Origin of the sequence: Gillisella vitis (genome assembly GCF_001541345.2) — a bacterium.
GTDB classification, from domain to species: Bacteria; Pseudomonadota; Alphaproteobacteria; order Rhizobiales; family Rhizobiaceae; genus Allorhizobium; species Allorhizobium vitis.
Genome location: NZ_LMVL02000005.1, coordinates 286,121 through 343,791, shown reverse-complemented (window position 1 = coordinate 343,791; position 57,671 = coordinate 286,121). Strand labels below are relative to the sequence as shown.

Annotated in this window: 49 protein-coding genes (2 of these 49 running past the window's edge); 12 read left to right on the top strand and 37 right to left on the bottom strand. The window is 58.3% G+C overall.

From position 1 onward, the window contains the following. The 3 genes from ASB66_RS18915 to ASB66_RS18905 all read left to right on the top strand — a co-directional run. Positions 1 to 4,076, top strand: the 3' portion of a protein-coding gene (locus ASB66_RS18915; RefSeq protein ID WP_158544226.1) for a translocation/assembly module TamB domain-containing protein. The gene continues 139 nt to the left of window position 1, outside the view; only the last 4,076 of its 4,215 coding nucleotides appear in the window; its start codon lies off the left edge, out of view; its stop codon occupies positions 4,074 to 4,076. Between the two features lie 483 nt (positions 4,077 to 4,559). Further along, complete coding sequence (locus ASB66_RS18910) at positions 4,560 to 6,239, top strand: methyl-accepting chemotaxis protein (RefSeq protein WP_234613296.1); 1,680 nt, start codon at positions 4,560 to 4,562, stop codon at positions 6,237 to 6,239. 112 nt (positions 6,240 to 6,351) lie between these two features. After that, positions 6,352 to 6,831: a chemotaxis protein CheW gene (locus ASB66_RS18905; RefSeq protein ID WP_060718654.1), complete on the top strand. Its 480-nt coding sequence runs from the start codon at positions 6,352 to 6,354 to the stop codon at positions 6,829 to 6,831. Between the two features lie 226 nt (positions 6,832 to 7,057). On the opposite strand, the gene ASB66_RS18900 is transcribed toward ASB66_RS18905, so the two are convergent. The 17 genes from ASB66_RS18900 to ASB66_RS26765 all read right to left on the bottom strand — a co-directional run bounded on the left by ASB66_RS18900 (position 7,058) and on the right by ASB66_RS26765 (position 28,839). After that, positions 7,058 to 8,716 (bottom strand): OFA family MFS transporter, encoded by a 1,659-nt coding sequence (locus tag ASB66_RS18900; protein WP_060718655.1) that lies wholly within the window; start codon positions 8,714 to 8,716, stop codon positions 7,058 to 7,060. A gap of 280 nt (positions 8,717 to 8,996) precedes the next feature. Next, the gene (locus tag ASB66_RS18895; protein WP_060718656.1) at positions 8,997 to 9,269 is read right to left on the bottom strand and encodes a formate dehydrogenase subunit delta; all 273 of its coding nucleotides are present in this window, start codon (positions 9,267 to 9,269) and stop codon (positions 8,997 to 8,999) included. Next, positions 9,259 to 10,074: a formate dehydrogenase accessory sulfurtransferase FdhD gene (gene fdhD, locus ASB66_RS18890; protein WP_411910083.1), complete on the bottom strand. Its 816-nt coding sequence runs from the start codon at positions 10,072 to 10,074 to the stop codon at positions 9,259 to 9,261. The genes ASB66_RS18895 and fdhD overlap by 11 nt, the downstream gene beginning before the upstream one ends. A 52-nt stretch (positions 10,075 to 10,126) precedes the next feature. Beyond that, positions 10,127 to 13,006, bottom strand: a complete 2,880-nt coding sequence (gene fdhF / locus ASB66_RS18885; protein ID WP_060718657.1) for a formate dehydrogenase subunit alpha — start codon at positions 13,004 to 13,006, stop codon at positions 10,127 to 10,129. Between the two features lie 5 nt (positions 13,007 to 13,011). After that, the gene (locus tag ASB66_RS18880) at positions 13,012 to 14,568 is read right to left on the bottom strand and encodes a formate dehydrogenase beta subunit (protein WP_060718881.1); all 1,557 of its coding nucleotides are present in this window, start codon (positions 14,566 to 14,568) and stop codon (positions 13,012 to 13,014) included. Positions 14,569 to 14,576: 8 nt separating this feature from the next. Beyond that, positions 14,577 to 15,056: a formate dehydrogenase subunit gamma gene (locus tag ASB66_RS18875; protein ID WP_060718882.1), complete on the bottom strand. Its 480-nt coding sequence runs from the start codon at positions 15,054 to 15,056 to the stop codon at positions 14,577 to 14,579. 92 nt (positions 15,057 to 15,148) lie between these two features. Further along, positions 15,149 to 16,084 carry a LysR family transcriptional regulator gene (locus ASB66_RS18870; protein WP_060718658.1) on the bottom strand — a complete coding sequence of 312 codons (936 nt, stop codon included), beginning with the start codon at positions 16,082 to 16,084 and terminating at the stop codon, positions 15,149 to 15,151. An 82-nt stretch (positions 16,085 to 16,166) separates the two neighbouring features. Then, positions 16,167 to 16,478, bottom strand: coding sequence for an ArsR/SmtB family transcription factor (locus ASB66_RS18865; protein WP_141748867.1), 312 nt, complete (start codon positions 16,476 to 16,478; stop codon positions 16,167 to 16,169). Positions 16,479 to 16,611: 133 nt separating this feature from the next. Further along, a complete protein-coding gene (locus ASB66_RS18860; RefSeq protein WP_060718660.1) occupies positions 16,612 to 17,544 on the bottom strand; it encodes an L-lactate dehydrogenase in 933 nt (310 codons plus the stop codon). Positions 17,545 to 18,366: 822 nt separating this feature from the next. Next, a complete protein-coding gene (locus tag ASB66_RS18855) occupies positions 18,367 to 18,774 on the bottom strand; it encodes a F0F1 ATP synthase subunit epsilon (protein WP_060718661.1) in 408 nt (135 codons plus the stop codon). Between the two features lie 68 nt (positions 18,775 to 18,842). Further along, complete coding sequence (gene atpD, locus ASB66_RS18850; RefSeq protein WP_060718883.1) at positions 18,843 to 20,300, bottom strand: F0F1 ATP synthase subunit beta; 1,458 nt, start codon at positions 20,298 to 20,300, stop codon at positions 18,843 to 18,845. A gap of 24 nt (positions 20,301 to 20,324) precedes the next feature. After that, positions 20,325 to 21,206, bottom strand: coding sequence for a F0F1 ATP synthase subunit gamma (locus ASB66_RS18845; protein ID WP_015917382.1), 882 nt, complete (start codon positions 21,204 to 21,206; stop codon positions 20,325 to 20,327). Between the two features lie 30 nt (positions 21,207 to 21,236). Further along, positions 21,237 to 22,763 (bottom strand): F0F1 ATP synthase subunit alpha, encoded by a 1,527-nt coding sequence (atpA, locus tag ASB66_RS18840; RefSeq protein WP_060718662.1) that lies wholly within the window; start codon positions 22,761 to 22,763, stop codon positions 21,237 to 21,239. Beyond that, positions 22,763 to 23,344, bottom strand: coding sequence for a F0F1 ATP synthase subunit delta (locus ASB66_RS18835; protein ID WP_081089089.1), 582 nt, complete (start codon positions 23,342 to 23,344; stop codon positions 22,763 to 22,765). The genes atpA and ASB66_RS18835 overlap by 1 nt, the downstream gene beginning before the upstream one ends. A gap of 251 nt (positions 23,345 to 23,595) precedes the next feature. Next, entirely contained in the window at positions 23,596 to 23,991 is a 396-nt protein-coding gene (locus tag ASB66_RS18830) for an AGROH133_08824 family phage infection protein (protein WP_060718664.1), read from the bottom strand. A gap of 192 nt (positions 23,992 to 24,183) precedes the next feature. After that, positions 24,184 to 26,403, bottom strand: a complete 2,220-nt coding sequence (locus ASB66_RS18825; protein WP_060718665.1) for a primosomal protein N' — start codon at positions 26,401 to 26,403, stop codon at positions 24,184 to 24,186. Between the two features lie 99 nt (positions 26,404 to 26,502). After that, positions 26,503 to 28,839: a methyl-accepting chemotaxis protein gene (locus tag ASB66_RS26765; protein ID WP_114386839.1), complete on the bottom strand. Its 2,337-nt coding sequence runs from the start codon at positions 28,837 to 28,839 to the stop codon at positions 26,503 to 26,505. A 357-nt stretch (positions 28,840 to 29,196) separates the two neighbouring features. On the opposite strand from ASB66_RS26765, the gene ASB66_RS18815 reads away from it, so the two are divergent. Next, entirely contained in the window at positions 29,197 to 30,132 is a 936-nt protein-coding gene (locus tag ASB66_RS18815) for a tyrosine recombinase XerC (protein ID WP_060718884.1), read from the top strand. 113 nt (positions 30,133 to 30,245) lie between these two features. Continuing rightward, the gene (locus ASB66_RS18810; RefSeq protein WP_060718885.1) at positions 30,246 to 31,328 is read left to right on the top strand and encodes a TraB/GumN family protein; all 1,083 of its coding nucleotides are present in this window, start codon (positions 30,246 to 30,248) and stop codon (positions 31,326 to 31,328) included. A 96-nt stretch (positions 31,329 to 31,424) separates the two neighbouring features. Here the strand turns inward: ASB66_RS18810 and lpdA are convergent, their stop codons facing one another. The 15 genes from lpdA to sdhC form a co-directional block, all read right to left on the bottom strand. Then, positions 31,425 to 32,831 (bottom strand): dihydrolipoyl dehydrogenase, encoded by a 1,407-nt coding sequence (gene lpdA, locus ASB66_RS18805; protein WP_114386837.1) that lies wholly within the window; start codon positions 32,829 to 32,831, stop codon positions 31,425 to 31,427. Positions 32,832 to 32,940: 109 nt separating this feature from the next. Continuing rightward, a complete protein-coding gene (locus tag ASB66_RS18800; RefSeq protein ID WP_060718668.1) occupies positions 32,941 to 33,582 on the bottom strand; it encodes a LysE family translocator in 642 nt (213 codons plus the stop codon). A 33-nt stretch (positions 33,583 to 33,615) separates the two neighbouring features. Next, complete coding sequence (locus ASB66_RS18795) at positions 33,616 to 34,029, bottom strand: MAPEG family protein (protein ID WP_060718886.1); 414 nt, start codon at positions 34,027 to 34,029, stop codon at positions 33,616 to 33,618. 113 nt (positions 34,030 to 34,142) lie between these two features. After that, the gene (odhB, locus tag ASB66_RS18790; protein WP_060718669.1) at positions 34,143 to 35,372 is read right to left on the bottom strand and encodes a 2-oxoglutarate dehydrogenase complex dihydrolipoyllysine-residue succinyltransferase; all 1,230 of its coding nucleotides are present in this window, start codon (positions 35,370 to 35,372) and stop codon (positions 34,143 to 34,145) included. Positions 35,373 to 35,429: 57 nt separating this feature from the next. Further along, on the bottom strand, positions 35,430 to 38,426 hold the full coding sequence (locus ASB66_RS18785) for a 2-oxoglutarate dehydrogenase E1 component (protein WP_060718670.1): 2,997 nt from the start codon (positions 38,424 to 38,426) through the stop codon (positions 35,430 to 35,432). A 172-nt stretch (positions 38,427 to 38,598) separates the two neighbouring features. After that, a complete protein-coding gene (sucD, locus tag ASB66_RS18780; protein ID WP_060718671.1) occupies positions 38,599 to 39,501 on the bottom strand; it encodes a succinate--CoA ligase subunit alpha in 903 nt (300 codons plus the stop codon). Beyond that, a complete protein-coding gene (locus ASB66_RS18775) occupies positions 39,501 to 39,881 on the bottom strand; it encodes a hypothetical protein (RefSeq protein WP_060718672.1) in 381 nt (126 codons plus the stop codon). The genes sucD and ASB66_RS18775 overlap by 1 nt, the downstream gene beginning before the upstream one ends. Positions 39,882 to 39,885: 4 nt before the next feature. Further along, on the bottom strand, positions 39,886 to 41,082 hold the full coding sequence (sucC, locus tag ASB66_RS18770) for an ADP-forming succinate--CoA ligase subunit beta (protein ID WP_060718673.1): 1,197 nt from the start codon (positions 41,080 to 41,082) through the stop codon (positions 39,886 to 39,888). Between the two features lie 123 nt (positions 41,083 to 41,205). After that, positions 41,206 to 42,168 carry a malate dehydrogenase gene (mdh, locus tag ASB66_RS18765; protein WP_015917398.1) on the bottom strand — a complete coding sequence of 321 codons (963 nt, stop codon included), beginning with the start codon at positions 42,166 to 42,168 and terminating at the stop codon, positions 41,206 to 41,208. Positions 42,169 to 42,347: 179 nt separating this feature from the next. Then, on the bottom strand, positions 42,348 to 43,511 hold the full coding sequence (gene zapE / locus ASB66_RS18760; RefSeq protein ID WP_060718674.1) for a cell division protein ZapE: 1,164 nt from the start codon (positions 43,509 to 43,511) through the stop codon (positions 42,348 to 42,350). An 80-nt stretch (positions 43,512 to 43,591) separates the two neighbouring features. Beyond that, entirely contained in the window at positions 43,592 to 44,104 is a 513-nt protein-coding gene (locus tag ASB66_RS18755; protein ID WP_060718675.1) for a protease inhibitor Inh/omp19 family protein, read from the bottom strand. Positions 44,105 to 44,491: 387 nt separating this feature from the next. After that, on the bottom strand, positions 44,492 to 45,271 hold the full coding sequence (locus tag ASB66_RS18750; RefSeq protein ID WP_060718676.1) for a succinate dehydrogenase iron-sulfur subunit: 780 nt from the start codon (positions 45,269 to 45,271) through the stop codon (positions 44,492 to 44,494). Between the two features lie 15 nt (positions 45,272 to 45,286). After that, positions 45,287 to 47,143 carry a succinate dehydrogenase flavoprotein subunit gene (sdhA, locus tag ASB66_RS18745; RefSeq protein WP_015917402.1) on the bottom strand — a complete coding sequence of 619 codons (1,857 nt, stop codon included), beginning with the start codon at positions 47,141 to 47,143 and terminating at the stop codon, positions 45,287 to 45,289. A 6-nt stretch (positions 47,144 to 47,149) separates the two neighbouring features. Continuing rightward, positions 47,150 to 47,530, bottom strand: coding sequence for a succinate dehydrogenase, hydrophobic membrane anchor protein (gene sdhD, locus ASB66_RS18740; protein ID WP_060718677.1), 381 nt, complete (start codon positions 47,528 to 47,530; stop codon positions 47,150 to 47,152). Between the two features lie 12 nt (positions 47,531 to 47,542). Beyond that, positions 47,543 to 47,935, bottom strand: a complete 393-nt coding sequence (gene sdhC, locus ASB66_RS18735; RefSeq protein WP_015917404.1) for a succinate dehydrogenase, cytochrome b556 subunit — start codon at positions 47,933 to 47,935, stop codon at positions 47,543 to 47,545. Positions 47,936 to 48,249: 314 nt separating this feature from the next. Here sdhC and ASB66_RS18730 point away from each other — a divergent pair, with 314 nt between their 5' ends. Then, the gene (locus ASB66_RS18730; RefSeq protein ID WP_060718678.1) at positions 48,250 to 48,588 is read left to right on the top strand and encodes a hypothetical protein; all 339 of its coding nucleotides are present in this window, start codon (positions 48,250 to 48,252) and stop codon (positions 48,586 to 48,588) included. Positions 48,589 to 48,602: 14 nt separating this feature from the next. On the opposite strand, the gene ASB66_RS18725 is transcribed toward ASB66_RS18730, so the two are convergent. The 5 genes from ASB66_RS18725 to tsaD are packed head-to-tail and all read right to left on the bottom strand — an operon-like array spanning position 48,603 to position 52,091. Further along, entirely contained in the window at positions 48,603 to 49,247 is a 645-nt protein-coding gene (locus ASB66_RS18725) for a class I SAM-dependent methyltransferase (protein ID WP_060718887.1), read from the bottom strand. Positions 49,248 to 49,258: 11 nt separating this feature from the next. Next, positions 49,259 to 49,690, bottom strand: a complete 432-nt coding sequence (locus ASB66_RS18720; RefSeq protein ID WP_114386835.1) for an EVE domain-containing protein — start codon at positions 49,688 to 49,690, stop codon at positions 49,259 to 49,261. A gap of 5 nt (positions 49,691 to 49,695) precedes the next feature. Further along, positions 49,696 to 49,989 carry a YciI-like protein gene (locus tag ASB66_RS18715; RefSeq protein ID WP_060718680.1) on the bottom strand — a complete coding sequence of 98 codons (294 nt, stop codon included), beginning with the start codon at positions 49,987 to 49,989 and terminating at the stop codon, positions 49,696 to 49,698. 18 nt (positions 49,990 to 50,007) lie between these two features. Then, positions 50,008 to 50,997 carry an NAD(P)H-dependent glycerol-3-phosphate dehydrogenase gene (locus ASB66_RS18710; protein ID WP_060718681.1) on the bottom strand — a complete coding sequence of 330 codons (990 nt, stop codon included), beginning with the start codon at positions 50,995 to 50,997 and terminating at the stop codon, positions 50,008 to 50,010. Further along, complete coding sequence (gene tsaD / locus ASB66_RS18705; protein ID WP_060718888.1) at positions 50,994 to 52,091, bottom strand: tRNA (adenosine(37)-N6)-threonylcarbamoyltransferase complex transferase subunit TsaD; 1,098 nt, start codon at positions 52,089 to 52,091, stop codon at positions 50,994 to 50,996. Before tsaD ends, ASB66_RS18710 begins: the two co-directional genes overlap by 4 nt. A gap of 85 nt (positions 52,092 to 52,176) precedes the next feature. Between tsaD and hemC the strand changes: the two genes are divergently transcribed. The 6 genes from hemC to ASB66_RS18675 form a co-directional block, all read left to right on the top strand. Continuing rightward, complete coding sequence (gene hemC / locus ASB66_RS18700; protein WP_060718682.1) at positions 52,177 to 53,106, top strand: hydroxymethylbilane synthase; 930 nt, start codon at positions 52,177 to 52,179, stop codon at positions 53,104 to 53,106. 4 nt (positions 53,107 to 53,110) lie between these two features. Further along, positions 53,111 to 53,827: a uroporphyrinogen-III synthase gene (locus ASB66_RS18695; RefSeq protein WP_060718683.1), complete on the top strand. Its 717-nt coding sequence runs from the start codon at positions 53,111 to 53,113 to the stop codon at positions 53,825 to 53,827. A 94-nt stretch (positions 53,828 to 53,921) separates the two neighbouring features. After that, on the top strand, positions 53,922 to 55,307 hold the full coding sequence (locus ASB66_RS18690) for a COG4223 family protein (protein WP_060718684.1): 1,386 nt from the start codon (positions 53,922 to 53,924) through the stop codon (positions 55,305 to 55,307). A 5-nt stretch (positions 55,308 to 55,312) separates the two neighbouring features. Continuing rightward, positions 55,313 to 56,893 (top strand): heme biosynthesis protein HemY, encoded by a 1,581-nt coding sequence (locus tag ASB66_RS18685; RefSeq protein ID WP_060718685.1) that lies wholly within the window; start codon positions 55,313 to 55,315, stop codon positions 56,891 to 56,893. A gap of 9 nt (positions 56,894 to 56,902) precedes the next feature. Then, positions 56,903 to 57,415 (top strand): tellurite resistance TerB family protein, encoded by a 513-nt coding sequence (locus ASB66_RS18680; RefSeq protein WP_060718686.1) that lies wholly within the window; start codon positions 56,903 to 56,905, stop codon positions 57,413 to 57,415. Beyond that, positions 57,405 to 57,671, top strand: the 5' portion of a protein-coding gene (locus ASB66_RS18675; protein ID WP_060718687.1) for a glutamine amidotransferase. 498 nt of this gene lie beyond the right edge of the window; the window shows 267 of its 765 coding nt (coding positions 1-267); its start codon is at positions 57,405 to 57,407; its stop codon lies off the right edge, out of view. Before ASB66_RS18680 ends, ASB66_RS18675 begins: the two co-directional genes overlap by 11 nt.

The window sequence follows — 57,671 nt, the reverse complement described above, 5'->3', positions numbered from 1 at the left end:
TCGCCTCGCTGGTGTCGAAGCCAAACCGGATCATCGCCGTGGACGGGATCAGCGGCCTGCTGGACGGGCATTTGCGGGTGGATACAATCACCGTTTCCGACGCGAACGGTCCCTATGGCCGAATTCAGGATCTCTCCATCGACTGGTCGCCGCTGGCGCTGATGTCGCGCCGTTTCGAGGCCTCGCAGATCAAGGCCGCCTCCGTGACCCTGGCCCGCAAGCCCTTGCCGAGCGTGGAGACGACAACAGAAACCTCCAGCAGCAATGGCTTCAACCTGCCGGTGGATATCCGTATCGAGCGGGTATCCGTGCCGGAGGTCCGGCTGGAACAACCGCTACTCGGCACCGCAGCCAAACTGGCTTTGAACGGTAATGTCGAGGCCCAGAGAGGCAGTGAGGCGACCCCGCAGGCCATCACCTCGCAACTGACGGTGAGCCGTGCAGATCTGCCGCAGGCAAACCTGTCAGCCCAGCTCGCCTACGCGCCGCAGCAGAACCGGCTGGACGTCGACGCCACCTTGCAGGAGCCAAAGGGCGGACTCCTCGCCAACCTGCTGCAATTGCCGGATGATCCGGCTCTTGCCATCACGGTCAAGGGCGGCGGTCCGATCAACGACTGGAAAGGCTCGCTGACGGCAACGCTCGACGGCACACCGCGATTGGACATCACCACGACCCATAGACTGGCTGCGGACGGTCGGCACGTGGCTATCAATGGCGCCGGTGCCTTCGATAGTCTGATGCCCGCCAATCTCCGCGACCTGTTTGCCGGTAAGACGATGATCGATATTGCCGCGCGCCTTTCCGATGACGGTGCCTTGAGCGTGGAAAAAGGCAGCGTCGAGACCGGCAGCCTGTCGCTTGCCGCCAGCGGCACCTATACGCCGAAAGGCGAAAATTCCCTTCATGCCACACTGACCGGCAAGAATGGCCCTGCCGCGATCCGTTGGCCGCTGGACGACGGCACCCTTGCCGCACAAATCTCCGGCCTCACATTCAGCCTGACCGGGGCAGCCGAAGCGGCAAAACTTGAAACCACCGCATCGCTGGAGAGCCTGACACTGCCGCAGGGCACGTTTGGCGATATCGCCCTTAAAGCCAGCGCCCCGGCTTTCAATCTGACCACCCGTTCCGGCAGCATCGATACCGTGCTGACCGTGCAGCAGACGCAGCTGACGGACCAGACGCTGGCGCGCGCCATAAAGGCGCCCCTGACCCTCAAGGCACCGATTGCGGTCAGCCCTCAGCAGATTACCGCTCAACCGCTCACCATCGAAAGCCCGGCGCTTGGCGGTAGCGTGACCGCCGCCTATACCATCGCCAGCAAGGCCGTGGAGGCACAGTATACACTGTTTGCGCGGCCTGAAGCCCTGCCACAAGCCGTGACGGACAAGCTGGTGGGAACGCCTGGAGGCACCGAGCAAACCAATATGGTGAAGCTTTCCGGCGAGGCGCGCTACTCCGCAACCGATGGAATTGCGATTCCAGGGTTTGCGCTGGAAACACGACTGCTGAACGCCTCGGGCAAGCTGTCTTTTGCCAAACAGCAACTTGCTGCCACTCTTTCGGGAACGGTTGCCGATCTCAGCATCTTGCAGGCCAATGCATCGGGCAAAGCCGCATTCAATCTCCAGGCCGATGGCCCAACCAATGCCTTGCAGACCAATGGCACGATCACCATCGATGCAGCGACGCTTGCTGGTCGTGCCCTCACCGGCTTTTCCATGGCGGCAAAAGCCGACCTGACACGCGGCGCGCCCTCTGCGACGCTGACCGCGCAAGGCGCGCTGGATGGCAAGCCGGTTCAGTCCAATCTCAAGCTCACCTCTAAAGACGGGGTCATCGCCCTGCCGGATCTGAGCTTGACGGTGGGTGACAACAGATTGAACGGCGCTTTGAGCTTTTCCCGCGCCCGTCTTCCCAGCGGTACTGTCGATTTTGATTTTCCCGATCTTGGCCTGTTGGCAGCCCTTGGCGGACAGACCGCATCAGGTGATCTGAAAGGCTCCATCAGACTGGACGAGGCCAATGGCAAGATTGCCGCCCGGATCAAGGCCAACGGCACCGCAATTCGCCAGAGCACGATAACAATCGGCCAGCCATCGGTCGATGTCACCACCAACGACCTCCAGTCGCTGGCCTTGCAAGGCATGGTCAAGGCAGACCGGATTTCCACCGGCTCTGCCCTTGTCGAACAGCTGGCGCTTCAGTTCGACCGCAGAGGAACCCGCACCGATATCGACCTTTCGGGACGATACGACAAAGCACCTTTGACCGGAAAAGCACTGGTGCAGCAGGATGGCAATAGCATCGGCATTGCCCTTCAGGATTTTGCCGCCAGCCCGCGCGGCATTCCGTTAACGCTGGCCCGGCCCACTGACATCACCGTGGAAAATGGCACGGCAACAATCGACACGCTCACTATAAAAGCTGGCAGCGGTACAGTTTCGGTTGCCGGCAAGGCAGGCGCGGTTCTGGATATGACAGCGCAGATCAACGCGCTCCCCGCCTCGCTCGCCAATACAGTGTCTGCCAATCTGGGCGCGACCGGCACGATATCCGGCAAGATCACCGCCACCGGCAGCACATCCGCCCCGAAGATCGCTTATGACCTGCGTCTCGATGATGCCAGCGTCACGCAGATGCAGGCCGCTGGCCTGCCACCTCTGGCGATTGCAGCGTCTGGCACCTTTGCCGAAAACCGCCTGTCCGTGGACAGCCGTGTGACCGGTGGCGGCGGTCTGAATGTCACGGGCGGCGGCTCGCTGACCCTATCAGGCGACAAGCCCATCAACATGGCGTTCAAGGCCAATCTGCCACTCAGCGCATTGCAGGGTCTATTGACCAAGCAAGGATTGACGGCAGAAGGCACGGCCAATGGCGATATCCGCATTGGCGGCACCCTGTCTTCCCCGGCTTTATCCGGCACCATCACCACAGCCAAAGCCCGGCTGATCGATGTGAAGCACAATATCGCTCTTGAGCAATTGGCCGTGGACATTGCCTTGACCGGCGATCAGGCCCGGATCAATTCCGTCACCGGCAGGATTTCCGCCGGAGGCCGGGTGTCGGCGACCGGCACGATCGACCTGAAAGGCCAGGGATTGCCCAGCGACCTGACAATCAAGCTCGACAATGCCGTTTATATCGATGGTACGCTGGTCACGGCCACCGTCAACGGTACCATGGGGTTGAAAGGCCCCTTGATGGATGGACCGACTTTGTCCGGCAAGTTGACGCTCGACAAGACCTCGATCACCATTCCATCCCGGCTGCCGGGATCGATTGCCCAGCTCGACATCAAGCACAAGAACGCTCCCGCCGACGTACGCCGCCAGACGGCAATTCTCAATCCAGAGAAAACGGGGGATGGCAGCAACTCGCCGATTTTGCTCGACCTGCAAATCGCGGCTCCCTCGCAAATCTTCGTGCGTGGACGCGGGATCGACGCCGAACTGAACGGCACCGTTACCATCAAGGGCAGTATCGCAGCGCCACAAGTCTCGGGCGGCTTCACCATGCAGCGGGGCCGGATGGTCATTCTGACCAAGCGGCTGGATTTCAGCTCAGGCAAAATTACCTTCAGCGGTGGCCTTATCCCGATCGTCGATTTCGAGGCTACCAGCACATCGGGCAGCACAACGCTGACAGCCAAGGTGTCCGGCGTGGCGACCGACCCGGATATCAGCTTTTCCTCCGCCCCGGCCCTGCCGCAGGACGAGGTGTTGGCCCAGCTTATTTTCGGCCAGTCGATGGCGAAACTGTCGCCACTGCAAATTGCTCAATTGGCGGATGCCGTCGGTCAGTTGGGCGGTGGCAATTCGACGTCGCTGTTTAACAGTCTTCGCAGCGCCGTTGGCGTTGACGATCTCGACATCAGCACCGATTCCAAGGGCAATACCCAGTTCAGCGCCGGAAAATATCTGAACGACAAAACCTATCTCGAATTCCAGCAGGGCAGCACCGGCAGCAAGGCCGTGATCAACCTGGATGTCGGCCGTGGCTTCAAGCTCAAAGGTGAAGCAGGCGCCAGTGGATCGAGCGGCGGCGGCGTGTTCTATGAGAAAGAATACTAGAGTTTGTCTGGGAAAGTGGAATCCGGTTTTCGGAAAACTCCGATGCGCAAACAAAAAGTTAGAGCATCGCGCTAACTCCGATTTTCTGCACGCTGCTCCAAAGGGCGGTGGCTATCGAAATCAGCTCAAAAAAAGAGCTTGAATAGCTATTTCTTAAGAATCTATCCGTATTAATATGGGTGTTAATTCATAACGGACCACCGATCACACAACACACATAGGGTTCCTGCAGAGAGCCCAATCGTTCCATCGCCGAATCGAAGAAGACTCCACCCGGAGGCGGCCCAACGCTGATTACTTTTGATAAAGCATATTGGGAATGTCCAATCACTCCACATGGCAAGAGCCAACACAGTCGGTCTTGATGCTTAGGTCCATAAACCTAAGCAGCGATCGAGCTTAATTCGATAAAAACAAGCGTTACGGCAGCCTCAAGGCATACTCCAACAGGATACCTGCGCTACAGGACACAGAGGAAGAATGATGCTTGGCTTCGGTTCAGATGCAGAAAACATTCTGTCGGCGTTTGCCAAATCGCAGGCCGTCATCGAGTTCGATCTTGAAGGCACAATCATCGCCGCCAATGACGTCTTCTGTCGTTTGATGGGGTATCGGCCAGAGGAACTCAAAGGGCGCAAGCATGCGCTGTTTTGTGATCCTTCCTATGTGTCCTCTGCGCAATACAAAGCATTCTGGAAAAAGCTGTCAGGCGGGCAATCCGAAACGGCCACCTTCAAGCGGATCAACAAGGCAGGTCAGGAAGTCTGGATCAACGGCTCCTATAATCCGGTCTGCAATTCCAGAGGCAAGCCTTACAAGGTGGTAAAGATCGCAACCGATGTCACCGCCGCACAGTTGCAGACCGTCGAAGACCGCGGCAAGATGGCGGCGATTTCACGCGCTCAGGCCGTGATTGAATTTACCAAGACCGGAGAGATTCTTTCTGCCAACGAAAACTTCCTGAGAGTGCTGGGATATAGCCTGGCGGAAATCCAGGGCAAGCATCATTCGATGTTCTGCGAACCCTCCTATACCGCGAGCCGGGACTACAAACTGTTCTGGGAAAAACTCAGCAATGGCGAATTTATCGCCGAGGAATTCAAGCGCATTGGCAAAGGCGGCAAGGTGGCATGGATTCAAGCCTCTTATAACCCGATCTTCGATGCCGATGGCACGGTGATTAAGGTGGTGAAATTCGCCACCGATGTCACTGACCGAGTGCGGTGCGTACAGGAAATCGGGCACGCTTTGCAGGCTCTTTCGGATGGCGACCTGACAGTGTCGCTGGAGCGGCCTTTTGTTTCAGGCCTCGACCAGATCCGGCTGGACCTGAACAATGCCATGGAAAAACTGACAACCGCGATGCGAACCGTGGCCATGAACGCCAATGCAATCGCGGCTGGAACCAACCAGATCAAATCTGCCTCCGACGATCTTTCCCGCCGCACCGAGCGGCAGGCTGCCTCTGTCGAGGAAACCGCCGCAGCCCTTGAGGAAGTGACCCAGACGGTCACCGATAGCGCAAAACGGGCGGCAGAAGCCGCCAATCTCGTTGCTCGCACGAAAGCTCAGGCCGAAGCTTCAAGCCAGGTGGTTCGCAACGCCATTGACGCCATGGGCCAGATTGAAAACTCCTCCAATGAGATTTCAAACATCATCGGCGTGATTGACGATATCGCCTTCCAGACCAACCTTCTGGCGCTGAATGCCGGGGTTGAAGCCGCGCGCGCGGGCGAGGCTGGGAAGGGTTTTGCCGTCGTTGCCCAGGAAGTACGCGAACTGGCGCAACGCTCTGCCAAGGCCGCCAAGGAAATCAAACTTCTTATTACCACGTCAAGCAGCCAGGTCGAAACCGGCGTGTCGCTGGTGGGGGAAACGGGCAAGGCGCTAACGACGATCCTGGTCGAAGTTCAAGAGGTCAACCGCAATATCGGCGCCATTGTCGAAGCGTCTAGGGAACAGGCAACAGGCCTTGCCGAAATCAACAAGGCCGTCAACACCATGGACCAGAATACCCAGCAGAATGCCGCCATGGTGGAAGAAAGCTCGGCAGCGAGCCATGGCCTTGCCCAACAAACCGAAAACCTGCGCAACCTGCTCGAACAATTTAGATTTGAGAAACATTCTTCCGCTAGGATGAGCCATGACAAATATGCGGCGTAGCGGCAATCGCTCCGCATCGCATGGACGAACATCAGACTTATGATCGCAAAAAGGCCCAGCGGGTGACCTGTTTACAGGAAGCGGAGGGCGAAAGACAGGCGGGACGGATATCATGGCAACACCTATTACCCCTACCAGCTTCGGCGGTGAAAACCTCGAAATCATCGCGTTTCGCCTGCATGATCAGGAGTTCTGCGTCAAGACCACCACAATCCGGGAAATCCGCGGTTGGGCGCCTTCCACGCCCATTCCGCATGCACCAGCCGATGTGATCGGCGTGATGAACCTGCGCGGTTCGGTCATTCCGATTATCGATCTTGCCTACAAGCTCGGCATGAAGAGCACGGTTGCCAATGAGCGCTCCGCCATTGTCGTCGCCGAAGTGCACAATATGGTCATCGGCATGCTGGTGGACCGGGTGTCTGACATCCTGACAATTCCATCCAGCCAGGTTCAGCCCGTGCCTGAGGTTTCCGCCTCTTTCGACAAGACGTTTTCCGAAGGCATCATCGCCAATGAAAACGGCATGATCTGCTTCCTGAACCTTTCCAAGATGTTCAAGGGCAGCGAGCTGGAAGACCTGGCCGCCTGATCATTAAAAAACGATAGAGCATCGGACCGAAAAGTGGGAACCGGTTTTCGGATAAATACGATGCGTAAACAAAAGCTTACAGCGCCGTGCGCTTTATAAAACGCACGGCGCTGTAGTATCGAAAGCGGCCTCACCGGGCCGCTTTTTGTTATGGTGCTTTTTGTCCATACCAGGTTGGATCGAAAATGCCGCCCTGCTCTTAAGCAGGACGGCATTGCCAGATCGGTTAACCAAACAGCACCAGCGTGCTGCGCAGAGTAACCCAGACACCCCAGAGCAAGGGAATGCAGACAATGGCCCAGGCGAGCGCCGCCTTGGCGTCGAAGCCGCCCTTGCCAATACCGAAGGAGCCGGTCGGGCCAGCACTGGCGGCGGCAGTCTTGGCCTGAAGGGCGGCAACCTCGTCATCCGACATGAACCATTTTTCCGGCAATGGCCGGATCAGGGCATTGGCAACAAGGCCGAGTGCCAACATGCCAGCCAGGATATACATCGTGCCGGTGTAAAGTGCGGGACCGGGGGAAATCCCGGCAGCAATCTGAGCCTCGCGGATATAATTGACCACGACAGGGCCGACGATGCCCGCCGTTGCCCAGGCCGTCAGCAACCGACCATGAATGGCGCCAACGAATTGCGTTCCAAAGATATCGGCGAGATAGGCCGGAATGGTGGCAAAACCGCCGCCATACATCGACAGAATGACGCCGAAAGCCAGAACGAACAGCGCCTTGGAGCCCAGGCCCGCCAAAGTCGGCGCCAGCGCATACAGCAGGATACCGAGCAGGAAGAAGCAATAATAGGTGTTCTTACGCCCGATCTTGTCCGACATCGACGCCCAGAAAAACCGTCCGCCAATGTTGAACAGCGACAGTAATCCGGTAAATCCGGCAGCGATCGCCGCAATCTGCGCCTTTTGCGCGGTGTCCAGTTGCGAGAATGTCAAATCCGGCAGACCGATCAGTGAGCCTGCGAAGATCTCCTGAAGCATGGGCGAAGCCATGCCGATCACCCCGATACCCGCCGAGACATTCAGGCAGAGCACAGCCCAAATCAGCCAGAATTGCGGGGTTTTGTGAGCATCACGCAGATGCACGTGGCGATGGGTAATCATGCTGCTCTTGGCAACAGGCGGGGTCCAGCCTTCTGGACGCCAGCCAGCCGGGGGAATGCGGTAGCCGAAAGCGCCGCCCATCATGAAGACGAAATAGATGGCAGCCATGACCACGAACGTCTGCCAGACACCTGGCCCGGCATCGGACCGGAACACGCCCATCAGCAGGTTGGCGAGCGGCGCACCGATCATCGCCCCGCCACCAAAGCCCATGATTGCCATGCCAGTCGCCATGCCGCGCCGGTCAGGAAACCATTTGATCAACGTAGACACCGGAGAAATATAGCCGAGGCCAAGCCCGATGCCACCGATTACGCCCGCACCGATCCACATCAACCACAGTTGATGGGTGAAAACCCCCAGCGCCGCGACCAGAATGCCGCCGCACCAGCAGCAAGCCGAAACAAACCCGGCACGGCGCGGGCCGACCCGCTCCAACCACCCACCCCAAAGCGCTGCGGAACAGCCGAGCAGGACGAAGAACAATGTGTAGATCCAGCCGAGATCAGCGACACGCCAATTGCACTCGGTGGTGAACAGCGCGCCGACAAGAGACAAGCCTGCGCAGCTTGCAGGCGCAGCGGTACCCAGTGCCTTGCTGAGCGGCAGCCAGAACACGCTAAAACCATAGGCCATGCCGATGCACAGATGAATGGCAAGCGCTGCTGGCGGCACCAGCCAACGATTGAAACCCGGTTTTGCAATGATCCGTTCCCGGTCCAGCAAACCGGCAGATGATGACAGCGCTGTCCCCGGCGCATTCGTAACTGCCATAAATATCCCTCCTCGTGCTTCTATCCAAATGGAGGCCCCAGCCGCATTTGGAGAAGTCGTTGCTCAAACAAAAAACCAGTGCATGATGGTATGAACGAAGTGAATGCATCACGGCACTGGTTCGTTATCTATTCCCCTACTATCTGTAGCAGACAGCGCAACCGCCACCGCCACACATAGCGCGTCTGTCGAATGGCCAGATATGGCCCTAATCAACCTGTTAAAATCGTTAGACTCTTTGGCGCCATGGACACTATGCCGTCGCCCGCTCGGTCAGCCATCAGGCTGTGCCGCGCCCCGCCATGCCAAAAGTCTCAGCACTATTGTCCACCGGACGCTTGATCAGTTTCGCCGCCTCGATCACCAGCGGGTCAAATCCTTCCTGGCCAGTATCGATCATCTCGAAGAACTGGCGGCGCATGCGCGGTTCCCAGAACTTGTTGATATGGGTTGCCACGCCCTGCACCCGCTCATGCTCCGGCTGCGTGTTGAAGAATTGGGCGATCTGATTGGCCATGCGGATCAGTTTTTCAGCAATATGGTCATGCGACATCGGCAGATACCCCGGATATTATGCGGTCAGGACGGGTAAAGACTTCAAAATCATCGCCCCGGGCAATGCCGATCAGGGTCATGCCTGCCGCCTGCGCGGTGCGGATGGCAAGCGCGGTTGGCGCGGAAATCGCCAATAGGATCGGTGCGCCCAGCATGGCCGCCTTCTGCACCATCTCAACCGACAATCGGCTGGTGACCACCACGACGCCGTCTTCGCCCCGGCGTCCGGCCTTCAACACCGCGCCGACCAATTTATCAAGAGCATTGTGACGCCCCACATCTTCCCGGATCGCCAACAGACCTTCGCCGGGAATGAAGAAACCGGCACCATGCACCGCATGGGTTTGCCGGTTGAGCGTCTGCGCCCGGCTGAGCGCATCGACAGCGTCACGAATATCCGCCGGTGTCAGTGTCAATCCGCCGGTCACTTTCGGCACATCCCGGCTCGCTTGTTCGATTGACTCGATGCCACAAAGACCGCAGCCAACCGGCCCCGCCATGCGACGGCGACGGGTTGTCAGGGCGTCCGCTGTCGTATCCAGCAAAATCACCTGCACATCGATGCCGCTTGCCGCCTCGACTGGTTCGATGGCCAGAACCTCATCCAGACGGGTAATAATGCCCTCGGCCAGCGAAAAGCCCAGTGCGAAATCCTCGAGATCGGCAGGCGTCGCCATCATCACCGCATGGGTGGAACCACCATAGGAAAAGGCCACCGGCACTTCTTCCGGCACGATCCGGTGGGCCTCCGTAGTCATCCCTTGGCGATGCTGCACCTGCGGTACAAGGCAGGTGGTTTTCATCTCCGTCATGACGGCAAAACCCTCCTCCCCGTTATCCTCCCCGCCACTCATCCTATTCCGCCGCTTCCAGCTTGCCGGAAATCCGGCGGGACTGGCGCGACAGTTCATCATAGTCCCGCTGCCATTCGGTCGGCCCGTTCGAGGGCGAAACCTGCACTGCCGTCACCTTATATTCCGGGCAATTCGTCGCCCAGTCGGAATAATCTGTCGTGATGACATTGGCCTGCGTATCCGGGTGATGGAAGGTGGTATAGACCACGCCCGGCGCGACGCGATCAGTGATCAGTGCCCGTAACGTCGTGTCGCCGGAACGGCTGGCCAGCTTGATCCAGTCTCCTTCCTTGATACCGCGCTGTTCGGCATCATGCGGGTGGATTTCCAGCCGGTCTTCCCCATGCCAGACGGTATTTTCGGTGCGCCGCGTCTGCGCACCGACATTATACTGCGACAGAATGCGTCCAGTGGTCAGCAGCAGCGGGAAGCGCGGGCCGGTACGCTCGTCGGTCGCCACATATTCGGTGCGGATAAACTTACCCTTGCCGCGCACGAAGCCATCGACATGCATGATCGGCGAGCCGAGTGGATGTTGCTCATTGCACGGCCATTGCACCGAACCCTTTTCCTCCAGCATCTCATAGGAAACACCGGCAAAGCTGGGTGTGGTCGCAGCGATTTCTGCCATGATCTCGGACGGATGGCTGTAATTCCAGCCTAGACCCATCGCCTCAGCCATTTTCTGGGTCACTTCCCAATCGCTATAGCCATTCTTCGGGCTCATCACCTTGCGCACCCGGTTGATGCGCCGTTCGGCATTGGTAAACGTGCCGTCCTTTTCCAGGAAGGTCGAACCCGGCAAGAAGACATGGGCGTAGTTGGCGGTCTCATTCAAAAACAGATCATGGACAACAACGCATTCCATCGCCGCCAGGCCTGCCGAAACATGCTTGGTATCCGGGTCGGATTGCAAGATATCCTCGCCCTGGACGTAAAGCCCCTTGAACGTGCCTTCCACCGCCGCATCCAGCATATTGGGAATGCGCAGGCCCGGCTCGTTGTTCAATGTCACGCCCCAGAGCTTCTCAAAGGTCTCGCGGGTGGCATCGTCGGAAATATGTCGATAGCCCGGCAACTCATGCGGGAAAGATCCCATGTCGCAAGAGCCCTGCACATTATTCTGCCCACGCAACGGGTTCACCCCGACACCCGGACGACCGATATTGCCGGTTACCATGGCCAGATTGGCAATCGCCATGACAGTGGTCGAGCCCTGGCTATGCTCTGTTACGCCCAACCCGTAATAGATCGCCCCATTACCGCCTGTGGCATAAAGCCTTGCAGCGCCACGCAGATCGGCAGCAGGTACGCCTGTAAACGCCTCAGTTGCTTCCGGGCTATGCTGAGGTTCGGCCACAAAAGCCGCCCAATCCTCAAATTCCGACCAGTCGCAGCGCTCGCGGATAAAGGCTTCGTTGGCCAGACCTTCGGTAACGATCACATGCGCCAGCGCCGTCAGCACGGCAACATTGGTGCCGGGCTTCAGCGGCAAATGGAAAGCCGCCTCAACATGCGGCGTCTTGACCAGATCAATGCGACGCGGATCGATAACGATCAGCTTCGCGCCCTTCCGCAGCCGCTTTTTCAACCGCGACCCAAACACTGGATGGCCGTCGGTCGGGTTGGCTCCGATGACAAGCACCACATCGGAATGCTCGACACTGTCGAAATCCTGCGTACCCGCCGACGTCCCGAAGGCTTGACCAAGACCATAACCGGTCGGCGAATGACAGACGCGGGCGCAAGTATCGACATTATTGTTGCCAAAGCCCGCGCGGATCAGCTTCTGCACCAGATAGGTTTCTTCATTGGTACAGCGCGAGGAGGTAATGCCGCCGATGGAATCGCGGCCATATTGATATTGCAACCGCTTGAACTCGGAGGCCACATGGGCAAAGGCCTCTTCCCAGGTCACTTCCCGCCACGGATCAGTAATTTTCTCACGGACCATCGGGTTGAGGATGCGATCCTTGTGGCTGGCATAGCCATAGGCAAACCGACCCTTGACGCAGGAATGGCCGCGATTGGCCTTGCCGTCTTTCCACGGCACCATGCGCACCAGTTCTTCGCCGCGCATTTCCGCCTTGAAGGAACAGCCAACGCCGCAATAGGCGCAGGTGGTAACCAGCGAATGCTCCGGCTGACCAATGGCAATGACGGATTTTTCCGTCAGTGTCGCGGTTGGACAGGCCTGCACACAAGCGCCACAGGACACGCATTCCGATTCCAGAAAAGCCTCATGAGCGCCGGGCGAGACCCGGCTGTCGAAGCCGCGCCCCTCAATGGTCAGCGCAAACGTCCCTTGCACTTCCTCGCAGGCCCGCACACACCGCGAACAGACGATGCACTTTGAGGGATCATAGGTAAAATAGGGATTGCTTTCGTCCTTCGGCATGTAGCGGGCATTCAACCCGTCACCGGCCCGGGTCTTGACGTGGTTGTCACCCTCATAGCCGTAGCGCACATCGCGCAGACCAACCGCACCAGCCATATCCTGCAATTCGCAATCCCCATTGGCGGCACAGGTCAGGCAGTCCAGCGGATGATCGGATATGTAAAGCTCCATCACACCCTTGCGGATGGCTTTAAGCCGCTCCGTCTGGGTGTGAACGACGATACCGGGCGCGCAGGGTGTGGTGCAGGAGGCCGGGGTTCCATTTCGGCCCTCGACCTCCACCAGACAGAGCCGACAGGAACCAAAGGCATCCACCATGTCGGTGGCGCACAGCTTCGGCACCTGAATGCCGGCCTCCATTGAGGCCCGCATGATCGACGTGCCTGCCGCCACCGTCACCTCACGGCCATCAATGGTCAGCGTCACAGTTTCGGTGGATGAGGAAGCCGGGGTGCCGTAATCAATTTCATGGATCAGAGACATGGTCTTTACTCCGCCGCTTCAACAAGGGGGGCAGGCGTAAAATCCTGCGGGAAATGCGTCATCGCGCTCATGACAGGATAGGGCGTAAAGCCGCCAAGGGCGCAAAGCGATCCGAATTTCATGGTGTTGCAGAGATCTTCCAGCAGCACCTTGTTCTTTTCAGGCTCAATGCCCTTTGCAATCCGGTCCACGGTTTCGACGCCCCGTGTCGAGCCGATCCGACAGGGCGTACACTTGCCGCAGCTTTCGACCGCACAGAATTCCATGGCAAACCGGGCCTGTTTCAGCATATCGGCGCTGTCATCGAAGACCACGATCCCGGCATGACCGATCAAGCCACCGGCTGCGGTAAAGGCTTCATAGTCGAACACCGTATCGAACAGCGAGGGCGGGAAATAGGCCCCCAGCGGGCCGCCCACCTGCACCGCCTTTACCGGACGACCCGTCAAGGTGCCGCCACCGATATCGTTGATGATCTCGCCCAGCGTCAGGCCAAAGGCGGTCTCGTAAAGGCCACCGTGTTTGACATTGCCAGCAATCTGGATCGGGATGGTGCCATGCGACCGGCCAACGCCATAATCGCGGTAGAACTGCGCGCCGCGGTCCATGATAACAGGAATGGAGGCCAGCGACATGACATTGTTGACAACGGTTGGCTTACCAAACAGCCCTTCCAGCGCCGGAAGCGGCGGCTTGGCGCGCACCACACCGCGCTTGCCTTCCAGGCTGTTGAGCAGCGAGGTTTCCTCACCACAGACATAGGCACCGGCCCCCTCGCGGACCTCCATATCGAAAGCGTAAGCAGAGCCTAACACGGATGCACCCAGAATGCCCTGCTTGCGGGCAAGCTCGATGGCTTCACGCATCACGGCGATGGCATGAGGATATTCCGAGCGGGTATAGACATAGCCCTTGGTGGCACCGACCGCGATCCCGGCAATCACCATGCCTTCGATCAACACGAAGGGATCACCCTCCATGATCATCCGGTCGGCAAAAGTGCCGCTATCGCCTTCATCGGCATTGCAGATGATGTATTTCTGGTCGGCTTTGGCGTCCGCCACGGTTTTCCATTTGATGCCGGTGGGAAAGCCCGCCCCGCCGCGACCACGAAGGCCGCTTTCGGTGACCTGGGCGACAATGTCGGCGGACGGCATGGCAATCGCTTTGGCGAGACCGGTCAGGCCCTTGTAATGCCGATAATCCTCCAGCGACAGCGGATCGGTAATGCCGCAGCGGGAAAAGGTCAGCCGCGTCTGGTTCTTCAGGAACGGAATATCGCTGGTCAGGCCGTGACGGAGCGGATGGGCAGCCCCGGTCAAAAACCCGGCATCGAACAGGCCAGCGACATCGGAAGGCTTGACGGGACCATAGGCAATCCGGCCGTGGTCCGTGCGCACTTCGACCAGGGTTTCCAGCCAAAGCATGCCGCGCGACCCATTGCGAATGACAGTCACATCGACATGGCGTGCCGCAGCTTCCCGCTGGATGGCGGCGGCAACCTTATCAGCCCCGACCGCAAGAGCAGCGGCATCCCGGGGAACGAAAACGGTGATGCTCATCGGCTCGCTCATCGACGGGCCTCCATCAGTAGATCGTCAAGACAGTGCTCGTCCAAGCGGCCATGCAATTCCCCATCCAGCATGGCGGCCGGCGCGCAGGCACAGAGCCCGAGACAGAAAACCGGCTCCAGCGTCACCGCGCCATCAGCTGTGGTTTCATGCCAGTCAATGCCGAGCCGGGCCTTGATCGTTTCGCCAAGAGGCTCGCCACCTAGGGATTGGCAAGCCTCGGCCCGACAGAGTTTCAGGACATGGCGACCGGAGGGATGATCACGAAAATCATGGTAGAAACTGACGACCCCATGCACTTCGGCCCGCGACAGATTCAAGGCACGAGCAATCACCGGTTTGGCACTATCAGGCACGCATCCGAATTCGCGTTGGATTTCATGCAGGATCGGCAGAAGGGGGCCTTCAAGATGCTTGAGGCTATCGATGATAGCCTCCACTCTGGCCACGTCGGCCTCCGCCACCACATGCATATTCATCGCTTCCTCCTCAGCGGCCAGCAACGACGCCATGCGTCGCGCGGCAAGACGGTACACTCACCCGTTTTGCAAGAATGAATCCAGCCTGTCGCTCAGGTCAATACCGCTGTATCGTTACGCGATAGAAAAAACCTATCAAAGACTTGTGCGGCTGCGAGGCGGCGCGCCTCATGCAATAACGCCGACACCAGCGGCGTATAGGGTTCACGATGGGTCGCCACCAGCCCAACCAGATGCTGAGCCTGTGGCTCGACAATCGGCACCATGCGAATTTCCTCTGGAAAACCGAAGGATTCCGCGACGTTACGCGGCATGATTGACGACCATTGCCCGGTCCGAATATGAGAAAATAATACGATCATCGAGTTGGATTCCAGCGTCGGCCGAGGCACCACACCCGCCTCGGTGAAATGCTGATTGATGATACGCCGGTTCTGCATATCGGGCGTCAATAGGCAAAGCCGAAGATCGGAAACCTCTTGCCAGGTCACACTTTCCCGGTCGGCCAGCGGCGTGCCGGTCGCCGCAATCAAGTGATAACGCTCGGCATAGAGCGGGACAGACGTCACCCGGCCAAGCGGTTCATTGTCGAGATAGGTGATACCCGCATCAATCTCGAGATTTTCCAGAAGGCTGAGGACCTGGAGAGAATTGCGCGACACCACCTGGAACGTCACAGCCGGGTGATGTGTCTGAAATGGCTCCGTCAGCCTCTGCACCATGGCCAGCGCCGTCGGGATCACCGCCAGGCGAATATGTCCAGCCAGACCATTGCGCGCCGCCCGCATTTCCTCGCGCATGGTACGAGCATCGCCGACAATCCGCCGCGCCCATTCCAGCACCCGCTGTCCCTCGGGCGTCAGGCCTTGAAACCGGGAACCACGTTGCACCAGGATGACTCCCAGTTGGTCTTCAAGCTGGCGGATCGCCGCTGACAGCGTCGGCTGGGAAATGCCGCATTCTTCCGCCGCACGACCGAAATGCTGGGCGCGGGCAAGAGCAATGAAAAATTCCAGCTTGTCGATCATCGCTGCCCCTGCTGTCGCCCGGGCTATGATCATCGGAAAGAACGAAGTGCGTCCCTTGTCGACAGTCCCATGTGCACCGGCATCAATCCCGCAGGTCGAATGTCGTCTCCTCGACCGCTGGCGAACAATACATCTGGTACAGCACCGATACCAGTTCCTTCACCGCCGGATTGGTAATCGAATAATAAATCTGGCGCCCGGACCGGCGGCTTTCCACCAGATTGTCCATCCGCAACCGCGCCAGTTGCTGTGAAACAATGGCCTGCTGCAATTGCAGGAGCGTTTCCAACTCGCCGACCGTCTTTTCCCCTTCGCTGAGAATACACAGGATCAACAACCGATTTTCATGGGACAGGGCCTTCAGAAGAGCAGCAGCGCCTGCTGCTTTCTGCATGAAGTTGGCCAATTGGCTCGCCGGCGTTTCGGCGTTTGTTGAAGAAGCGATCATAGGTTCCATCGAATGACAATGTCTACGGACTGCTGAACACCGGATGAAGGGAAGCGGATCAGCGACGGACAAAAACTGCTCAACATGGCACAGACAACGCGAGATCCTTCAGCATCCTCGCGCTCTTGGCCAAGGCAATCCGCTCTGTTTCATCAAGATCAGGCACAAGATCCATCAGAATCCCGCTCGAGCCAATTACCCGTGGCACAGATGCCGCAACATTGGTGACCCCAGCCAGCTCCGCGGTGACGCTGGAAACGGAAAGCACGTCACGCTGATCGCTGGCAATCGCCTTGACGATCCGTGCCAGACCGGCACCGATACCGTAATAGGTGGCACCTTTTCCCTTGATAATCTTGTCGGCGGCGCGGCGCACACCGGCGTCGATCTCACTACGAACCGCATCCGTCACCGGCTTGCCCGCCTGTTCGGCAAAAGACATCAATGGCACGGCGCCAACCATCGCATTCGACCAGGCCAACACTTCGCTATCGCCATGCTCACCCAGAACATAGGCATGGACGGATTGCGGTGAAATCTCCAGATATCGCCCAAGCAGGCTGCGAAAACGCGCGGTATCAAGTATGGTGCCAGAACCAATCACTCTTTGAGGCGCAAGCCCCGAGAGACGGGTCGCAATATCAGTCATGATGTCGACAGGATTAGACGCGATCAGCAAAATTGCATTCGGTGCTGCTGCGAGAACCTGGTCCACGACCTGCCGGAATACTTCGGCATTGCGGCCAAGCAATTCGAGCCGGGTTTCACCCGGTTTCTGGCTGACACCTGCCGAGATGATAACCACGCCCGCTCCAACGAAATCATCATAATTTCCGGCCCGAACAAGGGTTGCAGAGACGAAAGGTACGGCATGGGATATGTCCTCGGCCTGGGCTTGGGCCAGATCCGTATTATAATCAACCAGCACGATTTCCGAGGCGATGCCAAGCATTGTTAACGCATAGGCCGATGCACTGCCCACCATGCCCGCTCCCACTATGCCGACCTTCATGTCCCCACTCCTGACCGCGAAACCACCCGCGTTACTGACCCCGTATTCACGCCACATCGCGCATCTCCGCATGGAGATCTGCTTCGAAATTTCTTCAATCCCAGAGGGTCCAAAGACACTGTTATGAATTATAACATAATTTCAAAACGGCCAAAAATGCACGAAATGCGATGCCAGACGTCGTTATGTTTTCCCCACACCATCATGCTTATGAAGGTCCACTGCGATCGTCACCTGCACCGCTTTACTTCACGTCTAAATCAATTGAGAAGAGTATTACTTCTGAGTAAGCGCGGACAGTGACGTTACGTGAGGCGAGTGTCAACCGCGACATCCGGCCATTTTTGTGATAGAATGACCCCTTCGGACATAAAAAATAATGGTAGCGCAATCATTTGGGACAGGAAGGTCGTCGGCCGGCTTTCGAGAGCATTGGCACCATTAGGAATCAGCAATTACGCTGTGCAGCGAGCGATAAAGAGAGGCTAGAAAACAACGCTCAAACACCAGTACCCAAAACACAGGCTCGCCTTGCCCAATACTGAATGGTGGAAAGTGAAGCTTTCGATGCGTTTTATTTTAATCTGAATAAGGGAAGAGTACACATTGAAACCGTACGACCGAAAAGCATTTTAAAAATCATCGGCTGCTGCCGCATATTTTCCCAAATCCAACCGGATTGAGCGAAAAAATTATGCAGTAAACTTAAAAGATTACAGTATTTTAAGGGTGTTTGATAAAATCGGGCACGCTTCGGATGTTACCACAAAAAAAGCGGCCACGAGGGCCGCCTTGAAAACCGAAAAATGAAGAAACCGTCAATCAGGCTGGAACCAGGACGCCGTTAAGATGCGTCATTGCGTTAAAGAACTGCTCCAGCTTGGTCCTATGTTCGTGATTTTCCGTATCATCCAGCTCTGCTTTGGCCAATTCGATCCGCTTCATCAGCGTATCGCGGCTCAATTCATCGACCGGTACGGCACTTTCCGCCAACAGAGTCAGTCTTTCCGGTGTGATATCAGCAAAGCCACCGAAAATCACATATCGGCCGGTTTTTCCGGAAGCAAACTTAACCGTTACGACACCTGGCTTGATCACCGTCATCGTCGGCGCATGGTGGGCCATGACGGTCATCTCACCTTCGGTCGCCGGAATGACAACCTCGCTTACCTTTTCCGAGATCAGCAACCGCTCGGGGGAAACGAATTCGAAATTGAAATTGTCAGCCATGGCTTTTTACTTTCTAACGCTGGAAACTGAACGCACGGTCATAGACCGTGCGTTCTTCGATCCATGGATCAGGCAGCAACAGCTGCCAGCTTCTTTGCCTTCTCGATGGCTTCGTCCATTGAGCCGACCATGTAGAAGGCGGCTTCCGGCATATGGTCGTAGTCACCATTGACCAGTCCCTTGAAGCCCTTGATCGTGTCTTCCAGCGACACCAGCTTGCCTGGCGAACCGGTGAAGATTTCAGCAACGTGGAACGGCTGCGACAGGAAGCGTTCGATCTTACGGGCGCGGGCAACAGCAATCTTGTCGTCTTCGGACAGTTCGTCCATCCCAAGGATGGCGATGATGTCCTGAAGCGATTTGTAGCGCTGCAAAGTAGACTGAACCTTACGAGCCACTTCGTAATGCTCTTCGCCGACAACCATCGGGTCAAGCATACGCGAGGTGGAGTCGAGCGGGTCAACAGCCGGGTAAATACCCTTTTCAGCGATCGAGCGGTTCAGAACCGTCGTTGCGTCCAAGTGGGCAAATGACGTTGCCGGAGCCGGGTCGGTCAAGTCGTCGGCAGGAACGTAAATCGCCTGAACAGAGGTAATAGAACCCTTGTTCGTGGTGGTGATGCGTTCCTGCAGGGCACCCATGTCGGTTGCCAGTGTTGGCTGATAACCAACGGCCGAAGGAATACGACCCAGAAGAGCCGACACTTCAGAACCAGCCTGCGTAAAGCGGAAGATGTTGTCCACGAAGAACAGAACGTCCTGGCCCTTGTCGCGGAAGTCTTCAGCGATGGTCAAACCGGTCAAGGCCACGCGCGCACGCGCACCTGGAGGCTCGTTCATCTGGCCATAAACGAGGGCGCACTTGGAACCAGCAGCAGAGCCACCGTTTTCATGCGGGTCAACGTTCACCTTGGATTCGATCATTTCGTGGTACAGGTCGTTACCTTCGCGGGTACGTTCACCCACGCCAGCAAATACCGAGTAACCACCGTGGGCCTTAGCAACGTTGTTGATCAATTCCATGATCAGAACGGTCTTGCCAACGCCAGCGCCGCCGAACAGGCCGATCTTACCGCCCTTGGCATAAGGAGCGAGAAGGTCAACAACCTTGATGCCGGTTACCAAAATCTGAGACTCGGTCGATTGTTCGACATACTCAGGGGCAGGCTGGTGAATCGCGCGACGAGCAGTCGTCGTCACCGGCCCAAGTTCATCGACCGGTTCGCCGATGACGTTAAGAATACGTCCGAGCGTCTCGTCGCCGACAGGCACGGAGATCGGAGCGCCGGTATCAGACACCGGCTGGCCACGCACCAGACCTTCGGTCGAGTCCATAGCAATGGTCCGCACCACATTTTCACCGAGATGCTGCGCCACTTCCAGAATCAGGCGTTGACCGCCGTTTTCTGTTTCCAACGCATTCAGGATCGGCGGCAAGGTGCCGTCGAATTTCACATCGACGACGGCGCCGATGACCTGGGTCACCTTGCCCGCTGCGGGAGATGTCTGGGTCGCTGCCCTAGCCATATTCATACCCTCTTTTGTTCAAGCTCAGAGCGCTTCGGCGCCTGCAATGATTTCGATGAGTTCGGTGGTGATCTTGGCCTGCCGCTGGCGATTGTAACTCAGCGTCAACTTGTTGATCATCTCACCGGCGTTGCGCGTGGCATTGTCCATGGCGCTCATTTTAGCGCCCATTTCACCGGCGGCATTTTCAAGAAGCGCACGGAAAATCTGCACCGCAATGTTGCGCGGGATCAGGTCGGACAAGATTGAAGCCGCGTCCGGTTCGTAATCATAGATCGCGGCAGCGCTGCTGGAGGCTGCCGGAGCATCGCCTACAGCCGCTGGAATCAACTGCCGGGCTGTTGGGATCTGGCTTATAACCGACTTGAACTCCGAGTAAAACAAGGTGCAGACGTCGAATTCGCCCTTGTCGAACATGGAGATCACCTTGCGGGCAACCGTATCCGCATTTTCAAACGCTACACGCTTGACTTCACGAAACTCAGTCCGCTCGACGATCAACGCACCGAATTCCCGACGCAGACTGTCATAGCCCTTCTTGCCGACGCAATAGATCTTCACGGTCTTGCCCGCTGCCAGCAAACTGCGCACATGATCACGCGCAAAGCGCGAGATCTGTGAATTGAAACCGCCACAAAGACCACGCTCGGCCGTGCAGACCACGAGCAGATGCACGTCGTCCTTGCCGGTGCCCGTCATCAGCGTGGACACGCCGTCATCACTGCCAACCGCCTGGGCGATATTGGCGAGAACGGCGCCCATGCGCTGGGAATAAGGCCGGGCGGCCTCGGCCGCCTCCTGCGCACGACGCAGTTTTGCCGCAGCGACCATTTTCATCGCCTTGGTGATTTTCTGCGTCGCCTTGACGGAGGCGATCCGGTTTTTCAGATCCTTTAGTGAAGGCATCCGTTAATCCGTCCTTGGCTCGAGTCCGATTTAGGCGAAAGACTTAGCGAATGTATCGAGAGCAGCCTTGAGCTTACCCTTGACGTCGTCGCTGATAGCCTTCTCCGTGCGGATTGCATCGAGGATGTCCTTGCCTTCTGTCCGAAGATAGGACAGCAGACCCTGCTCGAATTTACCGACATCGCTGACCGCAAGCTTGTCGAGATAGCCGTTGACACCAGCAAAGATCACAACAACCTGCTCCTCCACCTTCAACGGGGAGAACTGCGGCTGCTTCAGAAGCTCAGTCAGTCGAGCACCACGGTTCAGCAGACGCTGGGTGGCAGCATCAAGGTCGGAACCGAACTGGGCGAAGGCGGCCATTTCACGATACTGGGCAAGCTCACCCTTGATCGAGCCAGCAACCTGTTTCATGGCCTTGATCTGAGCAGCAGAACCAACGCGCGAAACCGACAGACCAACGTTCACAGCTGGACGAATGCCCTGATAGAACAGGTCGGTTTCAAGGAAGATCTGGCCGTCGGTGATCGAGATCACGTTGGTCGGAATGAAGGCCGAAACGTCGTTACCCTGGGTTTCAATAACCGGCAGAGCGGTGAGCGAACCAGCGCCACGCTCGTCAGAAAGCTTGGCAGCGCGCTCAAGCAGACGTGAATGCAGATAGAAAACGTCGCCAGGATAAGCTTCACGGCCCGGAGGACGACGCAGCAACAGCGACATCTGACGGTAAGCGACAGCTTGCTTGGACAAGTCGTCGTAAGCGATCAGGGCGTGCTGGCCCTTGTCGCGGAAATATTCGCCCATCGTGCAGCCAGCGAACGGAGCCAGATACTGCATGGGAGCAGGATCAGAAGCGGTTGCCGCGATGATGATGGAGTATTTCAGAGCGCCACGCTCTTCCAAAACCTTGACGAACTGAGCAACGGTGGAGCGCTTCTGGCCGATAGCCACGTAAACGCAGAACATCTTGTCATCGCCGCCAGCATCATGTGCAGGCTTCTGATTGAGGAAGGTGTCGAGAATGATGGCGGTCTTGCCGGTCTGACGGTCACCAATGACCAACTCGCGCTGGCCACGACCAACCGGGATCAGAGCATCGATAGCCTTGATGCCTGTCGACATCGGCTCATGAACGCCCTTGCGGGGAATAATGCCAGGAGCCTTGACGTCAACGCGCGAACGGATTGCCGAGTTGATCGGACCTTTGCCGTCAATCGGATTGCCGAGAGCGTCAACAACGCGACCCAGCAGCTCAGGACCAACAGGAACTTCAACGATGGCGCCGGTCCGCTTAACGGTGTCGCCTTCCTTGATGTCGCGGTCGGAGCCGAAGATAACCACACCGACATTGTCGGATTCGAGGTTCAGCGCCATGCCCCGGATACCGCCGGGAAACTCGACCATTTCACCGGCCTGAACATTGTCCAGACCGTAGACGCGGGCAATACCGTCACCGACGGACAGAACCTGGCCGACTTCGGAAACTTCAGCGTCCTGGCCAAAGTTCTTGATTTGATTTTTCAGAATTGCGGAAATTTCCGCGGCGCGGATATCCATCAGCCAACCTCTTTCAGTGCAAGCTTAAGGGTGGAAAGTTTGGTGCGAAGAGACGTGTCTATCTGACGGGAGCCGATCTTGACGATCAGACCACCCAGGAGAGACGGATCGACAGTCACGAACATCGTAACCGTCTTTCCGGTCGCGCTCTTCAGCGCCTCCTTCAGTTCGGTTTCCTGCGCCGGGGTCAGCGCATGAGCAGAGGTCACATCAGCAGCCAGTTCGCCACGGTGGCGCGCCGCGATCATGCGGAAGGCTGCGATCATGCCGGGAACGGCAAACAGGCGACGATTGGCTGTAACGAGCTTCAGGAAATTGCCGACGAGGCCGCCAATTTCAGCCTTGTCACACAACGCTGCGATGGCCGCTGCCTGCTGCTCGCTGGTGAAGGCCGGGCTGGTCACCAGTCGCTGCAGATCAACGCTCTCGTCGATCATCGCCTGGAAACGATTGAGATCGCCAGCCACCGCATCCACAGAATCCGCCTCGCGCGCCAGCTCGAAAAGCGACGACGCATAGCGCTCTGCAACTGCGGAAACCGGCTGACCGGACATAGGCTGGGATGTGTCTGCCACGGGCACAAAATTCCCTGAATGTTACTCAAAACTGTCGCATGCGCCGGCTGGCGCAACACCAGTTTGATATCGTTTAAGTTTTCCCCCGGACTTAACAAGCAGTGCAGCTTGTATCGTCCAAATTTGCGGTCCGTCTAGCATACGATCCCCGGACTCGCAACACGGGTATTAACGGAATAAACGAGGAGGGCAACCCGCTTTTGACGATTTTGTGATCTTGACCGACAAATTAATGAGGCGGATTGCGCGAAATCGCGTCACACCAAGCCAAAGACGTAGATGAAAGGCAAAATACCTAAAACAGCAACGGCAATTATAACGAGAAAATTGCGCCAGGTCGCTCCGCGAGCTCCTCCATGGTCCGACAGGATCGACAAAATCAAACCAAACAGCCCGACCCCCAGAGTAATCCCATAGGCCAGATAGAGCATCGGCTGGGCCAGCATCACAGCGCTTGCGCCAAGGCCGGTCATCATGCCGCCGCCCAGGCGCAGCCCGGCCAACCCTTCCCGGCGCCCGTCGCGCCCGCTCAAGCCGAGCCCCCGAAGGGTGATGCCCGGGGCAAACATGATGAACAGGCCCAGGAGGGCAAAGAGCGCGGCGCTGGCAAAGGCCAGTTGCTCGCCGGTTTCGGTCGGAAAATAAAATTCCATGGCAGCCTCTGGTGGTCCTCTGTGATCGTCCCTGTCTCAGGCCTGGATGCGGCGCAAAGCAGGAGGATGAATCGTATTTGCGCTCTTATGCCACAGGCAAATCCAGGCGCAATATCTGGCTTTCGTCACCTCAAGCGCTGAAGGCCCTTTTTACGAGGGATTATTGGAAATCACCCGTCGTATTCCCCGGCATCAAAGAAAGCTCTGCGGATCGACATCGACTTGCACCTGGATGGAGCGACGCTCTTTCGGGCCGTTGCTCAGCATCGCCGCGACAAAAGCCTGCATGTCGCTGGCTTTGCGCCCATGAATGAGCAGGCGGAAACGATGGCGGCCACGGATCAACGCCAGAGGTGCCTCGGCAGGCCCCAGAATGGCGATGCCGCCGACAGCAGGGGCGGCCTGGCGCAATTGCCGGGCATGGGTTTCGGCATCCGCCCTGTTGTCTGCCGACACGATGATCGAGACCAGCCGCCCGTAAGGCGGCAGCACCGCCCGCTCCCGCTCGGTAATTTCCCGCTCGTAAAACGCATCGGCATCGCCGGAAACAATGGCTTGCATCACCGGATGCTGCGGCTGATATGTTTGCAAAAGGCCATGACTTTTCAAACCGGTACGCCCCGCCCGACCCGTCACCTGGCTCAACAGCTGAAAGGTTCGCTCGGCGGCGCGTGGATCGCCATTGGCCAGGCCGATATCGGCATCAACGATACCGACAAGCGTCATCAGCGGAAAATTATGCCCCTTGGCCACCAATTGCGTGCCGATGACGATATCCGCCTCGCCCTTGGCAATGGCTTCCAGTTCCAGCCTGAGCCGTTTGACGCCGCCGAGATCCGACGACAAGACCAGCGTGCGCGCGTCTGGGAAGTGCCGCTCCACCTCCTCGGCAATCCGCTCCACGCCCGGCCCGCAGGCAACGAGATGGTCCAGCGTCCCGCATTCGGGGCAAGCATTGGGCGTCGGCTCGGTATAACCGCATTGATGGCATTGAATCTGACCGCGAAACCGGTGTTCCACCAGCCAACTGGAGCATTGCGGGCATTGGAACCGATGGCCACAGACCCGGCACAGCGTGAGCGGTGCATAGCCCCGCCGATTGAGAAACAACAACGCCTGTTGCTGCTTTTCCACCGTCTTGCCGATGGCCCGCAGCATGAGAGGTGAAAGAAACCCGCCCCGTTCCGGCGGATGGCGGCGCATATCGACAAGATGCAGATCCGGCATCGCCGCATCGGCAAAACGGGTCGGCAGGTGAATACGCTTGTAGCGACCGCTATAACTGTTGACCTGACTTTCGACGGACGGCGTGGCCGACACCAGCACAGCAGGAATGCTGGCAATCCGCGCCCGCACCACCGCCATGTCCCTGGCATTGTAGAACACCCTGTCTTCCTGCTTGAAGGCCGGATCATGCTCCTCATCGACAATGATCAGCCCCAGATCGGCAAAGGGCAGAAACAACGCCGAGCGCGCACCGGCCACCACCCGGATGTCGCCTGTCGCTGTCTGCCGCCAGACTTTTTCCCGCGTCCTGGTGGCGAGATCGGAATGCCATTCGCCGGGCTTGGCACCAAAGCGGTCCTGAAACCGCTCCAGAAAAGCGGTGGTCAGAGCGATTTCCGGTAGAAGGATCAGCACCTGGCGGCCCTGGCGCAGGGTTTCGGCAATCGCTTCGAAATAGACTTCCGTCTTGCCGGACCCTGTGACGCCATCGATCAGCGCCACCGAAAACCCGCCATCCCGAACACTCTCCACCAGCACCTCGGCTGCGCCCAGCTGCGGACCGGAGAGGCGATGGGCGGCGTAATCCGGATCCGGCGGCGCCACCAAGGGTGGAGGCGGCAGAAATACGGTTTCAAACAGGCCGAGCTTTGCCATGCCGTCAACAACCGAGGTCGAGACCCCTGCCGCATGAGCAAGCCCGCTCTTGGTCCAGGAAAGCCCATCCTCAGCCAATTCCAGCACTTTCCTGCGGGCCGGGGTCAGTTTTTCCGGGGCATGACCGCTGTAGCGTAAGCCCTCGATCATCGGGTCCGGATCGAAAGCGGCAGGCGCACGCAAGGCCATGCGAGCCACCAATCCGGGCGGAGAAAGAGTATAGGCCGCCACCCAGTCGATGAACCGGCGCATACCCACGTCCAGCGGAGGGCAATCGAATAGCTTTTCGATACTGCGCAATTTAGCGGGATCGACCTTGGCCCCATCATCGTCGCCATCCCAGACAACTCCGACCACTTTGCGCGGCCCAAGCGGCACTTGCACGATGGCGCCCGGCGTCAGCATCATCTCATCGGGAACGGCGTAACTGTAAGGCCCCGGCGCCGGCAAGGGCACCAGGACGGGGACGGCGCGGCGTGCAGGACCGGCCTTGGCGCGCGGACCAAACAGATCTGACGATTCGGTGCTCATTGCGCCGGACCATGCCCCCGAACAGAACAAAATGGAACCGGAAATTTACGCCGTGATGGCCCGCACCCGACACCGGGATGGATGCGGGCAGTAGGGTGCTCACCCCACCCGTCGCAAGCCGGACAACTGCTGAGAACCGGTGTTTCCGTGGGAGGGATGAAGATTGAACCGCCGGACCAGATCAAGCAGAACCGTTGCCTCGGAGGCCAGCGCCGCACTCGCCGCATTGGTTTCCTCGACCATGGCGGCATTTTTCTGGGTGACTTGGTCCATCTGGTTTACCGCAGTGTTGACTTCGGACAGCCCGACAGACTGTTCGCCCGCGGACAGAGCAATGGCATCCATATGCCGGTTGATCGTCACGATATAATCCACAATGGTCTTTAGTGATTCACCAGTATTGCGCACCAGTTCCACGCCTCTGTCCACTTCGACCGTCGAATTGCGGATCAGTTCCTTGATTTCGCGGGCCGCCTGGGCGGAGCGCTGGGCAAGCTCGCGGACTTCCTGAGCGACGACAGCAAAACCCTTACCCGCCTCGCCCGCCCGCGCCGCTTCAACGCCGGCGTTCAGCGCCAGAAGATTGGTCTGGAAAGCAATCTCGTCGATCACCCCGATAATATTGGCGATCTGGTTGGACGATTGTTCGATGCGCTGCATAGCATTGACCGCATCCGCCACAACACGGCCCGAGCTGGTCGCACTGCTATTGGCCTCGACGGCGACTGTTCTTGCTTCTTCGGCACGCTTGGAGGAATTGCCGACATTGGCGGTGATCTGATCCAGGGCTGCGGCGGTCTCTTCCAGCGATGCCGCCTGCTGTTCCGTGCGCTTGGACAGTTCATCGGAACTACCGCTGATTTCCAGTGAGCCATTGTCAATCGATTGCGAGGCCTGGGTCACGGCGATCATTGCCTCGCGCAACTGGGTGATGGCCGCGTTGAAATCGGCCCGCAGGCTTTCGAATTCCGGCGCGAAGGGCTGGTCCAGCCGGAACGTCAAATCGGCATTGGCAAGATGCTTGAGGCCATCGGCAAGGCCGGACGTGGCCTGGGCCATCGCTTCGGCCCGCAACCTGTCGACTTCTGCGGTGCGGCGGCGTTCAGTTTCCGTCGTCAGGCGGCTGGCGGTCGCATCCTGCTCCAGTTGGCGGTTCGCGACTGCATTGTCACGGAACACGCCGACCGCATCGGCCATAGCACCGATTTCATCGGCCCTGCCCGCGCCAGGAATGATGATATCCGTCTCGCCGCCAGCAAGCTGGCCCATGCTGGCCGTCATGGCCCGGATGGGCTTGGCAATGCTGAGCGCCACGAACCACATGGCACCGATACCACCGGCCGCAATGATCAGGGCGACGATCGCCTGGAAGATGATATCACTGCCACCGCGCTGGCTCAGAGCCTGGTCCAGGCTGATTGCCTCGGCCATCGCCACCGGCCTGGGCACGGACACAATCACCGACCATGGTGTCTTGGTACGCCCAATGGCGATTGGGGAAAATGCCTGAAACTGATCGGCATCGGCAATAACGTCGGCCTTGCCACCCTGGATCATCGGTAGAAGGCCGGAGAGCGCCGGTGTCGTCTTGTCAAAACGCTGCCCGATTGTGTCGGGATGCTCACTATCGGCGACCACAAGCCCCTTGTAACTCACGATCTTAACGCCTGCCTTGCCACCATAGATTGAGACTCGCACATCCTCTGCCAGCTTCTGCACGAAGCCGAGATCGAAATCGGCCCCGGCGACACCGCGAAACTTGCCATCAATCATGATTGGCACAGACATGGTGGCAAGAAACACGTTCTTGCCCTGAACGATATAGGGCAATGGATCGAGAATGCTCTCGCCCCCGCCCTGCTGCGGGCCGATATACCAGCCGCCCTTCATCACTCCGTTCGGATGCAAGTCCGCACTGTCATATTCGACAAGCGGTTGAATGGCGACCTTGCCCGCCGCATCCCGGGTCCAATAGGGCAGGAAGCGCCCCGTCGCATCGGACCCCATATCGCGGCGGTCGCGGAACTGGCTGTCATTGCCATCGAGCGCGTTCGGCTCCCAGGCGCTATAGGTGCCATTGAAACGTGGGTTATCCTTGAGCAGGTTCAACAACATGGCGTTAAGCTGCCCGCGCCTCAGCTCCACTGCCGTACTATGGACCTTGTCGCCCGCAATAATCTCAAAACTGCGTGCCAGATTCCGTGCTGCATCGAAAGCCCCATCCAGCGATGATCGGATGATGCCCGACTGGGTGGAAGCGAGCGTGGACAGGGCTTCACGGGTTTTGGCTTCGGTGAGCTTAGTAACGTTATCGCCGACAAAATCCCTTGTCTGCCCGGCAGAGACAATGCCATAGCCGACCAGGCCAGCCGTGGCCGACAGGACGCAAAGACCTGCAAGCACGGCAATTTTCATTTGTATGGACTTAAACTGCATGTTGGTTTCTTTCGCCAGCCGAGATCTTCCCGCAAGATCTTCAGATTGGTCGCCATTTAGATATTTCGACTATTAATATATTCAAAATATCCCCTCAATATTGAGGGTATAAAACCAAAGTATAGAACCGATTTTGACGATTGTTAAACCAACATAAACTAAGAGTATATTTAATGTCTTCAATGCACGCCTTGGCATACGTCGCATCGGTCGGGCGACCTGGGCGCGTCGGTTAATCCTTCCCTAATGGCTCTCCGGCAGGATGGCTTTGGTGTGTGATTCCTGGACTGTTTAAGACCAAGACAGACAACCAAGACAGACACATTGTATGAGACGATCAATCACGAAGGCCCTGCCGTGACAGAACTGCTGTTGATTGCCGCCCCCGACCTGATGGCGGAACGCCAGAACTGGCTTGCGAGCCTGTCTGGACAAAGGCGGCTCGCCGATCACACGTTGACCGCCTATGAACGCGATACCCGTCAGTTTCTGGGATTTCTGACCGGCTATTTCGGCGGTCCTCCTTCAATCGATGATATCAAGGCGTTACGGCCTTCCGACCTGCGCGCATTTTTGTCGTCACGCCGCAAGGAAGGTGCTGGCGCTCGCTCGCTCGGTCGTCATCTCGCCGGTGTCCGGTCGCTCTTGCGCTATCTGGAGCGCAAAGGCCTGGTCAATGCTGCTGGTGCAGGTGCCATTCGCTCACCCAAGCAGCCGAAATCGCTACCGAAGCCGCTCAGCGCCGCCCAGGCTTTGACGGTGGTGGCCGCAGAAACACAATTGAATGAGGAGCCTTGGATCGCGGCGCGCGACGCTGCGGTTTTTGCTTTGCTCTATGGCTGTGGGTTGCGCATTTCTGAAGCGCTGAACCTGACACCCGCTGATATCGTCGCCACGACGACCACGCTGCGCGTGACCGGCAAGGGCAACAAGACCCGGCTCGTGCCGCTCCTGCCCATTGTGCGGCAAGCGGTTGAATCCTATCAAAGCCTCTGCCCCTATCATCTGCCAGCCGCAGAGCCGCTGTTTCGCGGCGCGCGCGGCGGGAAGTTGCAGCAAGGCATCATCCAGCGGGAAATGCAGCGGCTACGCTCGGCACTCGGTCTGCCCGATACCGCAACGCCGCATGCGTTGCGCCATTCCTTTGCCACGCATCTGCTGAGCGGGGGCGGCGACCTGCGCACCATTCAGGAATTGCTTGGCCATGCGAGCCTCTCCACCACCCAGATCTATACCGGCGTGGATTCGGCACGGCTACTGGATGTGTATGACCGGGCGCATCCCCGCGCGTGATACCAAATGTTTAAATTTGGAAAATAGGGTTCGGGAAAAAGGGAACCGGCGTCGCCAGACAGACACGCCCAGATGGACCTCAGAAAGCAGGCAGGATGTTTAAAGCCAAGAATATGTCAGCGATAAACACAAGCGTCTCCCGCTGGGCTGCCCCTCGCTGGACTGAACACGCCTTGGCCATCGTCATGGCCGTACCACTGCTGTTCCTGACGTTGCTGATTGCAGCTATCGTGTCATCGAGCTTTGTCAGGGCCGAAGACCTTTCCTGCACCGGACGCGATCTCCTGCCGGAGTTGCTGCAAAAGGACCCGAAAGCCTATCAAGCGCTGGAGGCCGAAGCGGCCAAGGTGCCGAATGGCCATTCGATTTTCTGGAAGATCGAAAAGCCAGGCATTGCACCGTCCTTCCTGCTTGGCACCATGCATGTCACCGACCCGCGCGTACTGACAATGCCGAAAGGCGCACCGGACGCAGCAGCGGCAGCCGATACCATTATCGTTGAATCCGATGAGGTCCTCGACGACAAGAAAGCCGCCCTCGCGCTTCTGGCAAAGCCCGAACTGTCGATGTTTACCGATGGCACGACAATTACCAGCCGCCTGACACCGGAGCAGACGGCAACGCTCGAAGCCGGACTGAAACAACGAGGTCTATCGCTCACCGCCGTCAACAGGATGAAGCCCTGGATTCTCGCGGCTTTCGTCGCCCTTCCGGCCTGCGAAAAGGCCCGCAAAGCCGAGGGACAGTCCTTCCTCGACAAGCAGATTGCCGAAAATGCCGCCAAGGCTGGCAAGCGGGTGGTCGGACTGGAAACCTATGCCGAACAATTGGCAGCAATGAACGACCTGCCGATGGATTTTCATTTACAATCCTTGATTGAGTCCGTCGAGCTTGGTGACAAGATCAATGACGTCAATGAAACCATGATCTCCCTTTACCTGAAAGGCGAGGTTGGCGAGATCATGCCGATGATGCAAGCGGTTGCACCGGATGCCAAGACCGCCAAAACTGACGGCCATGCCGATTTCGATCAGCGGATCGTGATCGACCGCAACATGGTGATGGCAGAGCGCGCTGGGCCGCATCTCAACCAGGGCAAGATCTTCATGGCGGTCGGCGCCTTACATCTGCCGGGCGAAAAAGGTCTGGTCGAATTGCTCCGTGCTCAGGGCTTCACCCTGACGGCCCTGCAATAAAATCAGAAAAGCCGTGGCTTGAACATCAAGCCACGGCTCTCGAGATTGCAAAACGATAATAACTGGCTTCTCTCTTCTTTTAAAAAAGAGCGCAGATCACATGTGGATCGGCTTGGCGAAGGTGGCCATTGCTGCTTCCTTCACGGCTTCCGACATGGTCGGATGCGCATGGCAGGTGCGACCGAGATCCTCCGAAGAGCCGCCGAACTCCATCAGCACAGCCGCTTCATGGATCATTTCACCTGCCCCAAGGCCGATGATGTGAACGCCGAGGACACGGTCGGTCTCCTTATCAGCGAGAACCTTGACGAAACCATCCGTCGCCAGCATGGCGCGGGCGCGGCCATTGGCGGTGAAGGGGAACTTGCCGACCTTGTAGACGACGCCTGCGGCCTTCAATTCTTCTTCCGTCTTGCCGACAGAGGCGACTTCCGGCTGGGTGTAGACCACGCCAGGAATGACATCGTAATTCACATGGCCATGCTGACCGGAGAGGATTTCGGCCAGGGCCACACCTTCATCTTCAGCCTTATGCGCCAGCATCGGACCCTTGACCACGTCACCAATGGCGTAAATGCCAGCAATATTGGTCTGGAAGTGATTGTCGATTTCGACGCGGCCACGTTTGTCGAGGGTAACACCAACAGTCTCAAGGCCAAGGCCCGTGGTGTAAGGCTTGCGGCCCGTGGCGATCAGCACGACATCGGCTTCCAGCACGGTGGCTTCGCCGCCCTTGGCAGGCTCGAACGTCACCTTGGCACCAGCGCCGGACTTTTCAACGGCGGTGACCTTGGCGCCGAGGTTGAATTCCATGCCCTGCTTGACCAGCATGCGCTGGAACTGCTTGGACACTTCGCCGTCCATGCCGCCGAGAATGGTATCGAGATATTCAACAACGGTCACCTTGGCACCCAGACGCGCCCAGACCGAGCCGAGCTCAAGGCCAATAACGCCGCCGCCAACCACGATCATCTTGCCCGGCACCTTGTCCAGCGCAATGCCGCCGGTGGAGGAGACAATGATCTTCTCATCAATATCCACGGCCACGCCGGGAATGCCAGCCACATCAGAGCCGGTGGCAATGACGATGTTCTTGGTCTCGAGGATCTGCTCTTCGCCCTTGTCATTGGTGACGGAGACCTTGCCAGCAGCAACGATCTTGCCCGTGCCGATGACACCATCGATCTTGTTCTTCTTGAACAGGAAAGACACACCTTCGACATTGGCTTTCACGGTCGCATCCTTGTGCGCCATCATCTTCGGCAGGTTCAGCACCGGCGCGCTGACATCCACACCAAGCTCAGCCATACCATGGGCGGCATGGTGGAACATTTCGGACGCATGCAGCAGGGCTTTCGATGGAATGCAGCCGATATTGAGGCAGGTGCCGCCATAGGTGGCACGCTTCTCGACAACAGCCACCTTCATTCCTAGCTGGGCAGCCTTGATCGCGCAGACGTAACCGCCGGGGCCGCTACCGATGACAACAAGATCATATGCCATTCAATCATTCCTTCACATCAAACGTTATGCCGCCCATCATTGTGGGTACCGGCAAAATCACGAACAGACAGGGCCAAGGCCCAGATGAGACAAGCGCAAAGCGCTTACATTAACTGGCCTTTTCCGTCGCAAGCTTCAAACCAAGCACAATGAAGACCGCACCGCTGATGCGGTCGATCCATTGGCTGGCGCGTGAAAAGGCCGCACGCATTTTCGGCGTCGTCATGAAAATACTGACGCCGACAAACCAGGTGATCAGGCAGGTTGCCATGACAAGGCCATAGCCGAACTTAACCGCGATCGGCGTGTGAATGCTGACCACCGTTGAGAAGATCGACAGGAAGAAAAACACCGGTTTCGGATTGAGAGCATTGGCTGCAAAACCGAGAAAGAAGGACTTGGAGATCGACTGGCGTTTATGATCGCCCGCCTCCACGCTTGGCTGCGCCGTCATATCGGATTTACCCGCCCGCAAAGACTTCACACCGATGTAAAGCAGATAGGCGACACCACACCATTTGACGATATTGAACAGATAGATCGACTGGGAAATGATCAGGCCAAGCCCGAGAATGGTGTAGGTGACATGAAACATCAGCGACGAGCCGACACCGAAACTGGTGATGATCGCCTCACGCCGTCCATGCACCAGGGATTGGCGCATGACCATGGCCAGATCAGCACCGGGAGAAACGATGGCGAAGGCAAAAATAGCCATCAGGGATGCGAGTTCAAACAGATAGGGATGCATCGACTTTCCTCACTCCGCGCCATCAGCCGCCGCTTAAAATAACAGAACCAATAGCATCGCCACCAGACCTGCCATCGAGCCCACCCATACCAGCGACCGGATATAGGGAACTCCCGCCAGATAAAGCGGAATATAAATAATCCGGCATACCAGCCATACCCAGGCACCGATCAGGCCGAACCCATGCGGATCACCAGCCAAAATGAGGCCGAATGCAAGGGCAATGAACCCAGGATAGGTCTCGCGGAAATTCGTGGAGGCCCGCGCGGCACGGCCCGCGAGCTGACCGGTCGGTTTCCTGTCATCATCCCTCGGCCCGGCATTCCAGTTCGTCCCGAGTTCCTTGGTCGCCGTCATGCCTTGCAGCATGATGTGGACGATCAACAGGATCACACTGATACCAATCAGTGGCAAAAAAGGCGAAGCGGCAAGAAAAGTTGGCTGCATGATCAGGCTCACTTTTTTGGTCAACACCATTCCAAATGGAATGCCGCTACGCTTTTCAAAGCAATTTCTGTCTTCCATCGCCTACCGGCAGTGGAAGACAGGTTCTGCCAATTTTAGAGATCGAGAACCAAACGTTCCGGATCTTCCAGGCTTTCCTTAACGCGAACCAGGAAGGTCACGGCTTCCTTGCCGTCAACAATCCGGTGGTCGTAGGACAGTGCCAAATACATCATCGGGCGGATCACGATCTGGCCACCAACAACGACCGGACGATCCTGGATCTTGTGCATGCCCAAGATACCGGATTGCGGCGCATTGAGGATCGGCGAGGACATCAGCGAACCGTAAACACCGCCATTGGTGATGGTGAACGTGCCGCCCTGCATGTCGGCCATGGAGAGCGAGCCATCGCGGGCAGCCTTGGCAAGGCGACCGAGGTCCTTTTCGACTTCCGAAATCGACATCTTGTCGGCATCGCGGATTACAGGAACGACCAGGCCCTTGTCGGTGCCGACGGCCATGCCGACATGGCAGTAGTTCTTGTAGATGATGTCGGTACCGTCGATCTCAGCGTTGACGGCAGGCAGTTCCTTCAGGGCGTGGGTAACAGCCTTGGTGAAGAAGCCCATGAAGCCCAGCTTGACGCCATGCTTCTTTTCAAAAATATCCTTGTACTTGTTGCGCAGGCTCATCACCGCCGACATGTCCACCTCGTTATAGGTGGTCAGCATGGCAGCTGTGTTCTGGGCATCCTTCAAGCGCTTGGCAATGGTCTGGCGCAGGCGGGTCATCTTGACGCGCTCTTCGCGCGACGCATCGTCGGCGGAGGAGACGGGGCGCGGCGCAGCAACTGGGGCAGGAGCCGCGGCAGGCGCGGATGCACCCTTGGCGACAGCGGCGATCACGTCGCCCTTCAGCACCTGGCCACGCTTGCCGGAGCCATCCACCTGATCGGCGGAGATATTGTTTTCAGCCAGCATCTTGGCTGCGGCAGGGGCTGCCGGCATGGTGGAGCCCGCAGCCGGAGCGGCAGGGGCCGCCTGCGCAGGTGTAGCAGCAGGCGCCGGGGCAGCAGCAGGAGCGGGTGCAGCCGCACCAGCCGATGCGCCTTCGGCGATCTGGCCGAGCAGAGCGCCGAGACCAACCGTTTCGCCGTTCTGGGCAACGATTTCGGTCAGAACGCCCGAAGCAGGACAAGGGACTTCAACCGTTACCTTGTCGGTTTCCAGTTCCACGAGCGGCTCGTCCGCCTTGACGACATCGCCGACTTTCTTGAACCAGGTGCCGACGGTGGCTTCGCTGACGGATTCACCCAGAGTGGGGACGCGGATTTCAGTGGCCATGATGATAAATTCCGTTGATCGATATGGATTTCGAGCGAAAGGGTGGACCCGGCAGCATCAGCCGCCGAGTGCGTCCTCCAGGAAGGCTTGCAACTGGGCGAGGTGCTTGGACATCAGGCCTGTTGCCGGAGAGGCGGCAGCCGGACGGCCGGTATAGCGCACGCGCTGATACTTGGCGTCGATATGAGCCAGCACCCATTCCAGGTACGGATCGATGAAGGACCAGGCCCCCATGTTCTTCGGCTCTTCCTGGCACCAGACCATTTCCGCATTGCGGAAGCGGCTGAGCTCATTGATCAGCGCCTTGGCCGGGAACGGATAGAGCTGTTCGATACGCAACAGGTAGACATCATCGATGCCACGCTTTTCGCGCTCTTCCAGCAGGTCATAGTAAACCTTGCCGCTGCACATCACCACGCGGCGGATCTTGGCATCCTTCTGGAGCTTGATCGGACCGTCCTTGATGATCTCGGCATCATCCCACAGCAGGCGATGGAACGAGCTTTCACCTGCCATTTCCGCCAATGTCGACTGGGCCCGCTTGTGGCGCAGCAGCGACTTCGGCGTCATCAGGATCAGCGGCTTGCGGAAGTCGCGTTTCACCTGACGGCGCAGGATATGGTAATAATTGCTCGGCGTCGTGACGTTGGCAACCTGCATGTTGTCTTCGGCGCACATTTGCAGCCAGCGCTCCAGACGAGCCGATGAGTGTTCCGGTCCCTGACCTTCATAGCCATGCGGCAGAAGGCAGACGAGGCCGGACATGCGAAGCCACTTGCGTTCACCCGACGAGATGAACTGGTCGAACACCACCTGGGCGCCGTTGGCGAAGTCACCGAACTGCGCTTCCCACAGGGTCAGGGCATTCGGGCGGGCCAGCGAATAGCCGTATTCAAAGCCAAGCACGGCCTCTTCCGACAGCATCGAATTGATGACTTCGTAGCGGGCCTGGTTAGGCGCGAGGTTGGCCAGCGGAATGTAGCGATCTTCGCTTTCCTGATCGTAGAGCACCGAATGACGCTGGCTGAATGTGCCGCGCTCGCAATCCTGACCGGACAGGCGGATCTTGTGACCTTCGACAACCAGCGAACCAAAAGCCAGGGCCTCGGCCATCGCCCAATCGATGCCCTCACCCGTCTCGATCATCTGCGCACGGTTTTCCATGAAGCGCTGGATGGTCCGATGCGCCTTGAATCCCTCAGGGATGGTCGACAGCTTGCGTCCAATCTCCTTCAGGGATTTCATCGGCATGGCTGTCTTGCCGCGACGCTGCTCATCGGCATTATCGGCGGCGCGAAGACCGGACCAGACGCCATCCAGCCAGTCAGCCTTGTTGGGCTTGTAGGACTGGCCGGCCTCGAATTCCTGCTCAAGATTGGCGCGCCAATCGGCCTTCATCTTTTCAAGATCGCCTTCAGTAATCACGCCTTCAGAAATCAGACGATCGCCATAGACCTGAACAACGGTCTTGTGGGCGCGGATTTCCTTGTACATCTTTGGCTGGGTGAACGAAGGCTCATCACCTTCATTATGGCCAAAGCGGCGGTAGCAGAACATGTCCACAACCACGGGCTTGTGGAACTTCATGCGGAATTCAGTCGCCACCTTGGCGGCATAAACCACAGCTTCCGGATCATCACCATTCACATGGAAGATCGGCGCTTCGATCATCTTGGCCACATCCGATGGATAAGGCGACGAGCGCGAGAAACCCGGATTGGTGGTAAAGCCGATCTGGTTGTTGATGATCACGTGCATGGTACCCGCCACGCGGTGACCGCGCAGACCGGACAGGCCGAGAATTTCAGCCACAACGCCCTGACCTGCAAAGGCCGCGTCACCATGCAGCAGCAGCGGCAGAACCTTGGCGCGCTCCTTCAGCGGGATCACGTCGCCTTCCCAGACCTTGGCCAGCTGGTCCTGCTTGGCGCGGGCCTTGCCCATCACCACCGGATTGACGATTTCCAGATGCGACGGGTTGGCCGTCAGCGACAAGTGAACCTTGTTGCCATCGAATTCGCGGTCGGAAGAAGCACCCAGATGGTACTTCACGTCGCCGGAGCCTTCAACTTCATCAGGCTTGAACGAACCGCCCTTGAACTCGTGGAACACGGCGCGATGCGGCTTGTGCATCACATTGGTCAAAACGTTCAGACGGCCGCGATGCGCCATGCCGAGCACGACCTCTTCGAGACCTTCCTGACCGCCGCGCTTGATGATCTGCTCCAGCGCCGGGATCAGCGATTCGCCGCCATCCAGACCAAAGCGCTTGGTGCCCTTGTACTTCACATCGATAAACTGCTCGAAGCCTTCAGCCTCAACCAGCTTCTGCAGAATTGCTTTCTTGCCCTCGACGGTAAAATCGACGCCTTTATCGGGGCCTTCGATGCGCTCCTGAATCCAGGATTTTTCTTCCGGATTGGAGATGTGCATGAATTCGAAACCGAGCGTCGAGCAATAGGTGCGCTCAAGAATTTCGATCATCTCACGCACGGTGGCATATTCCAGCCCCAGAACGTTATCGATGAAGATCTTGCGGTCAAAATCAGCATCAGTAAAGCCGTAGGATGATGGCGACAGCTCGTTGTAATCTTCAACCGCCGTGGCAATGCCGAGCGGGTCGAGCTTGGCATGCAAATGACCGCGCATACGATAAGCACGGATCATCATGATGGCGCGCACGCTATCACGGGTCGCCTGCAACACATCTGTTTCAGAAACCGGCTTGCCTGTGGTTACGGCTGCGGCTTCTGCCTTGCCCTTGACCTTGGTTTCAATGGCCTTCTCGACCAGACCCCAATTGCCGTCCAGTGCCGAAACCAGATCGGTGCGTGGCGTCAGCGGCCAATTGCTCCGCTGCCAGGAGGCTCCCTTGGCCGCCTTTTTCACGTCGCTTGGATTATCGCCCAGCGCCTTGAAGAAGGATTGCCACTCAGGCGATACCGAACCCGGATCGTCTTCGTAACGCGCATAAAGCTGCTCGATATAGATCGCATTCGATCCGTCCAGGAACGAGGTGATCTGAAACTGCTCGTTGGCTTCTTGCCTTGCCATGGTTTTTTGCGGGCCTCGTGCCCGCCTCCCGACTTGAGGTCATCACCGAACTATTCGACCGAATATTCGGTTTGTCGAATATCTGCCAGTCAAGGCTTGCGCTCGGCTGGACTTGAAATGCCTGCACGGGCAGACGCCATAAAGACGTCTGCCCGCTTATCTCTATGTGGTCTCAGCCCTTGAGAACTTCAACCAGCGTCTTGCCAAGGCGGGCTGGCGAGGGCGAAACCCGGATGCCAGCCGATTCCATGGCTTCGATCTTGTCTTCCGCGCCGCCCTTGCCGCCGGAGATCACAGCGCCTGCGTGACCCATGGTGCGACCGGGAGGAGCCGTACGACCGGCGATAAAGCCGACCATTGGCTTCTTGCGGCCCTTCTTGGCTTCGTCCTTGAGGAACTGTGCGGCTTCTTCTTCAGCCGAGCCACCGATTTCACCGATCATGATGATCGACTTGGTGGCTTCGTCAGCGAGGTACATTTCCAGAATGTCGATGAACTCGGTGCCCTTGACCGGATCGCCGCCGATACCGACAGCCGAAGTCTGGCCGAGGCCTTCATTCGAGGTCTGGAACACAGCTTCGTAGGTCAAAGTGCCGGAACGCGACAACACGCCAACCGAACCCTTGCGGAAGATCGAGCCCGGCATAATGCCGATCTTGCATTCTTCCGGCGTCATCACGCCTGGGCAGTTGGGGCCAATCAGGCGCGACTTGGACTTGTCGAGGCGAGCCTTGACCTTGACCATGTCGGCAACCGGAATGCCTTCCGTGATGCAGACGATCAGCGGAATTTCAGCTTCGATGGCTTCGATGATCGCAGCAGCAGCGCCTGCTGGGGGAACGTAGATCACCGATGCATTGGCGCCGGTAACGTCCTTGCCTTCGGCAACGGAAGCGAAGATCGGCAGGGTTTCGCCCTTGGAGCCGGTCCAGTTGCTACCACCCTTGGAAGGATGAATACCGCCGACCATCTTGGTGCCGTAATAGGCAAGCGCCTGTTCGGTATGGAAAGTGCCGGTCTTGCCGGTCAGGCCCTGTACGAGAACCTTGGTGTCTTTATTGATCAGAATCGACATTACTCGGCTTCCTCTTCCTCGAATTCGAGGGGTTCAAATGCCTCAAAGGCGTCATTGGAAAAGCGATAGCCCATGCCCTTGGCCGACTTCTGCGTCAGCTGCTTCTCAAGGCTCTTGGACCATTGGGTAAAGAACCAATCGAACTGGCCGTCGCCCTTGGCAATGGCAAGCTCGCCCTTCCAGACAAAGAGGCTCGCGTCCTTGGACTTGTCAGCGAAATAGGCGAGCGCATCGTCATTATCGTTGAAATGCACCCAACGTTCGGCGACGTCGCCATCGGTTGGAAGCTCGCTGTCGAAGCAGACGAAGTAGCACAGATTGATATCTGTCTCATTCGGGCCAAAAGGCTGGCGCTTCACGGTCTTGGATGTATCAGCCATCAGATCACGCTGCCTTCACGGCTGCGACGATCTTCTGCGCAGCATCATCCAGATCATCCGCCGAAATGACGTTGAGACCGGATTCGTTGATGATTTTCTTGCCCAGCTCGACATTGGTGCCTTCGAGGCGAACGACGAGTGGAACGGTGAGACCGACGTCCTTGACGGCAGCCAGAACGCCTTCGGCAATCACGTCACACTTCATGATACCGCCGAAGATGTTGACCAGAATGCCCTTCACAGCCGGATCGGCAGTGATGATCTTGAAGGCTGCCGTGACCTTTTCCTTGGTCGCGCCGCCACCAACGTCGAGGAAGTTTGCCGGCTCAGCACCGTAGAGCTTGATGATATCCATGGTTGCCATGGCAAGGCCTGCGCCATTGACCATGCAGCCGATATTGCCATCAAGGGCAACATAAGCCAGATCATACTTGGAGGCTTCGATTTCCTTGGCGTCTTCTTCGGTCTTGTCGCGCAGAGCCACAACGTCTTCGTGGCGGAACAGAGCGTTGCCGTCGAAAGACATCTTGGCGTCGAGAACGCGCATACGACCGTTTTTCATGACGATCAGCGGGTTCACTTCCAGAAGCGCCATGTCCTTTTCGACAAAGGCCTTGTAGAGGATCGGGAACAGCTTTTCAGCGTCAGCCTTGGCTTCGCCTTCGAGCAACAAAGCCGCAGTCAGGGCTTCGAGATTGGCAGCCGTTACACCAGCTTCTGGATCAATCGCAACGCTGATGATCTTTTCCGGGGTGTCGTGAGCAACCGTTTCAATGTCCATGCCGCCTTCGGTGGAGACCACGAAAGCAACCTGACCAACAGCGCGATCTACGAGCAGCGACAGATAAAGTTCGCGCTCAATATCGGCACCATCTTCGACGTACAGGCGGTTGACCTGCTTGCCAGCGGGGCCGGTCTGGTTGGTCACCAGCGTATTGCCGAGCATTTCAGCAACATGCGACTTCACTTCGTCGATCGAGAACGCCAAGCGAACGCCGCCCTTGGCATCCGGGCCGAGTTCTTTAAACTTGCCCTTGCCGCGACCACCAGCGTGGATCTGGCTCTTGACGACATAAAGCGGGCCAGGAAGCTGCTTTGCGGCCGCCTCGGCTTCATCGGCGGAAAAGATTGCCACACCTTCGGCAACCGGTGCGCCAAAGCTCTTCAGCAGAGCCTTGGCCTGATATTCATGAATATTCATCGTCTGGTCCTGTGTTCGGAGCAATTCCAGAACCAGCGGTCATGCCGCCCGGCTTAGAACTGCGTTAAAACCATGCGCGGCTGCGCCATCATCCGCAGATGAAGGCGCAGCCGCCAAAGGCGATTACTTGAGAGCCGGAGCGATATTGATGCAGGCTTCGCAGAGACCGGCGACAGCGCCGACCGACTTCTGGAAGGCGGCTTCCTCGTCCTTGTTCAGTTCGATCTCGATGACGCGCTCGACGCCGCCAGCACCGATCACCGTGGGTACGCCAACATACATGTCCTTGACGCCGTATTGACCGGTCAGGTGCGCAGCGCAAGGCAGAACGCGCTTCTTGTCCTTGAGGTAGGATTCAGCCATTTCAATTGCCGAAGCGGCTGGTGCGTAGAAAGCCGAACCGGTCTTCAGCAGGCCGACGATTTCGGCGCCGCCATCACGAGTGCGCTGAATGATCTCTTCCAGGCGTTCAGCGGTGACCCAGCCCATCTTGACCAGATCGGTCAACGGGATACCGCCGACCGTGGAGTAACGGGCCAGCGGCACCATGGTGTCGCCATGGCCGCCAAGCACGAAAGCCGTGACGTCCTGAACCGAAACGTTGAATTCCTCAGCCAGGAACAGGCGGAAGCGCGAGCTGTCGAGAACGCCGGCCATGCCGACAACCTTGTTGGCTGGCAGGCCGGAGAACTTCTGCAACGCCCAGACCATGGCATCGAGCGGATTGGTGATGCAGATCACGAAGGCGTTGGGGGCATATTTCTTGATGCCGGCACCAACCTGTTCCATGACCTTGAGGTTGATACCGAGCAGGTCGTCGCGGCTCATGCCGGGCTTGCGCGGCACACCAGCGGTGACGATGCAAACGTCAGCACCTTCGATGGCAGCGTAGTCGCTCGAACCGGTCAGCTTGGCATTGAAGCCTTCAACGGGCGACGACTGCGCAATGTCGAGACCCTTACCCTGCGGTACGCCATCGGCAATATCGAACAGGACGATGTCGCCCAGTTCCTTCAAGCCAGCCAGATGGGCCAGCGTACCACCGATCATTCCAGAACCAATAAGTGCGATCTTGTTGCGCGCCATTGAAGTGCTTCCTTTTAGATCCAAAACCAAGTCGGCCCTCCAATAGAGTGACCGGCCTTTGGGCCATTCGCATAGCGCGACCAGGAAAAAAGCGCAACCGATATTTATGAGAGCATATTTTTCAATCGTTTAGACTATAAAATTCTTACGTAAAGGTAAGATATTAAGTCATCAATTCTTCACATTTCCGCAATGCGGGCTGCATGCGCTTCGAGATATTCACGGCTACGCATCTCAAACAGCCGCGATGCTGTCCGGTCGAATTCGAACCCTTCGGTTCCTTTTCTGGCCGTCAACAAGGCCTCCGGCTCGGCCGCGGCACTGGCATGCACCCGCACATGATGGTCATAGAGTGCGTCGATCAGGATGATGAAGCGCTTTGTCTGATTGCGTTTTTCAGGCCCGAGATAGGGAATATGATCGACAAAGATTGTATGAAACCGGTCGGCAAGCGCCAGGTAATCGGAGGCACCCAGCGGCTGCTCGCACAGCTCGGCAAACGTGAAGCGGGCCATTTTTCCAACGGCCCGCTTCACCGGCAAAAGCCTGCCCTTCATTTCGATATCCAGCGGTTTTTCCAGGCGGCCTGCGGTCATCATTTTCCAGGCACGGTCCATTTCCCGATCCGCTACGGCATCTGCCGGAGAGAGATAGATCGGCAGTTGATCGGCCTTTTCCAGCCGGTAATCGGTCGGCGAATCGAGCGAGAGGATCTCGACATATTGTTTGAGCAAGCCAATGAACGGCACAAACAGACCCCGGTTCAACCCATCCGGATAAAGATTGTCCGGCTCGACATTGGAGGTCGCCACCAGAATGCAGCCGCGTGCGAAAAGCTCGGTAAACAACCGCGACAGGATCATCGCATCGGCGATATCGGTAACGGTGAATTCATCGAAGCACAAAAGCCCCGCTTCGGCGGCCAGTTGCTCCGCCACCGGCGGCACGGGGTCGGCCTGCTTTGTCTCGCCATTTTTGAGTTTCTGCCGATGGATGTGAATGCGATTATGCACATCGGCCATGAATTCATGAAAATGCGCCCGACGCTTCTTTTCCACGGGCGCCATGCGAAAGAACAGGTCCATCAGCATGGTTTTGCCGCGCCCGACGCTGCCATGCACATAAAGCCCCATGATCTTGGTTTGGGGCGCGCGATGCCGTGCAAAGATCCAGCCAAGCGCCGAGGACTTCTTTGCTGGCTTGCGTTCTTTCAACTGGAGAAGGATGCGATCGAGCCGGGCGGCGACCGCCATCTGGGCGGGATCGGCCATCAGCTCCCCCGAGAGGGTCCGCGCCTTCAGATCCTCGCTGACGCTGAGGGCATAATCGGGCACAGGCTGCATGTCGAACTCCGCGGAGGATATAGGCCTGCCCCTTCGCATCAAAGGGCAGGCATCAGAATGAAGGGCGGTTCAATACACCCTTACCGGCTGAGGCTGACAGGCTGGCCAGCGCTGGTGGAACCGTTGAAGCGATTATCCGCCGTCTTGTAGAGAGTGCCGATCACATTGCCGTCGCGATCCTTCAGCATCAACTGCTTATTGGCGACATCCCAGGCGCCCATCGTCGTCAGCGGACCGACGCAACCGCGCGTACCGCCGCGCGATCCACCACCCAGATTGGTGAGGGTCAGGAACATGTCGCAGCTGGACTGGCCATTGGCCACACGCCAATTGCCGACCATCTGTTCCTTGGTGAAATCGAGGGAACTACCCGGTGGCGGCGCATTGGGCGTCAAGGCAGCGGTTTGGTTAGAGGTGGGCGCTACTGGAAACTGGCTTGCACCCGGAGGCGGCAATTGCCCCGATTGAACCTGAGGCACCGGTTGCGCCTGCAAAGGCGGCAGTGACGAGGAACCGTAATCGCTTGACGTACGCTGACACCCGGCAAGAGAAAGCACGACCATCAGACCCGTCGCCGCAAATTTCAGTTTCATCCTAACACTCCCGGTTGCTTCATCATCGTCAGCTTTCGCATTTCAGCGACAGCTATCATGCACCAAACGCCCGGAAACTAGCGCCAAAGCTGGTTTGAAATCAAGGCAGAAGCCTCTTCAACGGCAAGCAAATAGCGTGTTTGCGTCCAGAAGATCAATATTTTCCTTACAAAACCGCGTGAGATGCAGCCAGTAGCGCTGCCAGAGCCTGTCGCAACCGCGACAGCAGACCATCCGCACTATTTTACACGATGAGTCGTTGAAGATGACGACCGTGTATCTTGTGCCAATATCTCAAGCACGTGATGCATTTGAGATATTGAGATACCCAGGGCGAGGATGCCTGAGCATCTTCGCCCTGGGTATGACCGCAGCCAGCCAAATTCGTTAAACGCGGCGCTCGACCATCATCTTCTTGATTTCAGCAATCGCCTTGGCCGGGTTGAGGCCCTTTGGACAGACTTGCGCGCAATTCATGATCGTATGGCAACGATAGAGCCGGAAGGGATCTTCAAGATTGTCCAGACGCTCGCCCTTGGCCTCGTCACGGCTGTCGATCAACCAGCGATAGGCTTGTAGCAGCACGGCTGGGCCGAGATAGCGATCGCCATTCCACCAATAGCTTGGGCAGGAGGTCGAGCAGCAAGCGCAGAGAATGCATTCATAAAGACCATCCAACTTCTGCCGGTCGTCATGGCTTTGCTTCCATTCCTTAACCGGCGTCGGAGACACCGTCTTCAGCCAGGGCTCAATGGAGCGGTGCTGGGCATAGAAGTTGGTCAGGTCGGGAACCAGATCCTTTACGACAGGCATATGCGGCAGAGGATAGATCTTCACGGTCCCCTTCACGTCGTCAGTGCCCTTGGTGCAGGCCAAGGTGTTGGTACCATCGATATTCATCGCGCAGGAGCCGCAAATGCCTTCACGACAGGAGCGGCGGAATGTCAGCGTCGGATCGATCTTGTTCTTGATGTAGAGAAGACCGTCGAGAACCATCGGGCCGCAATCATCCATATCGACATAATAGGTATCGAGGCTTGGATTTTTGTCGTCATCGGGGCTCCAGCGATAGATCTGGTATTCCCGCAGGTTCTTGGCACCTGAAGGCTTTGGCCAGACCTTGCCCGGCGTGATCTGAGAATTCTTGGGAAGCGTCAGTTCAACCATGTCGATATCCTCACATCAATAAACGCGGGCCTTGGGCTCGATCTTCTTAGGATCGATCCCATCCGCCAGAAGCTCGGTGTGTACAGGACGGTAATCCAGCTTCACATCGCCCGCTTCATTGACCCAGGCCAGGGTGTGCTTGCGCCAGTTGACGTCGTCGCGACCACCATAAGGACCGTCGACAAAATCCTCGCGGGCATGCGAACCACGGCTTTCCTTGCGGGCTTCCGCGCCATAGACCGTGGTGATGGCATTGGCCATCAGATTGTGCAGCTCCAGGGTTTCCACCAGATCGGAATTCCATACCAGCGACCGGTCCGTGACCTTGATGTCGGGCATTTCCTTCCAGATTTCCGAGATCCGGCGGCAACCACTTTCCAGCGCTTCCTGGGTGCGGAACACCGCAGCATCTTCCTGCATGGCGCGCTGCATCTTGTCACGCAGCACGGCAGTCGGCGTCGAGCCGCTGGAATGACGGATGGCGTCAAACCGCTCCATGATCTTGTCGCAGGCCGCGACGTTCAGCGCCGGGATCGGAGACACCCGATCGATCACTTCAGCGGCACGGATGGCCGCAGCACGTCCGAACACCACGAGGTCGATCAGCGAATTGGAACCAAGACGGTTGGCGCCATGCACCGAGGCGCAACCGGCTTCACCGACAGCCATCAAGCCGGGTGCGATCCGCTCGGGGTTTTCAGCATCGGCGTTCAGCACTTCACCCCAATAATTGGTCGGAATGCCGCCCATATTGTAGTGAACGGTTGGCAGAACCGGGATCGGTTCGCGGGTGACATCGACACCGGCAAAAATCTTGGCGCTCTCGGAAATGCCCGGCAGGCGCTCATGCAACACGGCTGGATCGAGATGGTCGAGATGCAGGTAGATATGATCCTTGTTCTTGCCAACGCCCCGGCCCTCGCGGATTTCCAGGGTCATGCAGCGCGAAACCACGTCACGCGAGGCAAGATCCTTGGCCGATGGGGCATAGCGTTCCATGAAACGCTCACCCTCGGAATTGACCAGGTAGCCGCCTTCGCCGCGTGCGCCCTCGGTGATCAGACAGCCGGCACCGTAAATACCGGTCGGATGGAACTGAACGAATTCCATGTCCTGAAGCGGCAGACCGGCGCGAGCAATCATGCCGCCGCCATCGCCAGTGCAGGTATGGGCCGACGTTGCCGAGAAATAGGCGCGACCATAACCGCCGGTCGCCAGCACCACCATCTTGGCGGAGAAGCGATGGATCGTGCCGTCATCGAGGTTCCAGGCCACGACACCGGTGCAACGGCCATCCTCGGCCATAATCAGGTCGAGAGCGAAATATTCGATGAAGAATTCGGCATTATGCTTCAGGGACTGACCGTAAAGCGTATGCAGAATGGCGTGGCCGGTCCGGTCGGCGGCAGCACAGGTGCGCTGTACCGGCGGGCCTTCGCCGTAATTCTGCATATGGCCGCCGAAGGGGCGCTGATAGATTTTGCCTTCTTCATTCCGCGAGAACGGCACGCCATAATGTTCCAGCTCATAGACCGCCTTTGGCGCTTCCATGGCCAGATATTGCATGGCGTCCACATCGCCCAGCCAGTCGGAGCCCTTGACGGTATCGTAAAGATGCCACTGCCAGCAATCCGGCGTCATGTTGTTGAGCGAAGCGGCAATGCCACCTTGGGCTGCAACCGTGTGGGAGCGGGTCGGGAAAACCTTGGTGATACAGGCGGTCTTGAAACCCTGCTCGGCCATGCCGAGCGTGGCGCGCAGGCCAGCGCCACCTGCGCCGACAACGACCACGTCATAGGCGTGATCGACATAGGTATAGCTGCGGCCATTGATGGTTGGGCCGGCCTTGGAAGAAGAACTTGTCGCTGCCATGATGAATTATCCTACAAACGCGATCTTGAGGATGGCGAAAAGACAGAGCGCACCCGTGATGACCACGAAAAATGTGTTGAGCATCATCAGCCCCATTTTCATAATTTCGTTATGAATATAGTCGGCGATGATTTCCTGCATGCCAATCTTCATGTGAATCAGGCCGGAAAGCACGACCAGTCCCATGATAACAGCCACGAGAGGGTTCGACAAAGCAGACACGACATCGGCATAGGGTGCGCCGGCATGAGTCAGCATGAAAATGATGAAGAACAGCATGAGCGGCACGTTGGCGATGGCCGTCAGGCGCTGGCGCCAGAAATGTTCCGTGCCGTCCTTTGCGGAGCCGAGACCGCGAACTTTACCGAGCGGTGTACGCATATCCATGATTAAAATCCCTCAGCGGATGATGAACGCGACGACCCAGACCAGAACGGTCAGGACGACGGATGCAACGGCTGTCGCCTTGGCGAGCTTGGTGTTGAAGTGCTTCTCCAGACCATAGCCCAGGTCCCATGCGAAATGGCGCATGCCACCCAGCATGTGGTGGATCAGCGCCCAGCTGAAGCCGAACAGAATGATCTTGCCGATGAACGTCCCCATGAACCAGGAGACCCAGTCGTAATAATCCGCTCCCGTTGAGGCGGCGATCAGCCACCAGGCAACCAGCGCGGTCCCAAAATACAAGGCTCCACCGGTAATGCGATGCACGATGGACATCAACATTGTCGGAACAAGCTTGTAGATTTGCAGATGCGGCGACAAAGGCCGTTGTTTTGTCACGTTCGCCATCTCGTCCTCACGGCGTTCAAGTGCATTCCACCTTTGGAATGGAAGGGATATAGGGCGCTCCGTCATGGAGTGCAGTGCGTCAAATTGGACCTTTAATCCTCCGATTGATGCAGGACAAGGCGGATTTGAAACTGGCTTTCAATTTAATCGATTGGCAAGTCCCTGATCAGGCACCTCTCCAACCAAACACGCATGGCGCGACAATAAACAGCAGTTCTTAAGAAAATCGACCAGATAGCTGGAATGACTTGATTTTCCCATGGCTCGAATTAATCTCTTGTTAACCACGTTTTGATGGGGATCGGAGAAAAAACTTGCCAGCCACTGGTAAAATCACCCGTATCAAAGCATCCGCCCTGGCCCTGGCCTGCGGATGTTTACTGGCCCAGGCCGCCTATGCGGGCGGCACACATGATGGTTCCGCTTATCATGGCCAGCCGACAAGGTCGCATGCCGGTTCAGCGGCAGGATCGATCATCGGGATCGGCACCCCCGGCGGCACCTATACTTTTGGTGTTTCTGCCTGGCGCACCGACAGGAGCGGCCAAAACACCACCCCTCTGGCACCCAAGGCCAAGATCATCGACGTCAAAGCGCAGCTGGAAACCTCACCCTGCACCTATGAAGCAGGTGTTTGCATCATACGCCCCTGACCGATGCTCCCCCATCAGCAAAATTTCCAGACGGTGGTTTTTTTCACCTCGCTGTCTTCCAGCATCCGCGTGACCGGAACCTGATAGGTCGCCAAGGCCTGCATCCGATCAGTCGGGCAATAGCTTCGACCGGGATCGCCGACCAGGATATCGATTCCCTGCCCGCACAGCGTTGAAAACCAGGGTACCAATCGGTCGGCAAAGCTCTTGTCGTAAAAAACATCGCCAGCCAGCAGCAGGTCGGCATCCAGTGTCTGGCCAATCAGATTCTTGCCGCTAAAACCAAGTTCCACCCCGTTTTCAGCCGCATTGAGGGCAATTGCCGCCTGTACGAACGGATCGATATCCACGCACAGCACCGAAACCGCGCCAGCCTTGGCGGCGGCAATGGCAACCAGACCGGAACCACTGGCGAAATCCACCACTCGCTTGCCCGCCACAAGCTGCGGATTGTCGAGGATATAGCGCGCCAAGCCTTGGCCACCGGCCCAGGCAAAGGCCCAGAAGGGCGGCGGCAAGCCGATTTCCGCCAGATCTTCCTCGGTTTTCAGCCAGAGATCATGAACTTCGCTGGCCAGATGCAGCCGGATTTCCGGCACATGCGGCGGCGCGATCAGATCGGTATTGTCGAGAATGAATCGCCGGGGATCGATCTTCACAGCGGAAACGCTCACACCGGCGGGTTTTCAAGCCCGCCCATGCGGCAGATCTCGAAATATTCCTCCTCGGTCACCGGCTGTACCGAAAGCCGCATCGAGGTCACCAGCGCCATCTGCGCGAGGTTCGGATTGGCCTTGACGTCCTTCAACGTTACCGGTTTTGGCATGTCCTGCACGGCGCGGATGTCGACGCAGTCCCAACGAGCATCGCCTTCAGCGGTGGAATCGGGATGGGAAAGCGCGCAAACTTCGGTAATGCCGACCACTTCCAACCCCTCGTTGGAGTGGTAGAACAGACCCTTATCGCCAATCTTCATCGCCCGCATATTGTTGCGGGCCAGATAGTTGCGCACCCCGGTCCATTCGGTGCCCGCCTCGCCCGCATCCTTCTGCATGGCCCAGGACCATTTGAAGGGCTCGGATTTGTAAAGCCAGAAAGCCATGCGTCTTACGCCTCAGGATTGTTGAAGACCCAGTTATAGGGTTTGATCTCGACGCTTTCGAACAGGCCCGCCTTGGCATAAGGGTCTTGCGCCGCGATTTCCTTGGCAGAAGCAAGATCGTCCGCCTTGATCAGCAGCATCGAACCGCAGGGCTTGCCATCGCCATCCAGGAAAGGCCCACCGATTTTCAGCACCCCCTCAGCATTCAAGCCGTTCAGCCACTCCACATGCGGCGGGCGGGTCGCCATTCGAAGGTCAAGATGGTTGGGCTTATCGGCGCAGATCACAGCAAACAGCATGGCTCGTCTCCTCAAAAATTATTCCGTGGTAATCGGGCGGGTCATCAGCGCATCCACCGCCCGGTCGATATCCAGCACACCATCGATGATGGCGGCAACTGCCTGGGTAATCGGCATGGCAATACCGTGGTGTTCGGCAAGGCGGGCGGCAACGGCAGCCGCAAAGGCACCCTCGACCAGGCCACCGCTGCCAAGCTGGCTTTGCTCACCCTTGGCAAGCGCAATACCATAGCGCAAGTTGCGGGATTGATGGCTGGTGGCCGTCAATACCAGATCGCCAAGGCCCGACAGGCCGCGCACCGTATCCGCCTTGCCGCCCATGGCGACGACCAGCCGCGACATTTCCGCAAGGCCGCGCGAAATCAACGCCGCCCGGGCTGATTCGCCCAATCCCCGGCCCTCGACGATGCCGCAGGCAATCGCCAGCACATTCTTCAACGCTCCGCCCAGTTGCACACCAATCCGGTCGTCGGCAGCATAAAGCCGGAATGTCCGGGTGGACAGCGTCCGCGCCAGATCCTCGGCCATGTCAAGATTGGCAGAAGCCAGCGCCATTGCGGTCGGCAGGCCACGGGCGATATCCATGGCAAAACCTGGTCCCGACAGAACCGCGACGGGATGATGCGGCAATTTTTCTTCCAGCAACTCGGTCAGCAGCCGGGAGCTTGCCCGATCGATGCCCTTGGCACAGGTCACCACCATGGCCTCGGCGGAAAGATAGGGACCATAGGTCGATGCGGCATCGGCCTGCGCCTGCGAGGGCATGGCAAACAACACAATATCGGCACCGGCCAGCACATACGGCTCGAAGGCGAATTCCAGCCCGAAAGGCAAGGCAACCCCAGGCAGAGCTGCGTCATGCATGCCATCGGCACTGAGATCGGCCATCAAAGAAGGATCGCGGCCCAGCAAAGTGACCTTGGACCGCCCTTCCAGCGCCATGACAGCCGCCAGCGCCGTGCCGAAGGCACCGGCACCGATCACCGCAATGTGATGATGTCCACTCATGCTTTCGCACCCCGCTTGCCAGATCCAAGCAAGGTCGCCGCATTGCCATCAAGAGGCCAGCGGGCGCGCGGCGAGACCGACAGGTCATCTGCCGGGAAGCCATGGGCCAGCCGCTCCAGTCCAGCCCAGGCGATCATTGCCGCATTGTCGGTGCAAAGATGATGCGGAGGGGCGATGAAGCGAAACCCGTGTCGTTCACATAAAGTCTGCAAGGCAGTGCGCAACGCCTGATTGGCGGCCACACCCCCAGCCACCACCAGGGCTGGCTTGGCCTCAAGACCCGGATATTCCGTATTGAATCGCTCCAGCCCCCGACCGATCCGGTCGTCCATGGTACGGGCGATGGCGCGCTGGAAAGAGGCGCAGATATCGGCGATATCGGATTGGCTGACCGGCGCTGCCGCCTGCGCCGCCTGCCGCACCGCTGTCTTCAGTCCTGAAAAGGAAAAATCCAGCCGTGCCTCACCCACCAGCGGTCGCGGAAAATTGAAGCGTTTTTCGTTGCCATGAACGGCGGCGCGCTCCACCGCAGGGCCACCCGGATAGGGCAGGCCGAGTAGTTTGGCGGTTTTATCAAATGCCTCGCCAAGCGCATCGTCGATGGTCGTGCCCCAGCGCTGATAATCGCCGACGCCACGCACCAGAACCAATTGGGTATGACCACCGGAGACCAGCAGCATCAGATAGGGAAAGGCCACATTGTCCGTCAGCCGCGCCGTCAGCGCATGGCCTTCCAGATGGTTGATAGCGTAAAGCGGCTTTCCAGCCGCCCGGGCAATCGCCTTGCCGGTCATCAGCCCGACGATCAGCCCGCCGATCAGGCCAGGACCGGCGGTGGCAGCCACGGCATCGATGTCGCACAACCGCATATCGGCCTTGGCCAGCGCCTCTTCCACCAGCGTATCCAGCGCCTCGACATGGGCGCGGGCAGCGATTTCCGGCACGACGCCGCCATAGACGCTGTGTTCGTCCAGCTGGCTCAACACCACATCGGATACGATTTCGCCGCGTCCGTCGTCATGGCGCAGAACGATAGCGGCTGCGGTTTCATCGCAGCTGGTTTCGATGCCGAGAATCTTCAAAGGACCTGTCATGGAGGTTGAATTGCGTCGATTTGATTGATTGCGAGGAAGAGCAAACATGGTTACGAGAACCTCCGGTAACAATGGATGACTTCGGATGCAAACGAAACCTTTCCGCATCGGCACACGCGGCAGCCCTTTAGCACTGGCCCAGGCCCACGAAACCCGCGAGCGTCTGGCCGAGGCCCACGGCCTTTCGCCTGATATGTTCGAGATCGTTGTCCTGTCGACCACCGGCGACCGCATCACCGACCGGTCGCTGGCGGAAATCGGCGGCAAGGGCCTGTTCACCCTGGAACTGGAGCAGCAATTGCTGTCTGGCGGGCTGGATTTTGCCGTGCATTCCTCCAAGGACATGCCAACGGCCCTCCCCGATGGGTTGGAGATTTCCGCCTATCTGCCACGCGAAGATATGCGTGATGCCTTTATTGGCCGCACGGCACCCAAGCTGCTGGAGCTTGCCGACGGCGCGGTCATCGGCTCGGCCTCGCTGAGGCGTCAGGCGCTGATTCGCAAGCTTCGGCCCGACCTCAAGGTCATTACCTATCGCGGCGCGGTGGAAACCCGGCTTCGCAAGCTGGCCGCAGGCGAGGTCGATGCCACGTTGCTGGCCGTGGCCGGATTGAAGCGGCTCGACAAGGAAACGGTGATTACCCAATATCTCGACCTCGAAAGCTTTCCGCCCGCACCAGCACAGGGCGCAATCTGCATCGAGGCACGGGTCGATGACCGCCGGGTTCAGGATCTGTTGGCCGCCATCAACCATCGCCCGACTTTTGACGCGGTTTCCTGTGAGCGTGCCTTTCTGGCCGCGCTGGACGGCTCCTGTCGCACACCGATTGCCGGCTATGCGATATCGGATGGCGAGATGATCCGCCTGACCGGCACGATTCTGACGCCGGATGGTCAGGTCTCCCATTCGGTCGAGGCCGAGGGCCGCTGCGCCGATGGGCTTGCGCTCGGCTGGTCGGCGGGCGAAAAGGTCAAGAACAAAGCCGGACCTGGCTTCTTTGAGGCATGGACCTGACGACATGCGCGTTCTGCTGACCCGGACCGAGACCGCAAGCCGCAAGACGGCAGACCGTCTCCGTGCCCTGGGTCACGACACAGTACTCCTGCCGCTGGCCAGAGCCATACACCACGTCGATGATACACTGTCTGCCCTTTCCCAACCGCATGCAGCCCTGGCAGTCACCAGCAGCGAGGCGATCAGAAGCCTTGCATCTCATCGCGAGGCGCTTCGGGGCCATTTCGAAACCCCGCTGTTTGCCGTGGGTGAGGCGAGCGCCAGCACCGCACGAGGGCTTGGTTTTCGCAAGATTCTGAGCGCCCGAGGCGATGGTGCGGCTCTGGCTGAACAGATTGCCGCCGCCTCGATGGACTGGGAAAATCCCCTGCTTTATCTGGCGGGGCAGCCCCGCAAGCAGAGCCTGGAACAAGGGTTGCGCCAGACCTCCATTCCCTTTCGTGTTGTGGACGCCTATACTATGCAGGGGCTGACTTATCATGAGGACGACATCCGTGCCCGGCTCGAGCAAAAGGCGGTGGACGCTGTGCTGCTGTATTCCGCCGAGACCGCCAGACGGTTTTTTGCCCTGCCTCTTTCGGGTAAAGCCGCCAGTCTTTTCGCATCCGCACACATTTTCTGCCTGAGCGCCGACATTGCCGAAAACGTGGCAAAACCGTTCAGGAACAGGGTATCCATTGCCCTTCAGCCTCGTGAGGACGATCTGCTTTCTCTCCTGTAAAACCACAAGGCATGCGGCAAATGCGGGCAAGCCCCTTTCCTTCCAGACGATCCCTGACTAATTTCATTCCACACCCATTGAAAACGAGGTTGCCATGGTTTCCGGAAAACCCCCACGCCGCTCAAAAACGACCGAAGAGCCGGTGACCATCGACCTGACGGCAACGCCTGTTCAAGCGCCTGAAATCGGCAACCCGCTGGTGCCGGGTGACAAACCGGAGGAACAGGCCGTCAGCCCGGATCACACCCAATCGTCCGATCACGAGCAATCGCTGGACAAGGTAGACCAACCCAAGGACAAGCCTGTCGATCCCATGGCAGAGCAGGAAAGCGCGCCGATCTCGCAGGCCGAGGACCAGAGGCGGGAGGATATCAACGCCGACGGAGCAAAGGTCTGGCCGGGCAAACCGGAAGACGCTCATTTTGGCGGTGAGACCTCGGCCTTTTCGCCACCCCCGCCGGACGAGCCGGAACCACCGCTGATGGAAGCATCCGCTGAGGGCGAGGCATCCGGGCCACCCCCACGCGCCTCCTCTCCCACCATGGCAGGTTTCGTGGCCGCAGGTATTGTTGGCGGGCTGATCGCGCTGGTCGGCGCGGGCGCCCTGCAATATGCTGGCGTGATCCCCTCGACCGGTTCTGCAAAGGACGACAGTGCGGTCAGTAAACAGGTCGCAACCCTGAGCGCTGAGGTCGAGAGCCTTAAGGCAGGCAGCGCGAATGGTGCTGCCCCGACCGATCTTTCCGGCCTCGACAGCCGTTTGGCTAAACTGGAAGCGGGCCAGCAGCAAACCTCGGTCGATCCCGCTGCCGTCAGCGACTTGCAGGCAAAGCTTGCCAGCGCCAACCAGGCAATCGACCAGCTGAAATCGGATCTTGCCGGTCGGGTGGAAAAGCTCACCGAAAACCAGACGGAAGTTTCCGACAAGGTGAGCGCCATTGAAACCAAGATCAACAAGCCGCGTGACGACATCGAAGTCGCCCGCGCCATCGCCGCCTCGGCTTTGAAGACCGCCGCGGACCGGGGCGGGCCGTTCCTGGCCGAGTTGCGCACGCTGGGCAGTATTGCACAGGAAGACACCGCCATTGCCGCTCTGGAGCCTTATGCGACCACGGGCGTCACTTCCCGTATCGAGCTGCAACGGCAATTCGGACCGGTTGCCGACAAGATCCTCTCGACCATCAACGCGCCTACGGAAAGCGCCAATATCGGCGAGCGTCTTTGGGCCAGCGCCATGTCGGTGGTCAAGGTCCGGCCAGTCGGCAATGTCGAAGGTGATAACGCCTCGGCCATCGTTGCACGCATCGAGGACAAGATCCGCAATGGCGATCTGAAGGGTGCGGCAGCCGAATGGGACAGCCTGCCTGAGGCCGGGCGCACCGTCTCTGCTGAGTTCAAGAAGGCGCTCGACGCCCGTATTACCGTTGAAAACCAGGTTTCCGACGCGCTGGCCCGTGCCGTCGCCGGACGGCAAGGATAAGCATCATGATCCGTATCATCGTCTATATCCTGATCGTCCTGGCGCTGGGTTTCGGTTTTTCCTGGCTTGCCGATCGCCCGGGTGAGTTGCAGATTGTCTGGCAGGGCCAGCTGATTGAAATGAGCCTGACGGCGGCGGCCACCATGATCGTCGCCATCGTTGCGGTGGTGATGATCGGCTGGTGGCTGGTCCGCACGCTCTGGACCTCGCCGCATTCGATGCGTCGCTATTTCCGCGCCCGCAAGCGCGACCGAGGCTATCAGGCGATCTCGACCGGCCTGATTGCCGCAGGCGCTGGCAATGCCGCGCTGGCCCGGCGGATGAGCGCGCGCGCCCGTGGCCTTGTCCGTGCCGATCAGGAACCATTGATCATGGTACTGGAGGCGCAAGCCGCCCTGATCGAGGGCAAGCATGACGATGCACGGCGGATCTATGAGCAGATGGTCGCCGATCCCGAAACCCGCGAGCTTGGTCTGCGCGGTCTCTATGTGGAGGCAACGCGGCTGGGTGCCCACGAGGCTGCGCGGCAATATGCCGAAAAGGCCGCCGAGGATGCGCCTTATCTGCCCTGGGCCGCCAAGGCCGCTTTGGAATATCGCTGCCAAACCAGTGCCTGGAACGAGGCCATTCATCTTCTCGACCAACAGCGCGTCGCAGGCGTTCTGGCCCGGGCGGAAGCCGACCGGCTGAAAGCCGTGCTGCTGACCGCAAAAGCCATCGATCAGCTGGACGGCGATCCGGCAGCGGCCCGCGACAATGCCATGAATGCGCTGAAACTCGCCAAGGATCTTGTGCCTGCGTCCGTAACCGCCGCCCGCGCTCTGCTGCGGGAGGACAATCTGCGCAAGGCTGGCTCCGTGCTGGAAACAGCCTGGAAGCTTTCTCCTCACCCAGACATCGCCAGCCTCTATGTGCGGGCACGGGGTGGTGACGGCGCGGTTGACCGCTTGAAGCGGGCCGAACGGCTGGAACAGGTCAAGCCCAACAATGTCTACTCCCTGCTGGTGGTTGCGGAAATGGCGCTTGAGGCGCGGGACTTCAGCAAGGCACGCGCCAAGGCCGAAGCTGCGGCCCGGATGCAGGCCAGCGAACGGGTGTTTCTGCTGCTGGCCGATATCGAGGATGCCGAAACCGGCGACCAGGCCCGCATCCGCTACTGGATGGCGCAGGCTCTCAAAGCACCGCGCGATCCTTCCTGGGTGGCCGATGGCCAGGTCTCGGAAAAATGGCTGCCCTATTCGCCTGTCAGCGGCAGGCTCGACGCCTTCGAATGGAAAATCCCCTATGCCCAGCTCTCCGGACCGGTCGAAGACGGCACAGTGATCAGCGGTGCTGCCGCCTTGGCCGAATTGCCGCCGCTTGGACAGGGCGACAAACCCACATCCTCTCTTCCGGCACGCAAGATCGACCCGCTCCCGGAAAACAGCGAGGCCGCTGCTCCATTGTCCAGCCAACCGTCAGCATCAACAAAGCCTATGCCGAAAGGCCAAGAACCGGAGCCGTTCTTCGGCGGCGCACCGGACGATCCGGGCGTGCGCGATGCCAGCCGCAGTTCGGACGAGAAAACCCGGCTCAACCTGTTTTAAGGACCATTCATGCTGGAGCGCCTCAATACCTTTTTCCAAAGCTTTATCGCTGGCGAACAGGACAATGAATTCGACGGCAACGATACGAGAGTGCTGATCGTCGCCCTGTGTTTCCAGGTGATGGAAGCCGACGGAACCATCAGTGCCGCCGAACGGAAGAGCCTGAAAAAGAGCATCAAGGACCATTACGATCTGGACCGCAGCAAGATCGAAGCCTTGCTTGAGGCCGGCCAGCAGGCGGAAAGCGAAGCGGTGGACTATTACCGCTTCACCTCGGAATTGAAGCGCCGTCTTGATGAAAACCAGAGACTGGAACTGGTCAGCGTGCTCTGGGACATCGTCTATGCCGATGGCATGCGCAACGAGATGGAAGATCATATCCTTTGGCGGGTCGCCGACCTGCTTGGCGTCTCGGACCGGGATCGGATTCTGGCCCGGCAAAAGGCGGCAGAGCGTGCCGGACAACAGGCGGATGGCCAGGCCGGAGATGAAGCGGTCGCCGGAGATGCGGATGCTTCATGATCCGGCAAAAATACGGCCCGCACACCGTCCGGTCCTGGTCGTCCTGCATCAGGAACGATCCAGCGCCGGTCGTGTCGGCCAATTGCTGGTAGAAAAAGGCTTCCCTCTCGATATTCGCCGCCCGGTGCTCGGTGATCCGCTGCCCGACACGCTAAGCGGTCATAGCGGCGCAGTGGTGTTCGGCGGACCGATGAGTGCCAACGACCCTGAGCGTTTCGTGCATGACGAGATCGACTGGCTGTCCGTGCCTCTGAAG

Bases quoted from the DNA above. Each gene is read 5' to 3' on its own strand.
- ASB66_RS18910 (WP_234613296.1), top strand. From the start codon at position 4,560: ATGCTTGGCTTCGGTTCAGATGCAGAAAACATTCTGTCGGCGTTTGCC.
- ASB66_RS18905 (WP_060718654.1), top strand. From the start codon at position 6,352: ATGGCAACACCTATTACCCCTACCAGCTTCGGCGGTGAAAACCTCGAA.
- ASB66_RS18900 (WP_060718655.1), bottom strand. From the start codon at position 8,716: ATGGCAGTTACGAATGCGCCGGGGACAGCGCTGTCATCATCTGCCGGT.
- ASB66_RS18895 (WP_060718656.1), bottom strand. From the start codon at position 9,269: ATGTCGCATGACCATATTGCTGAAAAACTGATCCGCATGGCCAATCAG.
- fdhD (WP_411910083.1), bottom strand. From the start codon at position 10,074: ATGAAAACCACCTGCCTTGTACCGCAGGTGCAGCATCGCCAAGGGATG.
- fdhF (WP_060718657.1), bottom strand. From the start codon at position 13,006: ATGTCTCTGATCCATGAAATTGATTACGGCACCCCGGCTTCCTCATCC.
- ASB66_RS18880 (WP_060718881.1), bottom strand. From the start codon at position 14,568: ATGAGCATCACCGTTTTCGTTCCCCGGGATGCCGCTGCTCTTGCGGTC.
- ASB66_RS18875 (WP_060718882.1), bottom strand. From the start codon at position 15,056: ATGAATATGCATGTGGTGGCGGAGGCCGACGTGGCCAGAGTGGAGGCT.
- ASB66_RS18870 (WP_060718658.1), bottom strand. From the start codon at position 16,084: ATGATCGACAAGCTGGAATTTTTCATTGCTCTTGCCCGCGCCCAGCAT.
- ASB66_RS18865 (WP_141748867.1), bottom strand. From the start codon at position 16,478: ATGCAGAAAGCAGCAGGCGCTGCTGCTCTTCTGAAGGCCCTGTCCCAT.
- ASB66_RS18860 (WP_060718660.1), bottom strand. From the start codon at position 17,544: ATGAAGGTCGGCATAGTGGGAGCGGGCATGGTGGGCAGTGCATCGGCC.
- ASB66_RS18855 (WP_060718661.1), bottom strand. From the start codon at position 18,774: ATGGCTGACAATTTCAATTTCGAATTCGTTTCCCCCGAGCGGTTGCTG.
- atpD (WP_060718883.1), bottom strand. From the start codon at position 20,300: ATGGCTAGGGCAGCGACCCAGACATCTCCCGCAGCGGGCAAGGTGACC.
- ASB66_RS18845 (WP_015917382.1), bottom strand. From the start codon at position 21,206: ATGCCTTCACTAAAGGATCTGAAAAACCGGATCGCCTCCGTCAAGGCG.
- atpA (WP_060718662.1), bottom strand. From the start codon at position 22,763: ATGGATATCCGCGCCGCGGAAATTTCCGCAATTCTGAAAAATCAAATC.
- ASB66_RS18830 (WP_060718664.1), bottom strand. From the start codon at position 23,991: ATGGAATTTTATTTTCCGACCGAAACCGGCGAGCAACTGGCCTTTGCC.
- ASB66_RS18825 (WP_060718665.1), bottom strand. From the start codon at position 26,403: ATGAGCACCGAATCGTCAGATCTGTTTGGTCCGCGCGCCAAGGCCGGT.
- ASB66_RS26765 (WP_114386839.1), bottom strand. From the start codon at position 28,839: ATGCAGTTTAAGTCCATACAAATGAAAATTGCCGTGCTTGCAGGTCTT.
- ASB66_RS18810 (WP_060718885.1), top strand. From the start codon at position 30,246: ATGTCAGCGATAAACACAAGCGTCTCCCGCTGGGCTGCCCCTCGCTGG.
- lpdA (WP_114386837.1), bottom strand. From the start codon at position 32,831: ATGGCATATGATCTTGTTGTCATCGGTAGCGGCCCCGGCGGTTACGTC.
- ASB66_RS18800 (WP_060718668.1), bottom strand. From the start codon at position 33,582: ATGCATCCCTATCTGTTTGAACTCGCATCCCTGATGGCTATTTTTGCC.
- ASB66_RS18795 (WP_060718886.1), bottom strand. From the start codon at position 34,029: ATGCAGCCAACTTTTCTTGCCGCTTCGCCTTTTTTGCCACTGATTGGT.
- odhB (WP_060718669.1), bottom strand. From the start codon at position 35,372: ATGGCCACTGAAATCCGCGTCCCCACTCTGGGTGAATCCGTCAGCGAA.
- ASB66_RS18785 (WP_060718670.1), bottom strand. From the start codon at position 38,426: ATGGCAAGGCAAGAAGCCAACGAGCAGTTTCAGATCACCTCGTTCCTG.
- sucD (WP_060718671.1), bottom strand. From the start codon at position 39,501: ATGTCGATTCTGATCAATAAAGACACCAAGGTTCTCGTACAGGGCCTG.
- ASB66_RS18775 (WP_060718672.1), bottom strand. From the start codon at position 39,881: ATGGCTGATACATCCAAGACCGTGAAGCGCCAGCCTTTTGGCCCGAAT.
- sucC (WP_060718673.1), bottom strand. From the start codon at position 41,082: ATGAATATTCATGAATATCAGGCCAAGGCTCTGCTGAAGAGCTTTGGC.
- mdh (WP_015917398.1), bottom strand. From the start codon at position 42,168: ATGGCGCGCAACAAGATCGCACTTATTGGTTCTGGAATGATCGGTGGT.
- zapE (WP_060718674.1), bottom strand. From the start codon at position 43,511: ATGCAGCCTGTGCCCGATTATGCCCTCAGCGTCAGCGAGGATCTGAAG.
- ASB66_RS18755 (WP_060718675.1), bottom strand. From the start codon at position 44,104: ATGAAACTGAAATTTGCGGCGACGGGTCTGATGGTCGTGCTTTCTCTT.
- ASB66_RS18750 (WP_060718676.1), bottom strand. From the start codon at position 45,271: ATGGTTGAACTGACGCTTCCCAAGAATTCTCAGATCACGCCGGGCAAG.
- sdhA (WP_015917402.1), bottom strand. From the start codon at position 47,143: ATGGCAGCGACAAGTTCTTCTTCCAAGGCCGGCCCAACCATCAATGGC.
- sdhD (WP_060718677.1), bottom strand. From the start codon at position 47,530: ATGGATATGCGTACACCGCTCGGTAAAGTTCGCGGTCTCGGCTCCGCA.
- sdhC (WP_015917404.1), bottom strand. From the start codon at position 47,935: ATGGCGAACGTGACAAAACAACGGCCTTTGTCGCCGCATCTGCAAATC.
- ASB66_RS18720 (WP_114386835.1), bottom strand. From the start codon at position 49,690: ATGGCTTTCTGGCTTTACAAATCCGAGCCCTTCAAATGGTCCTGGGCC.
- ASB66_RS18715 (WP_060718680.1), bottom strand. From the start codon at position 49,989: ATGCTGTTTGCTGTGATCTGCGCCGATAAGCCCAACCATCTTGACCTT.
- ASB66_RS18710 (WP_060718681.1), bottom strand. From the start codon at position 50,997: ATGAGTGGACATCATCACATTGCGGTGATCGGTGCCGGTGCCTTCGGC.
- tsaD (WP_060718888.1), bottom strand. From the start codon at position 52,091: ATGACAGGTCCTTTGAAGATTCTCGGCATCGAAACCAGCTGCGATGAA.
- hemC (WP_060718682.1), top strand. From the start codon at position 52,177: ATGCAAACGAAACCTTTCCGCATCGGCACACGCGGCAGCCCTTTAGCA.
- ASB66_RS18695 (WP_060718683.1), top strand. From the start codon at position 53,111: ATGCGCGTTCTGCTGACCCGGACCGAGACCGCAAGCCGCAAGACGGCA.
- ASB66_RS18690 (WP_060718684.1), top strand. From the start codon at position 53,922: ATGGTTTCCGGAAAACCCCCACGCCGCTCAAAAACGACCGAAGAGCCG.
- ASB66_RS18685 (WP_060718685.1), top strand. From the start codon at position 55,313: ATGATCCGTATCATCGTCTATATCCTGATCGTCCTGGCGCTGGGTTTC.
- ASB66_RS18680 (WP_060718686.1), top strand. From the start codon at position 56,903: ATGCTGGAGCGCCTCAATACCTTTTTCCAAAGCTTTATCGCTGGCGAA.